Source organism: Providencia sp. PROV182, assembly GCF_028480325.1.
Taxonomy (GTDB): domain Bacteria; phylum Pseudomonadota; class Gammaproteobacteria; order Enterobacterales; family Enterobacteriaceae; genus Providencia; species Providencia hangzhouensis.
Window position 1 is genome coordinate 1 of the sequence record NZ_JAMPOL010000031.1, and the last position, 57,671, is coordinate 57,671.

The 57,671-nt window shown below is 41.4% G+C and carries 47 protein-coding genes, 6 tRNA genes and 1 pseudogene (1 of these 54 running past the window's edge); 32 read left to right on the forward strand and 22 right to left on the reverse strand.

The window, feature by feature from the left end; genetic code table 11:
- Positions 1 to 173 precede the first annotated feature (173 nt).
- Genes ybeY through miaB form a run of 3 tightly spaced genes read right to left on the reverse strand, consistent with a single transcriptional unit; the run spans position 174 to position 3,164 of the window.
- Positions 174 to 641 carry an rRNA maturation RNase YbeY gene (gene ybeY / locus PR834_RS19220; protein ID WP_110591317.1) on the reverse strand — a complete coding sequence of 156 codons (468 nt, stop codon included), beginning with the start codon at positions 639 to 641 and terminating at the stop codon, positions 174 to 176.
- A complete protein-coding gene (locus tag PR834_RS19225; RefSeq protein ID WP_004908988.1) occupies positions 642 to 1,694 on the reverse strand; it encodes a PhoH family protein in 1,053 nt (350 codons plus the stop codon).
- Between the two features lie 39 nt (positions 1,695 to 1,733).
- Positions 1,734 to 3,164, reverse strand: coding sequence for a tRNA (N6-isopentenyl adenosine(37)-C2)-methylthiotransferase MiaB (gene miaB, locus PR834_RS19230; RefSeq protein ID WP_096864953.1), 1,431 nt, complete (start codon positions 3,162 to 3,164; stop codon positions 1,734 to 1,736).
- A 479-nt stretch (positions 3,165 to 3,643) separates the two neighbouring features.
- On the opposite strand from miaB, the gene ubiF reads away from it, so the two are divergent.
- Entirely contained in the window at positions 3,644 to 4,831 is a 1,188-nt protein-coding gene (gene ubiF / locus PR834_RS19235) for a 3-demethoxyubiquinol 3-hydroxylase (protein ID WP_262961109.1), read from the forward strand.
- A gap of 70 nt (positions 4,832 to 4,901) precedes the next feature.
- Here the strand turns inward: ubiF and PR834_RS19240 are convergent, their stop codons facing one another.
- From PR834_RS19240 to nagB, 10 genes are all read right to left on the reverse strand, one after another.
- Positions 4,902 to 6,257 (reverse strand): dicarboxylate/amino acid:cation symporter, encoded by a 1,356-nt coding sequence (locus PR834_RS19240; RefSeq protein WP_036957950.1) that lies wholly within the window; start codon positions 6,255 to 6,257, stop codon positions 4,902 to 4,904.
- Between the two features lie 546 nt (positions 6,258 to 6,803).
- A tRNA-Gln gene (locus PR834_RS19245) sits at positions 6,804 to 6,878 on the reverse strand.
- A gap of 10 nt (positions 6,879 to 6,888) precedes the next feature.
- Positions 6,889 to 6,965 (reverse strand) — tRNA-Met (locus tag PR834_RS19250).
- 50 nt (positions 6,966 to 7,015) lie between these two features.
- A tRNA-Gln gene (locus tag PR834_RS19255) sits at positions 7,016 to 7,090 on the reverse strand.
- Positions 7,091 to 7,121: 31 nt separating this feature from the next.
- A tRNA-Gln gene (locus PR834_RS19260) sits at positions 7,122 to 7,196 on the reverse strand.
- 31 nt (positions 7,197 to 7,227) lie between these two features.
- Positions 7,228 to 7,312: transfer RNA gene (locus PR834_RS19265), tRNA-Leu, on the reverse strand.
- A gap of 7 nt (positions 7,313 to 7,319) precedes the next feature.
- Positions 7,320 to 7,396: transfer RNA gene (locus PR834_RS19270), tRNA-Met, on the reverse strand.
- Positions 7,397 to 7,766: 370 nt separating this feature from the next.
- Positions 7,767 to 8,990, reverse strand: a complete 1,224-nt coding sequence (gene nagC, locus PR834_RS19275; protein ID WP_004256960.1) for a DNA-binding transcriptional regulator NagC — start codon at positions 8,988 to 8,990, stop codon at positions 7,767 to 7,769.
- 11 nt (positions 8,991 to 9,001) lie between these two features.
- Positions 9,002 to 10,165 (reverse strand): N-acetylglucosamine-6-phosphate deacetylase, encoded by a 1,164-nt coding sequence (gene nagA / locus PR834_RS19280; protein ID WP_004256957.1) that lies wholly within the window; start codon positions 10,163 to 10,165, stop codon positions 9,002 to 9,004.
- Positions 10,166 to 10,240: 75 nt separating this feature from the next.
- Positions 10,241 to 11,044, reverse strand: coding sequence for a glucosamine-6-phosphate deaminase (gene nagB, locus PR834_RS19285; protein WP_004256954.1), 804 nt, complete (start codon positions 11,042 to 11,044; stop codon positions 10,241 to 10,243).
- Positions 11,045 to 11,462: 418 nt separating this feature from the next.
- Between nagB and nagE the strand changes: the two genes are divergently transcribed.
- The 6 genes from nagE (at position 11,463) to glnS (ending at position 19,101) form a co-directional block, all read left to right on the forward strand.
- Complete coding sequence (gene nagE, locus PR834_RS19290) at positions 11,463 to 13,490, forward strand: N-acetylglucosamine-specific PTS transporter subunit IIBC (RefSeq protein WP_164565432.1); 2,028 nt, start codon at positions 11,463 to 11,465, stop codon at positions 13,488 to 13,490.
- A 248-nt stretch (positions 13,491 to 13,738) separates the two neighbouring features.
- Positions 13,739 to 13,993 carry a cloacin immunity family protein gene (locus PR834_RS19295; RefSeq protein ID WP_262961185.1) on the forward strand — a complete coding sequence of 85 codons (255 nt, stop codon included), beginning with the start codon at positions 13,739 to 13,741 and terminating at the stop codon, positions 13,991 to 13,993.
- A gap of 186 nt (positions 13,994 to 14,179) precedes the next feature.
- On the forward strand, positions 14,180 to 15,433 hold the full coding sequence (locus tag PR834_RS19300) for a hypothetical protein (RefSeq protein WP_262961184.1): 1,254 nt from the start codon (positions 14,180 to 14,182) through the stop codon (positions 15,431 to 15,433).
- The gene (locus PR834_RS19305) at positions 15,430 to 16,239 is read left to right on the forward strand and encodes a sel1 repeat family protein (protein WP_262961183.1); all 810 of its coding nucleotides are present in this window, start codon (positions 15,430 to 15,432) and stop codon (positions 16,237 to 16,239) included. The genes PR834_RS19300 and PR834_RS19305 overlap by 4 nt, the downstream gene beginning before the upstream one ends.
- 210 nt (positions 16,240 to 16,449) lie before the next feature.
- Positions 16,450 to 17,265: a sulfite exporter TauE/SafE family protein gene (locus PR834_RS19310; protein ID WP_262961182.1), complete on the forward strand. Its 816-nt coding sequence runs from the start codon at positions 16,450 to 16,452 to the stop codon at positions 17,263 to 17,265.
- A 168-nt stretch (positions 17,266 to 17,433) separates the two neighbouring features.
- Complete coding sequence (gene glnS / locus PR834_RS19315) at positions 17,434 to 19,101, forward strand: glutamine--tRNA ligase (RefSeq protein ID WP_110591327.1); 1,668 nt, start codon at positions 17,434 to 17,436, stop codon at positions 19,099 to 19,101.
- 208 nt (positions 19,102 to 19,309) lie between these two features.
- On the opposite strand, the gene PR834_RS19320 is transcribed toward glnS, so the two are convergent.
- The 7 genes from PR834_RS19320 to kdpF form a co-directional block, all read right to left on the reverse strand.
- A complete protein-coding gene (locus PR834_RS19320; RefSeq protein WP_004256937.1) occupies positions 19,310 to 19,705 on the reverse strand; it encodes a DUF5329 family protein in 396 nt (131 codons plus the stop codon).
- A 96-nt stretch (positions 19,706 to 19,801) separates the two neighbouring features.
- A complete protein-coding gene (kdpE, locus tag PR834_RS19325; RefSeq protein ID WP_080544454.1) occupies positions 19,802 to 20,488 on the reverse strand; it encodes a two-component system response regulator KdpE in 687 nt (228 codons plus the stop codon).
- 16 nt (positions 20,489 to 20,504) lie between these two features.
- On the reverse strand, positions 20,505 to 23,192 hold the full coding sequence (gene kdpD / locus PR834_RS19330; RefSeq protein ID WP_272536868.1) for a two-component system sensor histidine kinase KdpD: 2,688 nt from the start codon (positions 23,190 to 23,192) through the stop codon (positions 20,505 to 20,507).
- An 8-nt stretch (positions 23,193 to 23,200) separates the two neighbouring features.
- Positions 23,201 to 23,794, reverse strand: a complete 594-nt coding sequence (kdpC, locus tag PR834_RS19335) for a potassium-transporting ATPase subunit KdpC (RefSeq protein WP_036957946.1) — start codon at positions 23,792 to 23,794, stop codon at positions 23,201 to 23,203.
- Positions 23,795 to 23,804: 10 nt separating this feature from the next.
- Complete coding sequence (kdpB, locus tag PR834_RS19340; RefSeq protein ID WP_164560946.1) at positions 23,805 to 25,868, reverse strand: potassium-transporting ATPase subunit KdpB; 2,064 nt, start codon at positions 25,866 to 25,868, stop codon at positions 23,805 to 23,807.
- Between the two features lie 14 nt (positions 25,869 to 25,882).
- Positions 25,883 to 27,586 carry a potassium-transporting ATPase subunit KdpA gene (kdpA, locus tag PR834_RS19345; RefSeq protein ID WP_272536869.1) on the reverse strand — a complete coding sequence of 568 codons (1,704 nt, stop codon included), beginning with the start codon at positions 27,584 to 27,586 and terminating at the stop codon, positions 25,883 to 25,885.
- A 1-nt stretch (position 27,587) separates the two neighbouring features.
- Positions 27,588 to 27,677 (reverse strand): K(+)-transporting ATPase subunit F, encoded by a 90-nt coding sequence (gene kdpF, locus PR834_RS20465; protein WP_071585860.1) that lies wholly within the window; start codon positions 27,675 to 27,677, stop codon positions 27,588 to 27,590.
- A 452-nt stretch (positions 27,678 to 28,129) separates the two neighbouring features.
- Here kdpF and PR834_RS19350 point away from each other — a divergent pair, with 452 nt between their 5' ends.
- The 11 genes and pseudogenes from PR834_RS19350 to PR834_RS19400 all read left to right on the forward strand — a co-directional run.
- Complete coding sequence (locus tag PR834_RS19350; RefSeq protein ID WP_036957942.1) at positions 28,130 to 28,336, forward strand: YbfA family protein; 207 nt, start codon at positions 28,130 to 28,132, stop codon at positions 28,334 to 28,336.
- A 234-nt stretch (positions 28,337 to 28,570) separates the two neighbouring features.
- Positions 28,571 to 29,314, forward strand: coding sequence for a type 2 GTP cyclohydrolase I (locus PR834_RS19355; protein ID WP_262961181.1), 744 nt, complete (start codon positions 28,571 to 28,573; stop codon positions 29,312 to 29,314).
- A gap of 854 nt (positions 29,315 to 30,168) precedes the next feature.
- Positions 30,169 to 30,687, forward strand: coding sequence for an Hcp family type VI secretion system effector (locus PR834_RS19360; protein WP_004246976.1), 519 nt, complete (start codon positions 30,169 to 30,171; stop codon positions 30,685 to 30,687).
- A gap of 69 nt (positions 30,688 to 30,756) precedes the next feature.
- The gene (locus tag PR834_RS19365) at positions 30,757 to 32,865 is read left to right on the forward strand and encodes a type VI secretion system Vgr family protein (protein ID WP_272536870.1); all 2,109 of its coding nucleotides are present in this window, start codon (positions 30,757 to 30,759) and stop codon (positions 32,863 to 32,865) included.
- Entirely contained in the window at positions 32,858 to 33,805 is a 948-nt protein-coding gene (locus tag PR834_RS19370; RefSeq protein ID WP_272536871.1) for a DUF4123 domain-containing protein, read from the forward strand. The genes PR834_RS19365 and PR834_RS19370 overlap by 8 nt, the downstream gene beginning before the upstream one ends.
- 11 nt (positions 33,806 to 33,816) lie before the next feature.
- The gene (locus PR834_RS19375; protein ID WP_164560949.1) at positions 33,817 to 35,703 is read left to right on the forward strand and encodes a hypothetical protein; all 1,887 of its coding nucleotides are present in this window, start codon (positions 33,817 to 33,819) and stop codon (positions 35,701 to 35,703) included.
- 70 nt (positions 35,704 to 35,773) lie between these two features.
- Positions 35,774 to 36,619 (forward strand): hypothetical protein, encoded by an 846-nt coding sequence (locus tag PR834_RS19380; RefSeq protein WP_232062945.1) that lies wholly within the window; start codon positions 35,774 to 35,776, stop codon positions 36,617 to 36,619.
- Positions 36,620 to 36,630: 11 nt separating this feature from the next.
- The gene (locus PR834_RS19385; protein WP_112307263.1) at positions 36,631 to 36,900 is read left to right on the forward strand and encodes a type VI secretion system PAAR protein; all 270 of its coding nucleotides are present in this window, start codon (positions 36,631 to 36,633) and stop codon (positions 36,898 to 36,900) included.
- 117 nt (positions 36,901 to 37,017) lie between these two features.
- Complete coding sequence (locus PR834_RS19390; RefSeq protein ID WP_262961165.1) at positions 37,018 to 37,614, forward strand: LemA family protein; 597 nt, start codon at positions 37,018 to 37,020, stop codon at positions 37,612 to 37,614.
- Positions 37,611 to 38,822, forward strand: a complete 1,212-nt coding sequence (locus PR834_RS19395) for a TPM domain-containing protein (RefSeq protein ID WP_272525702.1) — start codon at positions 37,611 to 37,613, stop codon at positions 38,820 to 38,822. Before PR834_RS19390 ends, PR834_RS19395 begins: the two co-directional genes overlap by 4 nt.
- A gap of 182 nt (positions 38,823 to 39,004) precedes the next feature.
- Positions 39,005 to 39,209, forward strand: a pseudogene (locus tag PR834_RS19400) (hypothetical protein); the annotation flags it as partial.
- Positions 39,210 to 39,472: 263 nt separating this feature from the next.
- On the opposite strand, the gene PR834_RS19405 reads toward PR834_RS19400, so the two are convergent.
- Positions 39,473 to 40,606 (reverse strand): multidrug effflux MFS transporter, encoded by a 1,134-nt coding sequence (locus tag PR834_RS19405; protein ID WP_262961167.1) that lies wholly within the window; start codon positions 40,604 to 40,606, stop codon positions 39,473 to 39,475.
- Between the two features lie 130 nt (positions 40,607 to 40,736).
- On the opposite strand from PR834_RS19405, the gene PR834_RS19410 reads away from it, so the two are divergent.
- A complete protein-coding gene (locus tag PR834_RS19410) occupies positions 40,737 to 41,498 on the forward strand; it encodes an AraC family transcriptional regulator (RefSeq protein ID WP_198633546.1) in 762 nt (253 codons plus the stop codon).
- An 85-nt stretch (positions 41,499 to 41,583) separates the two neighbouring features.
- On the opposite strand, the gene PR834_RS19415 is transcribed toward PR834_RS19410, so the two are convergent.
- On the reverse strand, positions 41,584 to 42,870 hold the full coding sequence (locus tag PR834_RS19415; RefSeq protein WP_004256842.1) for a citrate synthase: 1,287 nt from the start codon (positions 42,868 to 42,870) through the stop codon (positions 41,584 to 41,586).
- 672 nt (positions 42,871 to 43,542) lie between these two features.
- Between PR834_RS19415 and sdhC the strand changes: the two genes are divergently transcribed.
- The 13 genes from sdhC to ybgC form a co-directional block, all read left to right on the forward strand.
- Entirely contained in the window at positions 43,543 to 43,932 is a 390-nt protein-coding gene (sdhC, locus tag PR834_RS19420; RefSeq protein WP_004256840.1) for a succinate dehydrogenase cytochrome b556 subunit, read from the forward strand.
- Positions 43,926 to 44,270, forward strand: coding sequence for a succinate dehydrogenase membrane anchor subunit (gene sdhD / locus PR834_RS19425; protein ID WP_004256832.1), 345 nt, complete (start codon positions 43,926 to 43,928; stop codon positions 44,268 to 44,270). Before sdhC ends, sdhD begins: the two co-directional genes overlap by 7 nt.
- Positions 44,271 to 46,037, forward strand: coding sequence for a succinate dehydrogenase flavoprotein subunit (gene sdhA, locus PR834_RS19430; protein WP_004256829.1), 1,767 nt, complete (start codon positions 44,271 to 44,273; stop codon positions 46,035 to 46,037).
- Between the two features lie 35 nt (positions 46,038 to 46,072).
- A complete protein-coding gene (locus tag PR834_RS19435; protein WP_004256824.1) occupies positions 46,073 to 46,789 on the forward strand; it encodes a succinate dehydrogenase iron-sulfur subunit in 717 nt (238 codons plus the stop codon).
- A 498-nt stretch (positions 46,790 to 47,287) separates the two neighbouring features.
- Positions 47,288 to 50,101, forward strand: coding sequence for a 2-oxoglutarate dehydrogenase E1 component (gene sucA, locus PR834_RS19440; protein ID WP_004256820.1), 2,814 nt, complete (start codon positions 47,288 to 47,290; stop codon positions 50,099 to 50,101).
- A 14-nt stretch (positions 50,102 to 50,115) separates the two neighbouring features.
- A complete protein-coding gene (gene odhB, locus PR834_RS19445) occupies positions 50,116 to 51,327 on the forward strand; it encodes a 2-oxoglutarate dehydrogenase complex dihydrolipoyllysine-residue succinyltransferase (RefSeq protein WP_004256815.1) in 1,212 nt (403 codons plus the stop codon).
- Positions 51,328 to 51,459: 132 nt separating this feature from the next.
- Positions 51,460 to 52,626: an ADP-forming succinate--CoA ligase subunit beta gene (gene sucC / locus PR834_RS19450; RefSeq protein WP_004256812.1), complete on the forward strand. Its 1,167-nt coding sequence runs from the start codon at positions 51,460 to 51,462 to the stop codon at positions 52,624 to 52,626.
- Positions 52,626 to 53,498, forward strand: coding sequence for a succinate--CoA ligase subunit alpha (gene sucD, locus PR834_RS19455; RefSeq protein ID WP_004256808.1), 873 nt, complete (start codon positions 52,626 to 52,628; stop codon positions 53,496 to 53,498). The genes sucC and sucD overlap by 1 nt, the downstream gene beginning before the upstream one ends.
- An 841-nt stretch (positions 53,499 to 54,339) precedes the next feature.
- Positions 54,340 to 55,908, forward strand: a complete 1,569-nt coding sequence (gene cydA, locus PR834_RS19460) for a cytochrome ubiquinol oxidase subunit I (protein ID WP_004256799.1) — start codon at positions 54,340 to 54,342, stop codon at positions 55,906 to 55,908.
- Between the two features lie 14 nt (positions 55,909 to 55,922).
- On the forward strand, positions 55,923 to 57,062 hold the full coding sequence (gene cydB / locus PR834_RS19465; RefSeq protein ID WP_004256794.1) for a cytochrome d ubiquinol oxidase subunit II: 1,140 nt from the start codon (positions 55,923 to 55,925) through the stop codon (positions 57,060 to 57,062).
- 11 nt (positions 57,063 to 57,073) lie between these two features.
- Positions 57,074 to 57,187 (forward strand): cytochrome bd-I oxidase subunit CydX, encoded by a 114-nt coding sequence (cydX, locus tag PR834_RS19470; RefSeq protein WP_004256792.1) that lies wholly within the window; start codon positions 57,074 to 57,076, stop codon positions 57,185 to 57,187.
- A 5-nt stretch (positions 57,188 to 57,192) separates the two neighbouring features.
- Entirely contained in the window at positions 57,193 to 57,480 is a 288-nt protein-coding gene (gene ybgE / locus PR834_RS19475) for a cyd operon protein YbgE (protein ID WP_004256791.1), read from the forward strand.
- 134 nt (positions 57,481 to 57,614) lie between these two features.
- A protein-coding gene (gene ybgC / locus PR834_RS19480) for a tol-pal system-associated acyl-CoA thioesterase (RefSeq protein ID WP_004256789.1) crosses the window boundary here: on the forward strand, positions 57,615 to 57,671 show its start. 339 nt of this gene lie beyond the right edge of the window; 57 of the gene's 396 nt are visible here — the first part of the coding sequence; it begins with the start codon at positions 57,615 to 57,617; the stop codon falls past the right edge of the window.

A 57,671-nucleotide genomic window follows, 5' to 3' on the forward strand; every position in this document is an offset into this window, starting at 1 on the left:
TTGGTACCAAAAGTAGCCCAAGTCAAAGTATTTGGAGCTTAGGTTAGTTAATAAAAACAGTTTACTACATTCTTTTTTAGCACAAAATTGACGGTTTATCTGCAAAATAACCGTCAATTTTTTGTAAAGTAATGCTTTCTTTGAGAAAGATATCTCAAAAAATTATAGTTAGGTCACTCTTTTTCTGCAAGATATGGGTCTTCATAGCCCAACTCAGCTAGAATTTCAGTTTCTAAACCTTCCATTTCTTCCGCTTCATCATCTTCAATATGATCATAGCCTAAAAGATGAAGGCAGCCATGAACGACCATATGAGCCCAGTGCTCTTCCGCCGTTTTTTGTTGGTCAATAGCTTCTTGCTCAACGACTTGGCGGCAAATAATTAAATCACCAAGCAAAGGCAGTTCAATTTCTGGTGGAGCCTCAAAGGGGAATGACAACACGTTAGTCGGTTTGTCTTTGCCACGATAGGTTAAATTTAAGTGATGGCTTTCCTGCTCATCAACTACCCGAATAGTGACTTCACTTAGTGCTTGAAATTTAGGCAAAACAGCAGCTAACCAACGCTGAAACTCGGCTTCCGAAGGCAAGCCATCAGGGTTTTCACACGCAATTTGTAAATCGAGAATAATGTCACTCATTTATAGATTTTCCTGCTTTTCAAATTGCTTTTGTTGTTCTTTTTCTTCACGTAACTGCTGGCGACGTTTATTGTCTTGTTCTTCCCAAGCCTCATAAGCCATGACAACTTTTGCAACGACTGGATGGCGAACTACGTCTTCACTGTGGAAGAAATTGAAGCTTAAATCATCGACTTCGGAAAGCACTTCAATGGCATGACGTAACCCTGATTTACTCCCGCGAGGTAAGTCAACCTGAGTAATATCACCCGTCACAACCGCTTTGGAATTAAAACCAATACGTGTTAAAAACATCTTCATCTGTTCGATGGTGGTGTTTTGGCTCTCATCTAAAATAATAAAAGCATCATTCAAGGTACGGCCACGCATATAGGCCAGCGGTGCGACTTCGATAACATTACGCTCAATCAGCTTTTCAACTTTTTCAAAGCCTAACATTTCGAATAGCGCATCATAAAGTGGGCGTAGATAAGGGTCGACTTTTTGGCTGAGATCCCCAGGTAAAAAACCAAGTTTCTCACCTGCTTCAACCGCAGGACGGGTTAGCAAAATACGGCGAACCTCTTGGCGCTCTAACGCATCTACCGCCGCGGCTACCGCTAAATAGGTTTTCCCAGTTCCTGCAGGGCCAATGCCAAATGTAATATCATGGTCTAAAATATTGGCGATATATTGCGCTTGATTTGGAGTACGTGGTTTGATCACACCACGTTTAGTCTTGATATTCACCGCTTTACCGTAGTCAGGAACGCTATCGGCAGATTGCTCTAAAACACGGCTATCCAGAATGGCTAAGTGAATATTTTCAGGGTCGATATCAGGGATAACACCGCGCACAGGCGCGGTATCGACATACAGTTGACGCAAAATTTTGCTCGCCGCTTGAACATTCAGCGGCTTACCCGATAACTTAAAACGGTTATCGCGGCGATTAATTTCGATAGCAAGGCGGCGTTCTAGCTGCTTGATATTATCGTCAAATGGCCCGCAGAGGCTCATTAAACGCTGGTTATCTGCGGGTTCTAGAAAGATTTCTTGTGTTGCGATTTGCAAATTTTTTGTCTCGGTCACTGAATATCCTATGGTTGTGGCTTAGGGTTGAAAGCTGCCAACACCTAGCTCATCTTCTTTACGAGTACGTGCAATAACAGACTCTGGTGATTCATGAACGCGAAGACCCATTTGATCTTCTGTACGAATGACTTTACCGCGCAATGAGTTGGTATAAACATCCACAATTTCGACATCCACAAATTTACCGATCATATCCGGTGTACCTTCAAAGTTCACAACACGGTTATTTTCAGTACGTCCAGACAGCTCCATGACGTTTTTACGCGATGTTCCTTCAACTAAGATACGTTGAACGGTTCCCACCATTTGGCGGCTGAAGCTTAATGCCTGCTGATTAATACGCTGTTGCAGTAAGTATAGACGCTGTTTTTTCTCATCTTCGGTTACATCATCAGGTAAATCCGCAGCTGGGGTGCCTGGACGCGCGGAATAGACAAAGCTGTAGCTCATATCAAAGTTCACGTCTGCAATCAGTTTCATGGTTTTTTCGAAGTCTTCGGTTGTTTCACCGGGGAAGCCCACGATAAAGTCTGAACTGATTAGAATACCAGGGCGTGCTTCACGCAGTTTGCGAATAATGGCTTTATATTCAAGTGCGGTATGAGCGCGTTTCATCATTGTTAGAACGCGGTCTGAGCCACTTTGCACGGGTAGATGCAAGAAACTGACTAATTCAGGGGTATCGCGGTAAACTTCGATGATATCGTCAGTAAATTCAATTGGGTGGCTAGTGGTAAAGCGGACACGGTCGATGCCATCAATAGCCGCGACTAAACGCAGTAATTCTGCAAATGAGCAAATTTCACCATCAAAGGTTTCACCACGGTATGCATTCACGTTTTGACCCAGTAGGTTAACTTCACGTACACCTTGTGCAGCTAACTGTGCGATTTCAAATAGAATATCATCACAAGGGCGACTAACTTCTTCACCGCGGGTATAAGGCACTACACAGAAGGTACAATACTTGTTACAGCCTTCCATAATGGAAACGAATGCGGTCGGGCCTTCAGCACGAGGTTCTGGTAAGCGGTCAAATTTTTCAATTTCAGGGAAACTGATATCGATAACAGGGCTACGCGTACCTTGAACTTGATTAATCATTTCAGGCAAACGGTGCAAAGTTTGCGGGCCGAAAACGATGTCAACGCTTGGCGCACGTTGGCGAATAAAATCCCCTTCTTGCGAAGCAACACAGCCGCCTACACCAATGATGATGTCAGGGTTTTTATCTTTAAAAAACTTCCAACGACCAAGCTGATGGAAGACTTTTTCTTGTGCTTTTTCACGAATGGAACAGGTATTAAGCAGTAATAAGTCTGCTTCTTCTGCAACTTCAGTGAGTTGATAACCATGGGTATTTTCTAATAAAGAAACCATTTTGGATGAGTCATACTCATTCATTTGGCAACCCCAAGTTTTAATATATAGCTTTTTATTCGTCGACATGTCGTATATCCGGTGTTTTCGAAGCGGCTAGTGTAATGGACTCCGAAACGCGTTGTAAATCCAAAGTCCTACCCTTTATATTTTTGGGAACTCGCATGCATTTTGATTAAGGACATCATTGTATGATGGGATAAATGCAAAGATATTTAAAATAATATCACTACACGAAATCTAAGGGCAGGCAATTTGCCTATTGTTTTAAAATTAGCACGTATTGTATTCATTTGCGGCATCAGTGACCAGAGGATGTTGCAAAATTGTGGTTGTTTTTTGTGCAAATCAAAGTGTTTTCAGCAAAATATACTATTTGTAAGGTTATTAAGGTGGAGGAATGAATGACCTCTAAGACTTCAATGCCTATATTTCCTGTGAGAACCCTCATTTTTCGGTACAATACCTTTATCAACGTGGTCACTGTTATCAAACAATAACCTTTATTAAACAGTAACCTTTATTAAACAGTAAATAGTAGCGAACGTATGAATAAATTAATCGAATCTTATGATGTTGTCGTCGTTGGCGCGGGTATGACTGGCGCGGCGGCAGCATTGGGCTTTGCTCAAGAAGGCATGCGAGTTGCTTTGCTTGAAAAAGCACAACCTGTGGCCTTTGACCCACAAAGTGCCCCTGATGTTCGTATTTCTGCGATTAGCCGCGCTTCTGTTGAATTGTTGGAGCAATTAGGGGCTTGGCAACATGTTAAGGCAATGCGAAGTGCCCCATATCGCCAGTTAGAAACATGGGAAGAACCAGATAGCAATGTGATTTTTGATGCTAAAAGCCTTGGGCTACCTGAACTTGGGTTTATGGTAGAAAACAGAGTACTACAGCTTGCGTTATGGCAAGAATGTGAAAAATACAGCAATCTAGACCTTGTTTGCCCGGCGAAACTCATCAATTTATACCAACCTAAGCAGCAAAAAGAATGGATGTTAGCATTAGATGATGGCCGTACTTTACAAGCTAAGCTTGTGGTCGGAGCCGATGGCGCTAATTCGCAAGTCCGTAAAATGGCAGGAATTGGTAGCCGCGGCTGGCAGTATCGCCAGTCATGTATGTTGATTAGCATTCAAACACAGCAACCTCAGCAAGATAAAACATGGCAGCAGTTTTTCCCATCAGGGCCAAGGGCATTTTTACCTCTGTATGATAATTGGGCCTCATTAGTCTGGTATGACAGTCCCGCAAAGATTAGGCGTCTACAAGGTATGTCAATGGAACAATTGACGGGAGCAATATCCGAAGCCTTTCCTGAACGTTTAGGGCCTGTTATCGCAATTGCGTCAGGGGCATTTCCACTGACTCGTCATCATGCAAGCCGCTATGTGATGGATGGGTTAGCATTGATTGGCGATGCAGCCCATACTATCAACCCATTAGCGGGGCAGGGTGTGAATTTAGGCTACCGAGATGTTGATGCTCTGTTGAAAGAAGTGACTTACGCGCGTGAATATATACAACCTTGGAATTCTCTTGGTGTATTGAAACGTTATCAACGACGTCGTTTGCCTGATAATTTAATTATGCAAGCTGGGATGGATGTTTTTTACATGGCATTTAGTGAAAACTTACCAGGATTAAAAATATTTAGGAATCTTGGGTTGATGGCGGCACAGCGTGCTGGAGAAGCGAAAAAGCTGGCGTTGAAGTATGCGTTAGGTTTATAGAAATTATCTCGAATATAATAAATAGGCCGCTAATTAGCAGCCTATTTATTATTAAGTGAAGAAGTTAGTGCTATTTATTATTAGCTAAATCAACCGGTTGAATATTACTTGTGTCTGTATTGATGCTGTCATCTTCAGTAATCACAGAATCCAATGTTTCATTTTTTGCTGAAAACGCATGAGCCAGTTTTTCGGTATCCAGTTCTTTTTCCCAACGTGCAACAACGATACACGCACACGCGTTACCCACTAAGTTAGTTAAAGCACGGCATTCAGACATAAAGCGGTCAATACCAAGGATTAAGGCCATACCTGCAACAGGAATACTTGGAACAACCATTAAGGTTGCCGCTAATGTAATGAAACCCGCACCAGTAACGCCAGCAGCACCTTTAGAGCTAATCATTGCAACGAGCAACAGCGAAATTTGCTCCCAAATCGTCAATTCAATATTGGTAGCTTGAGCAATGAATAATGCAGCCATGGTCATATAAATATTCGTACCATCAAGATTGAATGAATAACCTGTTGGGATAACTAACCCGACAACTGATTTTTCACACCCTGCATGCTCCATTTTGCGCATTAAGCTTGGCAGTGCGGCTTCGGAAGAAGAGGTACCTAAAACTAACCAGAGCTCATCTTTGATATATTTAATTAGCGCAATGATGGAGAAGCCGTTGTATTTAGCAACTGCTCCTAACACTAACAACACAAATAGAACGGATGTAATGTAGAAAGTCATTATCAGCATCATTAAGTTGCCAATAGATGAAATCCCATACTTACCAATGGTAAAGGCCATTGCCCCAAATGCCCCAATAGGCGCGAGTTTCATGAGCATCGCAACCATTTTGAACACAGGTTCAGAAAAGTTTTGCAGTAACTTAACGATAGGCTCGCCGTGTTTACCCGTTGCAGCTAGCGCTAACCCAAAAATAACCGCAATAAATAGAACTTGCAGAATATTTCCATTTACTAATGGACTAATGACGGTATCGGGGATGATATTCATCAAAAAGCCAACAATTGAAGACTCGTGGGCTTTTTCAACGTAAGTAGCAACTTTAGTGCTGTCTAAGGTTGCAGGGTCAATATTTAGGCCAGAGCCTGGGCGAATGATATTGGCAATAATAAGACCAATAATTAATGCAATGGTTGAAAATGTGATGAAGTACAACATCGCTTTACCTGCGACACTACCCACTGCCTTCATGTTTGACATGCCTGAAATACCAGTGACAACCGTTAAGAAGATAACTGGCGCGATAATCATTTTAACGATTTTGATGAATGCATCACCAAGCGGTTTTAATGACTCTCCAATGTCGGGAAAAAAGTGGCCAAGTGCTATACCCAGAACGATGGCTACGATCACCTGAACATATAAGATCTTATATATGGGTTGCTTTATCATGTTTCGCATAAATTTTCTCTGTAAAAATGTTGCGTTTGGCAATTTATAATTATTAGGTTTAAAACTTTTATTAGAGTTTCTGAGAACTAATTTAGTTGGAATGGAAGAAGGGACTGAGTTTATTAGTACCAGAGGTTGATAATAATTTAACTGGTAATAATCATACCTAACTACAATTCGAGCGCAGATTACCACTTTCGATGGTTATATAGAAATGATTGAAGTCACACATTTGATAGAAAAGTTATGCAAACGTAAATTTTATGAGGTAAATGTTGCTTTAACATCACTTTAAACGATTAAGCTATTGGTTAATCGGTAATATTAGGATTAAATAAATAAGCAAATGACCAAAAAGTAATCATTTAAACTAAAAATAGGGATGGAAATATAGAAAACAGTAGAGAGGGATACTTTACTGCTTAAAAAATGGAGTTATCTGCTAATTTGTTACTTTTTATTTAATTTATCAATAAAATCGATAAGTAAAATTAAGACTGCCTAAGCATAGTAAGATAGAGCAGGGAGTTAATTTAAGCGATGTTGAAAAGAGAATGGCTGGGGTACCAGGATTCGAACCTGGGAATGCCAGGATCAAAACCTGGTGCCTTACCGCTTGGCGATACCCCAACAAAAGAAATGGTAGCTACGACGGGATTCGAACCTGTGACCCCAACATTATGAGTGTTGTGCTCTAACCAACTGAGCTACATAGCCATATATGATTTCTTTAAAATGAATTGTGCAACTATAGGTAGGATAGTAGATGGCTGGGGTACCAGGATTCGAACCTGGGAATGCCAGGATCAAAACCTGGTGCCTTACCGCTTGGCGATACCCCATCCGGGAATTCTACTATTGATTGTTTTAAGATGGCTGGGGTACCAGGATTCGAACCTGGGAATGCCAGGATCAAAACCTGGTGCCTTACCGCTTGGCGATACCCCAATCTTAAATTCAATGCTACCGAGAAGGAAAATGGTGCGGGAGACAAGACTTGAACTTGCACACCTTGCGGCGCCAGAACCTAAATCTGGTGCGTCTACCAATTTCGCCACTCCCGCAAAATAATGGTGGCTATGACGGGATTCGAACCTGTGACCCCAACATTATGAGTGTTGTGCTCTAACCAGCTGAGCTACATAGCCATCTTTTTTTGCATAACCTTCGTCGGCGTTGCGGGGCGCATTATGCTAATTACAGACACGACAGTCAACAGCTTTTTGCACTATTTTTCAGAAAATGTGTCTGTTTGTTTGATGAATAATCATTTTGTCGATAAAGCCAGCAAAAAACAAGCCCATATTTGAAAAAAATCACTTTTGTCTTACCTGCTAGATAAATGTAATTTGGTGATGAAGCGAAATAAAACATCGAAAGAGTCCAAGAATTTGTAAGAGGAGGATAGCTGAAAGAGTGTGAAGTGTTTTAAAAATGACTCATGAAACGAAGAATTCAGTTTATAGCTAATAAAAAAGCAGGTATCTCAACCTGCTTTAAAGAAAATAACGCCAAAAATTAGCTTTCAAACAATTTTTGTAATAATTCACCATTAAGCATCGCACGTTTAGTGAGTGCGAAAGCGCCTATTGCCGAATTATGAACCAACTGCGATGTGACGATGGGAAGATTTTCCCTAAATCCTTTCAAGGCTTGTGTGTCAATACAGCTTTGAATCGCGGGTAACAGAATTTGTTCTGCTTCCGTGATATCCCCTGCAATAACGACTTTTTCAGGGTTAAATAAGTTTATAGAGATTGCAATCGCTTTACCGATTTGCCGACCAACGTGTTGGATAACTTCCGTAGCAAGTGGGTCTCCCTTATTAGCGGCTTGGCAAATATGGGAAATCGTACAAGTTTCCAATGTAAGGGAACTTGAATAGCCTTGTTCTAAACGCTGTTTTACGCGGGCTTCAATCGCTTGGTTTGAGGCAATGGTTTCTAAACAACCAAAATTACCACAGTGGCAAAGTTCGCCAAGGGGGTCAACTTGGATATGGCCGATTTCTCCGAGGTTACCTCGGTGGTTGAGCAATATCTCTTTATTGATGACTAAGCCTGCCCCTGCGCCTCTGTGGATACGAACGAGCAGTGAGTCTTCGCAATCACGAGTTGCACCAAAATAGCTCTCAGCGAGGGCTAGGCTGCGAATATCGTGCCCTGCGTAACAGGTAATTTTAAAGTGTGCTTGCAAGTTGTCGATGAGATGCCAATTATCGACCTTGATATGCGGCATGTAGTAAACAATACCACTGTTTGGGTTAACTAACCCAGGGAGAATAATAGAAATCGCGATCAACTCTTTTAAGCGTTTCTGATTGTGTTCGATAAAGTCTTCAAGGGCAGCAATCAGTTTTTGTTCTACGGCTTGCTGAGAAGGCTCTGTGATAGGGTAATGAGCATCGACGATCATTTTGCCACCTAAGTCGTATAAGGCGATGGTGGCATCATAGCGGCCTAAGCGGACGCCAATCGTATGAAAATTTTTGTGCTCAGAAACAATAGATATAGCACGACGGCCCCCAGTGGAGGCCTGTTGGTCAACTTCTTTAATTAAACCACGTTCGAGTAACTGGCGAGTGATTTTAGTCACACTGGCTGGGGCAAGTTGGCTTTGCTCCGCGATTTGAATTCTTGATATCGGGCCATGTTGGTCAATTAAACTATAGACGACAGCGCTATTTAGTTGTTTGACGAGATCAATATTACCAATTTGCTTCAGCGAGTGGCTTTGATTCATTAGCTAGTTACTCATTTTTTGTAGACTTCGGCTCCGTTAACATAGGTTGCAAGGACGTCGAAGTCGTGGTTAAACGCGGTTAAATTCGCAATTTTACCCGGAGCAATAGACCCTAAGGTCTCATCAACTCCAATGGCTCTTGCGGGGTAGAGCGTTGCCATTCTCAGTGTTTCATCTAATGGGATACCCACGTACTCTACACTGTTTCTCACTGCTTCTATCATTGTGAGTGATGAGCCGCTGAGTGTGCCATTTTCATCTACACATAATCCATCGCGGTAGTATATGGTTTTACCTGCGAAGATAAAATGATCCATTTCACCAGTTTGAGGATCTATTCCTGCGGGCGCTGTGGCATCAGTCACTAAAATTAATTTATCACCTTTTAAGTGTTTGCTATTACGAATGTTTGCCCACTGGACATGCAAGCCATCAGCGATAATTCCCGCATATACTTCAGGAGTGTCATAAATAGCGCCAACTAAACCTGGGCCACGGCCTGAAATATATGGCATGGCGTTAAAAAGGTGCGTTGAAAAGCGAATTCCGGCTTTAAAACCCAGTTTGGCTTCTTCATACGTCGCATTTGAATGTCCAGCAGAAATAACAATGCCGGAATCTTTCAATTGGTGAATGTAATCAAGTTCTACCATTTCAGGCGCTAAAGTAATTTTAGTGATAGCGTCTGCATGAGCGGCTAAATAATCAATCATCTGCGCGGATGGTTGGCGGATAAATTCAGGGTTATGCGTACCTTTTTTGATAACATTAATATATGGGCCTTCTAAATGAAGTCCTAGAGCTTGGTTCTTGTGGTCTTTTAAGTACTCTGTCATGACCTCAATACCATGCTTCATTAATTCGTCAGAGCAAGTAATCAGCGTTGGCAGGTAACTGGTACACCCTGTACGCTCATTGGCTTTTTGCATGATATCCAAATTCTTTAATGTGACATTTTCTTTATTATCATTGAATTGGACACCACCACAGCCGTTGACTTGCAGGTCAATAAACCCAGCGGATAAGATTGCACCTTGTAGGTCATGCTGTGGAATATGGGAAGGTAATTCAGAGACAGGACAAACATCTTTGATGATTTCACCATCAATGACGACCGCATGGTTATCCAGTCTTTCATGACCTGTATAAATAATGCAATTTGTTAATGCATACATGGCTTAAAACTCCTGACCTCTGGAAGGTGGGTCACCGATCAGCTTTCGCTGACCGGGTGATTGATAAACATAATCTTAGTTAAACTTTTCAATAATTTCAGATTCTAGCTGTTTGAAATATTTAAGCGTTTTAACTTTTAATTCGAGTGTTGCGGGTTCATCACAAACGACCAGTGCTTTTGGGTGCATTTGCACGCAACTTACTGTCCACATATGGTTAATTGAACCTTCAACTGCTGCATGAACTGCGTTCGCTTTATTCGCACCCGTAGCGAGTACCATTAACTCTTCAGCATCCATTAACGTGGCTACACCCACAGTTAAAGCGAATTTTGGTACTTGATTGATATCATTATCAAAGAAACGTGAGTTAGCTTGGCGCGTTTCTGGTGTTAATGTCTTAATGCGGGTACGAGAGTTCAATGAAGAACCGGGTTCATTAAAAGCAATGTGACCGTCGTTACCTACGCCGCCCATAAATAAATTAATTTTGCCGTAAGATTTAATTTTATCTTCATAACGTTGGCATTCCGCATCAACATCAGGGGCATTACCATTCAGTAAATTGATATTTTGCGCTTGAATGTCGATGTGGTTAAAGAAATTATCATGCATAAATGTGTGATAGCTTTGAGGATGATTAGCGGGAATACCAATATACTCATCCATATTAAATGTTACCACATGCTTAAAACTGACTTTTCCTGCGTTATATAAAGCAATCAATGCCTTATAAGTGGCAAGAGGAGTGCCGCCTGTTGGTAACCCAAGAACGAAAGGGCGATCAGCAGTTGGGTTGAATGCGTTAATTTTGTCAGCAATATACTGTGCGGACCAAATGCCGACATCATGCGCATTGTTAAGTGGAATTAGCCTCATGTCTCAATTACCTCTAATAAGTCTGTGAAATCTTTCATGTATATATGTATCCCTGATGTTATTCATTAGATATAGGAATACTCGTTATACTACAAATTTATTACGCGCTGGTGTTGGTACACAGTGCCGTTTTAACGGCTACACCTGCATTTTAAACGCGCTGAGAATATACAGGTTAATAACATAAATAAGTTATTTTTAATCATAAAATAAGTTTTCGATAATAGCTAGTAATTTAGTCATATCGGTAACTCTTTCGTTGACATTTATCACAAATCGAACCTATTTATTTTGCATCGCGAAACAATTAATTTAGACTATAAAATTGATACTCTCAATAACCTAAATTATGATTTAGGTGTGTGAACAATAAGATCCCGTAAATGGGGCAAAAATAGGGCGATAAAGGGGGGAGTTTGTGAATATTCTTAGCTACTTACAGCGGATTGGTAGGGCACTTATGGTGCCAGTTGCTGTACTACCAGCCGCAGCAATCCTGATGGGGATTGGCTATTGGATTGACCCAGATGGTTGGGGAGCCAATAGTGCAATCGCGGCGTTACTGATTAAATCGGGTGCGGCTATTATCGATAATATGTCCGTGCTATTTGCTATTGGTGTTGCTTATGGGATGTCAAAAGATAAGGACGGTGCGGCTGCACTGACCGGTTTTGTCGGCTTTTTAGTGGTGACAACACTGTGTTCGCCTGCATCTTATTCCATGATCATGAATGTTCCGCTGGAAAGCGTTCCTGCGGCATTCGGTAAAATTAATAACCAGTTCGTGGGTATCTTAGTTGGGGTTCTATCAGCTGAATTGTACAACCGTTATAGTGGCGTAGAGCTACCCAAAGCGTTGTCTTTCTTTAGCGGCCGTCGTCTCGTACCGATTTTGACCTCGTTCTTAATGATCATCTTAGCCTTCATACTGATGTATGTCTGGCCGGTGGTTTACAACGGTTTAGTCTCTTTCGGTGAAAGCATTAAAGACTTAGGTTCTGTGGGTGCGGGTATTTACGCCTTCTTCAACCGTTTATTAATTCCTGTCGGTCTGCATCACGCACTCAATTCGGTGTTCTGGTTTGACGTTGCAGGAATCAATGATATTCCAAACTTCTTAGGCGGCGCTAAGTCAATTGATGCAGGTCTGGCAACGGTAGGTATTACAGGTCGCTACCAAGCTGGTTTCTTCCCAATTATGATGTTTGGTCTGCCGGGCGCGGCATTAGCGATTTACCACTGCGCACGTCCAGAAAATAAAGCGAAAGTTGCTGGTATTATGATTGCCGGTGCGTTTGCGGCATTCTTTACAGGTATCACTGAACCACTCGAATTCTCTTTCATGTTCGTGGCACCAATTCTGTACGTAATCCACGCATTATTAACGGGTATCTCTGTTTATATTGCAGCGACGATGGAGTGGATCTCTGGATTCGGCTTCAGCGCAGGTTTAGTCGATATGCTATTGCAGTCACGTAACCCATTAGCCGTTCAGTGGTATATGTTGATTGTCCAAGGTTTAGTCTTCTTCTGCATTTATTATGTCATTTTCCGTTTCATGATCCGTAAATTCAACCTGTTAACACCAGGCCGTGAAGAGAGCGCAGGTGATGAAACGATTGATGGTTATGACGAAAGCATTAGCCCTGCCGATAACAGTGACAGCGATATTCAAAAAGAAGCTCGCCAATATGTTGCAGCAGTTGGTGGCAGTGACAACATCGTCAGTATTGATGCCTGTATCACACGTTTACGTTTAGGTGTTAAAGATTCAGCGATTGTTAATGACGCCATGACAAAACGTTTAGGCGCTTCAGGTGTTATCCGCTTAAGCAAACAAAATGTGCAAGTGATTGTCGGTACACGTGCTGAATTGGTCGCAAAAGCAATGACTGAAGTAATTGCAAAAGGCCCTATTGCCGGTTCTGCACCAGTTGCAGCAGCAGAAGAGAAAAAAGCCGCAGAGCCTACAAAAGCAAAGGGCAATGTGATTTTATCTTTGGTTGCGCCGGTCAGTGGTCAAGTGTTCTCCCTTGACGATGTGCCAGATGAAGCGTTCTCTAGCCGCATTGTGGGCGATGGTATTGCCATCAAACCAACAAGCAGCGAAGTGTTAGCGCCGGCGTCAGGTACGGTGGTGAAAATTTTCGAAACTAACCACGCATTCTGCCTTGAAACAGAAAACGGTGTTGAGCTCATAGTTCATATGGGTATTGATACTGTTGCACTGAAAGGTGAAGGTTGTGCACGTTTAGTGGAAGAAGGTGCGGAAGTGACTGCTGGAACACCAATTCTGAACCTCGACCTCGCGTTCCTTGAAGCTAATGCCAAATCAATGATTAGCCCTGTTATCATTAGTAATATCGATGATTTTGCTGGCGTCGAGATTTTAGTTGACGGTGAAGTAAAAGCAGGCGAAACGGTTATTTATAATGTTCTGAAATAGTTCAGTTTAATATTATAAGTTAGTAAGAGGGTGGCTTAGGCCACCCTTTTTTTATGGTGGTTAAATAAGAAAAAGATAATCATACAGGGTATAACAAATAATGATAATCACTATCAATTGAGTTTAGTTTATAAAGAAAATATAATTAATTGTTAGCTTTGTGGGGAGGTGTTTTTTCTAAAATACGCGAATAATTAAAATTAAAGCGCCTAAAATAATTATAAAAAAGTATCTATAAGGAGAAAGAAATGGGATTAAAAATTCATTTGGTTTGGTTTGATAAACAAACAGAGGAATATGTTGGTGAAGAGTATTCTCTAGATCTAGGCGATAATGATAGCATTATAGAGGAAACCATTAATCCTGAGGAAAATATTATTAATAATGGTTGTTTTGATGTGCTTTCTGATTGGGCCTCTAATCTTCAAAAGCATATAAAACATAAATTTAAATTTAATAAATATGATTATCAAGTTTCATTCGATTATCGAGAAGAATGGTAATTATTTATATTTATAAATTATTAGTAAATCATTTAATTTGCTTTTTTTTATGCAGGTTAATATTTACCCATAAAAATGGGGGGTATATAAAATAATTGGTAAATAATTTATTTATTTAAAATAAAGGTAAAAATCTGTAGAAATATTAGGGGTTTATTCAAAGTAATAACATAAGGAATATGTATTATGACAGAGTCAATAAAGCACCTACAGATCCATAAACTAGAAGATATGAATATTCATAGAAACTTAGGCGCAGGTCATGACCCGATGCAGATAGGGCCACCCAGCATAACCATTCATGTGGCGCCTAAAGGTAGTCCAATTTACAATCAGTTAGGAGAAGACACGGGGAATACATCACAATGGGGACATACCTATATTAGTATTCGAGGCATTAATCCTGTGACACATAATTATGAACAAATTAGCATGGGACTTAGTCCAGGAGAAGATTGGGGGTCATCAAAAGATAATTTGTCTTTTAATGATCATGTTCGTTATAAAAGTGCTTCCACATTGACGATAACATCAAATAATCAACAGTTTTTTAGTCATTTCAATAATCTATATACGGCTATGCATGATTATAAAACAGGAAAAACGCAGCCTCCGAATTATAATCCATTTAGTTTAACTGGGGAAAAAACGTGCGGTAAATTTGTTCAGTCAGAGCTAGAAAAAGCAGGCATGCAAGGTATTAATATCCCCTTTTGGCCTGATGATGCTTATGAGAATTTAGACAATTTGGCTGATGATTACGAAACACCATTAGTAATTGATTTAGATGGTAATGGTGTACAAACTTTAGTAGATAGTTTTGGCGTTGAATTCGATTTTAAAGGAAATGCAATTAAGTCGCGAACAGGCTGGGTACACCCAGATGATGGATTACTGGTGTGGGATAAAAATAAAGATGGCATGATTAATTCAGGTAACGAATTGTTTGGTAACAATAGCCTACAGATTAGTAATACACGACTGAAAGATGGCTTTTCTGCTTTATCTGAATTGGACAGTAATACTGATAGAATTATTAATTCAAGTGATAAGTTTTGGTTGGAGTTAAAAGTCTGGCAAGATAAAAATTCGGATGGTATTAGTCAATTCCATGAATTAACAAATTTAAGTAATATGGGCATTAACGCAATTGAGTTGAATGCAAATGAGCTCAATTTTTATGATGAGAATGGTAATTTCCATAAATTAATGGCTAAGGTAAGTTGGGATAATAATAAGCAAACTGAAGTCGTTGATGTATTATTTCACCAGCGAGCGAATACGATTAATTTACAACAAAATTTTAATCAACTTATTGATAATATGGTTGGTTTTTCATTCCCCTCAAATGATGACTGTATCTTTTTAATTGCAGACACCATAACAAGCTATCCTCATGCAACTTCACTCTCTACCAATGATTTAGGAAAAATCTCGTGAGGTTGCTTTCATGGTCTATCGTTATAGGAGCGTTCATTATCGGGACTCCAACTTGGGGAGGGAATACAAATCCTCCTTTAATTCCAACTGTAAGAGATCGTCTATATACCATTGGGTATAATGAAACAGAACTACGTTATGACCCAGACCTACCTAAAAAAGTTTCTTATCCTGCAAACCAACAGCAAGTGGTTGAGTTATATCATCGGGCATTAAAAAACAATAATGAAGATGATAATTATGCCTTATTTTCTTTTTTCAGAATTGGTTGTACCGATTTTAAGCATTTACATAATGTGAAAGGTGCAAAAGAGGAGTGTGCTCTGGCTAATTTCTTTTTGAAGAGAGTATTAGAAATTAATTCTAATAATGGGTTAGCTCTGTTATTTACAGGGGTAAACCATCAGCATGGTAATGAAGGCTCGAAAAAAAATATGTTAGAAGCAATTTCATATTATAAACGCGCTTATCACCTTTATGGTAATAAGGTACTTGTAGCAGGAAAAAATCTTTCGACGATTTATTTACATGGACTCGGCGGGATCCCTCAGGACTTTAATAAAGCTAAATACTACTTAGAAATGGTAGCAAGAGATAATCCAAAGGGGCAAGATGCATATTACCTCAAGAATTTTGATACCTATGTTGATTTACTCAAAATATCAAATGAGGGTGATAAATGTAAACAACAGGATCCTAATAATCGTATTTGGGTTAAAGAATGTAATGATAAAGTAGAAAAGAAAATAGAAGCGTACTTAAAAAAACATAGAGGAAATCAGAAAGAGAAAGATGCGATTGGTTAATTTACCAAAATTTTATTTTATGACTAGTATGAAAGGTAGTTATGAATAATACGTTAAAAATAGAGTGTAAAAAACACTCTATTTTTCGTATTAAAAAATTGCATTTATTAATAACATTGGCGAAATCTCAAACAAGGTTGTCAAATTTGCATAAGCAAGGGGCTTTTTTCATCGATAAAATATTTTCTCAATTACTGAGAGGGGTTATATGTGGAACTGCTTCTGTGTTTATTTGGCTTTATTTCGGGGATCACCACCGCACTATTCGGCTTCGGTGGTGGTTTTATCACTGTTCCATTGTTATACGCATTGATTACCTTAGTGTGGGGGCCGAGCCATAGTGCGAATGAAGTGGCAATGCAAATTGCGGTGGCAACTTCAACCTGCGTGATGATTTTTTCATCAACGTTATCAAGTCGTGCCCATTACTTAAAAGGTAATCTTAGCTGGGCAATTATTCGTCCGTTTATTATTCCAATTTCAATTGGTGGCATATTTGGGGCCATTGTTGCGCTATCCGTAGATAGTGCATTAATTCGTTGGATATTTATTGGTTATTTAATTATCACTATTTTAGATTGCTTTATTCGTCCCGGTTTTATGAAAACAGAATCTATAGGTATACAAGCCTCCCGTGGCGGTATTTTTGCCGATACCCCGATTGGCGTGGTGATTGGTGCGGTGGCGGCATTTTTAGGTGTTGGCGGCAGTGTGATGACCGTTCCACTAATGCGGCGCCGTGGTGCCAGTATGATCCAAGCAGCCGCATTTGCGAACCTATTGACATTACCAATGGCAATCACGGGCACATTAACCTATTTTTATTTCGCTATTGATAAGCACACTGATCTCGGAGCAGGGTTTCTGGGGATGATTTATATCAAAGGGGCATTAATTTTAATTGTGACATCGTGGTTAGGGATCCGTTTTGCTTCTTTATTAATGCCTTACTTGAGCGATAAACGTCATGCCCAAAGTTATCCGTTACTGTTACTCGTCGTTTTAGCCGTCATGATACTGGCTTAGAATCGCGTATATCGGTGGGTAAAGATGAGGTTTTTACCCTAAATTCCTTCTGATCATCGCTTTTGCTGCACTTGGCGCAATCAAACGGTTGTTTCCTGATTGATTATGGTAGAATATATTTAATTACTATACGCTTTTGCGCGCTTTTGGCATTGAGGAATGATGACAATGAATGAGGCAGATGCTCGCCCAACAAATTTTATCCGTCAGATCATAGATGAAGATCTGGCGACTGGAAAACACACGTCAGTGCATACGCGTTTTCCACCTGAACCGAATGGCTATTTACATATTGGTCATGCGAAATCAATCTGCTTGAATTTTGGCATTGCCAAGGATTATCAGGGCCAATGTAACTTACGTTTTGATGATACAAACCCTGTAAAAGAAGATGTCGAATACGTTAACTCTATTCAAGAAGACGTTAAATGGCTTGGTTTTGAGTGGAGCGGCGATGTTCGTTATTCCTCTGATTACTTTGATACTTTGTATCAATACGCGATCGAGTTGATCAAAAAAGGCTTAGCTTACGTTGATGAGCTCAGCCCAGACGAAATTCGCGAATATCGTGGGACACTCAAAGAGCCTGGTAAAAATAGCCCATACCGTGAGCGCCTAATTGAAGACAACTTAGCACTATTCGAAAAAATGCGTGCGGGCGGCTTCGAAGAAGGAAAAGCGTGTTTACGCGCGAAAATCGATATGGCTTCGCCATTTATGGTGATGCGCGACCCAGTTTTATATCGTATTAAATTTGCGGAACATCACCAATCTGGCAATAAATGGTGTATTTATCCAATGTATGACTTCACGCATTGTATTTCTGATGCATTAGAAGGCATTACTCACTCTTTATGTACCTTAGAATTCCAAGACAATCGCCGTTTATATGATTGGGTTTTAGATAATATCACGATTGACTGTCACCCTCGTCAGTATGAGTTTTCTCGTCTGAATCTGGAATATACGGTGATGTCTAAGCGTAAACTGAACCAATTAGTGACCGAAAAACACGTAAATGGTTGGGATGACCCACGGATGTTAACCATTTCAGGTTTGCGTCGTCGTGGTTATACCGCAGCATCTATTCGTGAATTTTGCCAACGTATTGGTGTGACGAAGCAAGATAACAACGTCGAAATGGCTTCTTTAGAATCTTGTATTCGTGATGATCTGAATGAGTCAGCACCACGTGCTATGGCGGTTATCGACCCAGTTCGTGTTGTCATTGAAAACATGCCTGCTGGTGAAGAGATTTTAACAGCGCCAAACCATCCAAATAAACCGGAGATGGGAACGCGCCAAGTGCCATTTAGTAACGAAATTTATATTGACCGTGCGGACTTCCGTGAAGAAGCAAATCGCCAATATAAGCGTTTAGTATTAGGCAAAGAAGTTCGTTTGCGTAATGCATACATCATTAAAGCAGAGCGTGTTGAAAAAGATGCGGATGGTAATATTACAACCATTTACTGTACTTATGATGCAGGCACATTAAATAAAGATCCAGCAGATGGCCGTAAAGTGAAAGGCGTTATTCATTGGGTTAGCGTAGCGCATGCATTACCTGCAGAAATTCGTCTGTATGACCGTTTATTCACTGTGCCAAACCCAGGTGCAGAAGACGATTTCTTATCCGTTATCAATCCTGAATCATTAATTATTCGCCATGGTTTTGTTGAGCCAAGCCTGAAAAATGCAGAGGCAGAAAAAGCGTATCAGTTTGAGCGTGAAGGGTATTTCTGCGCGGATAATAAGCTAAGTAGTGCAGATCATTTAGTCTTTAATCGGACGGTGGGGTTGCGTGATACTTGGGCGAAGCTCGAAAATTCTTAATTTTATGTCCCTGTCATACTTTGCACCACAGGGGTGTTGGCTTCATTAAGTTACCCGAGTCACATACTTATGTATGCTCACAGGATAACTTAATTTACCGCCTACCTGTGGTACAAATTATTTAGGGGCTAGATCGAATATTAGAACAAAAAAACGCTGACATTTATTTGCCAGCGTTTTTTATAGTAATCAACAGAACCTACAGTATTTACTCAGATTTGTTATCCACTTTGTCTTTCAGTAAACCATGCAAATATTTATTGGCTGGGATCACATTACCTTGTGCATCTTTGACTTGGTACTCTTCGCCAGTAATGGACGATTTTGAGGCAACATTATCAATAAATTGTTCTGTAGTTTTGAGACGTTTTTCTGTTTTACGTAGTTTTAAACGTAAGTGAGATTCTGCGTCGGCAGCAGAATGTTCAGTTCCGTTACGAGTAAAAGTAAGGTTCTGTTGCTTACCAAGCTCTGCTAGTAATGATTCAGTACGAACTTTTTCTTCAGGGCTTAGCGCAAGTGCTTGGGTGGTAACAAAAACGCTTAAAAAAAGTACTAAAGCAGATGAAAAACGGTTTGATAGTTGGGCTGTGAGTGACTGCACGAATTTCTCTCCATAGAAAAAAGGTGAGTAAATTATAGGCAGCCTTTTAATTTAAACTATCGGTAAGATTCCTAGAATTCAATGAATGGTAATCCATTAGGGCATAAACCGATAACCAATCCCTGTTTCGGTTAATAAGTGAATAGGGCGAGCAGGGTCATTTTCCAATTTTTGCCGTAGGTGGCCCATATAGATGCGTAAGTAATGATTATGTTCCACATAATTAGGCCCCCAAACTTGCAGTAATAAATGCCGTTGAGTTAATACTTTACCGCTATTAGCCACGAGTTCACTGAGTAAACGGAACTCAATCGGGGTAAGGTGGAGCTCTTCACCTTGCTTGGTAACAATTCGATTAATAAAATCGATAGTGATATCGCCAAACTGGCATTTTGAGTTTTCTTGGGTGGATTTGCCGAAACGCCGTAAAGCAACCCTAACACGAGCCAGTAATTCGCTAATCCCAAAGGGTTTTGTGAGGTAGTCATCAGCGCCTGCATCCAATGCAGCCACTTTCTGTGATTCTTCTTCGCGAGCGGATAAAACAATAATCGGAATACTGCTCCACTGACGTAGGTCACGAATTAAATCAAGCCCATCACCATCGGGCAAGCCAAGGTCTAAAATCAATAAATCAGGTTGCCGAGTACCCGATTCGATTAGGCCGCGGTGGTAATTTTCGGCTTCAAACACTTTCCAGCCTTCACCCTCCAACGCTAAACGAACAAAGCGACGGATTTCTTTTTCATCTTCAATAACCAGTATTTGATGGTTAGTACTCACAATATCGAGGGTCCTTCTATATTTCTGCCTCAATATCAGGCAGTTGCTTTAAAGGTAAAACAAAATGGAAACTGGCTCCACCTTTATTATTGTTTTGCGCCCAAATTTCGCCTTCATGCAATTGGATAATAGCACGACAAATGGCAAGCCCTAAGCCAACGCCTGGGATTGCTGATTCTTTTTGTGCCCGAGAAAATTTATCAAAAATGGTTTTTTCTTGCCCGTTTGGGATCGCATTGCTGGCATCCCATATTTCAATATGAATTTTTTGTCCTTCAACTGCGGCTCGAATACCAATCGGGGTATCGTTATTGCTATATTTTACGGCATTTTCTAAGAGATTGATTAGTACTCGCTCAATCAAATTGGCATCACAATAAAGCAATAAATCTGCTGGAATATCAATCTCTAAAGGGTGACTGTGTAAGGTGTAATCTAAGGTTCTAACGGCACTACTGGTAATTTCTTGTAGTGATTCCCACGCTAAGTTGGGTTGAATGCTGCCAGATTGCAAACGAGCCATATCCAGTAAATTATTAACTAAGCGAGAGGTGCTTAGTACTTGTTGGCGCATTTGGTTGACTTGCTCTGTTAATGGTGAATTTTCCGCTGATAAGTTCAACATTAAAATTTCAGTTTGCCCGAACAAAACGGTAAGTGGCGTTTTTAGATCATGGGAAAGTGCGGCAAGTAACGAGTTTCTCAGTTGTTCACGTTCAATATTTAATTTGGCTAATTCAGCTTGTTTGGTCAGTTGTAGACGAGCAAGCGAGCTTGCAATCAGCCCCGTAAAGGTTTGCAGCATGCGTTGCTGCTCTGGGATCAATAACTGGCGTATGTTTCTTGGCTCAATGGCAAGAACGGCAAGGGTTTGGTCGGCAGTGGTGATAGGTTGTAATTGATAAGGAACACTTGGCAAAGTATCCGTACCAGCACCGGCTGGCTGGCGTTTATCAAAACTCCACTTAGCAATGGCTTTATCAATTTGCATTGCCGTGTAGCCATCACATTGCAACGGTGTTAATTGGCCATCCTCATCAGGTAATAACAAGCAACTTTTGGCTTGGAAGGCATTATTGAGAAAATGATATCCTGTTTTTCCAATATCATCAGTGGTGATGGCTTGGCCTAATTCTTTTGTCATTTCATATAAATGACGGGTCCGTTGTTCGCGATACCGAGCAATACGAGCTTGGTAGCGCATACCCGCAGTTAAATTCCCCACAACAACCCCAACAATTAGCATCACCGTAAAAGTGACTAAATATTGCATATCCATGATAGCAAGGGAAAAATGGGGTTGAACAAAGAACAGGTCAAAACTGATCACGTTAACCAAGGCGGCAAAGACAGAGGGGCGTCGACCATAAAATAATGCGATTAACACGACACCTAATAGATAGAGTGTCACGAGGTTGGCTTTATCGAGTGCTAATAAAAAGGTACGTGAAAATAAGGTGATAGCGGCGCACATCACAATGGCCATTAAATAGCCATTCATATCCGATCGCCATTTTTCAGAGAACGGTTTTCTTTCGGGTTCTTTGTCCCACTCACTTTTTTCTTCAAGTGCGACGATCACTAGGTCTAGATCTGGGCCGAGCTTACCTAGGCGATCGGCAAAACCGGGGCGTAAATTGAACTTAAACCATTTATTTGTTTTATTACGTCGGCCAATTAATATCTTCCCTAAATTATGTTCTCGTGCGTAACGCAATATGGCTTTTTCTTCAGAAGGATCTGATAAGGTCGCTGTTTCTGCCCCTAAGTCTTGAGCAAGTCGCAATGCTTTTAAGATAGCTCTACGCTGTGTTTCAGGTAGCTGATGAAGCGAAGGGGTTTCAACATAAACAGCATGCCAGACACTACCGAATTTTGCGGCAAGCCGAGCCGCGGTACGAACTAACTTTTCATTTCCCGTATTATGGCCAACGCATAACAATAGCCCATCGCGAGTGTGCCATACGGGCGCTTGGCCTTTACCGCCACGAAATTCACGCATTTGGTCATCAACTCGGTCGGCAGTGCGACGAAGTGCGAGTTCACGAAGTGCAATTAAATTTCCTTTGCGGAAAAAATGCTCAATGGCGCGTTCGGCTTGCCCTGGTATGTATACCTTACCTTCTTTAAGACGTTGCCGTAGGTCGTCAGGGGGAAGGTCGACTAACACCACTTCGTCAGCGGCATCAAAAATATGGTCTGGAACCGTTTCACGGACTCGAATACCTGTAATGCTTCCAACAATATCATTCAGGCTTTCAATGTGCTGAACGTTGATGGTCGTCAGTACATCAATTCCAGCATCAAGTAACTCTTCGACATCTTGCCAACGTTTAGGGTGTCGGCTGCCATTAGGATTACTAAATGCTAATTCATCCATTAAAATTATGGCAGGATGCCTAGCAATTGCAGCATCAATATCGAAGCCATTTAGGCGGCGGCCGTGATGAGTAATGCGTCTGGGTGGTAACAGAGAAAGGCCGTCAAGTAACGCGGCTGTTTCTTCTCTTTCATGGGTTTCTACCACGCCAACCAGAACATCTAGCCCTTGGGCTCTAAGCCTTTGCGCTTCTTGCAGCATGGCATACGTTTTTCCAACACCTGCACAGGCACCGAAAAAAATCTTTAATTTGCCACGCCCAATTTCATTGGCTTTGACCAAGAGTTCATCGGGGTTAGGGCGAATAGGTTCCTGATTGTTCATCACAGCCCCTAGTGAGTTTGACTGTTTATTTGTTGTTGATATTCATCAAGTGCTAGGTTCAGTTTTAGCACATTAATGACTGATTCGCCTAAAAAGGGTAACAGCGCCTGTTCAGTATGTGTTTCTATCAATGATTTTACCGCATCCAAAGGAATTTGCCTGCTTTTTGCAATGCGTGGAGCTTGGTATAATGCTGCATCAATAGAAATATTGGGGTCTAAGCCGCTGGCAGACGCCGTGAGTAAATCCACTGGGGTGGCGTTATCTGCATCGGGGTTTGCTGCGCGCAGTTGTTCGTTACGCTCAATCATCGTTTGTTGTAATAACGGGTTACTGACCGCTAAATTACTTCCGCCAGAAGCTAATGCGTTGTAGGGGCTATCAACCGTCGCAGAGGGGCGACCGTGAAAATAGCGGACATCACCCACATTTTGCCCGATCAAGGCTGAGCCAACAGTACGTTCATCTTGCATAAGTAGAGAGCCGTGAGCCTGCCATGGAAAAAAGATGTTAGCGAGACCAGTTACCATTAATGGGTAAGCAATACCGGTAAAAATGGTGAGTACTAGTAACATGATAATCGACGAACGGATCATATTCATAATCAACTCCTTATATTCCAAAAAAACTAATAAGCAGATCAATCAGTTTGATCCCAACGAATGGCACAATTAACCCGCCTAAGCCATAAATGCCTAAATTACGTTGCAATAATGATTGGGAACTCATTGGGCGATAATGGACACCTTTAATGGCTAAAGGGATCAAGAAGATAATAATCAATGCGTTGAAGATGACCGCAGAAAGGATAGCGGACGCAGGTGAATGTAATTGCATAATATTTAATGCATTTAATTGTGGCCATGTCACCGCAAAAGCTGCAGGGATAATGGCAAAATATTTAGCAATATCATTGGCAATACTGAATGTCGTTAATGAGCCGCGAGTCATCAACATTTGTTTACCAATATGCACGACTTCGATTAATTTGGTTGGGTTAGAGTCTAAATCAACCATGTTACCGGCTTCTTTTGCCGCTTGGGTGCCAGAGTTCATTGCCACTGCGACATCCGCTTGCGCCAGTGCTGGCGCATCGTTGGTGCCGTCACCTGTCATGGCAACTAAGCGGCCTTCAGATTGATATTGGCGGATCAACGCCAGTTTGGCTTCCGGTGTGGCTTCAGCAAGGAAATCATCAACCCCAGCCTCTGCCGCAATAGCAGCGGCGGTTAAATGGTTATCTCCCGTGATCATCACGGTCTTTATGCCCATACTGCGCATTTGAGCAAAACGCTCTTTCATTCCACCTTTAACGATATCTTTGAGTGCCACAACCCCTAATACAGTTTGGTTATCAACGACAACGAGTGGGGTTCCTCCCAAATGAGCAACTTTTTCGACCAGTTGATCGGCTTCTACTGGGAATTTACCGTGGTTAGCTTCTATATAACGACGGATCGCATCCGCAGAGCCTTTGCGGATCATCCGTTCGCCAATATTGACTCCACTCATACGCGTCATTGCAGAAAAAGGAACAAAAGTCGCATTCAGGGCATGAATATCTCTTTCACGTAAATTGAATTTTTGTTTTGCCAGTATCACAATACTGCGGCCTTCTGGTGTTTCATCGGCTAAAGAAGATAATTGTGCTGCATCAGCCAGTTGCTGTTCAGTGATACCCGTTAGCGGTAAAAACTCGGAGGCTTGGCGGTTTCCCAGTGTAATTGTCCCTGTTTTATCGAGTAATAGAACGTCAACGTCTCCCGCAGCTTCTACGGCACGCCCGCTGGTGGCAATAACATTGGCTCCTAGCATGCGGCTCATTCCTGCTACACCGATAGACGAAAGCAAGCCACCAATGGTGGTTGGGATTAAACAAACTAATAGGGCAATCAACACTAAAATAGAAACTGCATCGCCAGCACCGGCATAATCTGCGGCAAAAGAGGTAAAGGGGTACAAAGTTGCACAGACAAGGACGAAAATGATCGTTAATGCAGTTAACAAAATGGTGAGTGCGATTTCATTGGGTGTTTTACGGCGTTGCGCACCTTCCACCATGGAAATCATTCTATCTAAGAAGGTTTCACCGGGGTTGACCGTACATTCCACGATCAGCCAATCGGAAAGTACGCGAGTTCCCCCTGTTACAGAGGAAAAATCACCACCAGATTCACGGATCACTGGAGCGGATTCCCCTGTAATTGCGCTTTCATCCACAGAGGCGCCGCCTTCGATGACTTCCCCATCGCAAGGAATGGTATCTCCGGCACGGATCAACACAATATCGCCTTTACGTAACTGATCTGAATTCACTATTTCTTGATTGGCATCCAGCGAAGCAGACGCTAAACGCGTTGCGCTACTTTGTTGCTTTACGCCTTTTAAGCTTTGGGCTTGTGCTTTGCTACGCCCTTCAGCGAGCGCTTCCGCAAAGTTGGCAAAAATAACCGTAAACCACAGCCAAAGGGTGATCATACCACTGAACCAAGCACTACCTTGTGTGTAACCCATTACCATGGCTAACCAAAGTAACGTAGTGATAATACTGCCAATAAAGACTACAAACATCACTGGGTTACGCCATTGCGCTTGCGGGGTGCATTTTTTGATTGATTCAATAATAGATTGTTTAATTAATTGATTGTTGAATAATTTAGTTTGTTTATTTTTCATTTTTTTTCCCCTCATTATCCTGCAAAACCAATGTGTAATTGTTCAGCGATTGGCCCTAATGCTAAAGCCGGCACAAAGGTGAGTGCGCCAATGAGAAGCACGGTAAAAATAAGTAACCCAATGAATAAAGGGCCTGTTGTGGGTAAAGTAGCATGGCTTTGGGCTTGTGGTTTTTTATTGGCCATTGAGCCTGCAATCGCTAAGACGGGAAGGATCACACCAAAACGACCAATAAACATGGCTATTGCAAGTAGCACATTGTAGAACGGCGTATTCGTGCTGAGCCCTGCAAAAGCGCTACCATTATTATTGGCGGCAGAAGAAAAGGCATATAGCACTTCACTAAACCCATGCGCGCCTGGATTTAAAATCCCTGCACGCCCAGCTTCGGTCATTAATGAAATAGTTGTACCAAGTAGCACTAAGGTTGGGGTGACTAAAATCGCCAGTGCGACCATTTTCATTTCACGCACTTCAATTTTTTTACCCAGGTATTCAGGTGTACGACCAATCATGAGACCAGCAAGGAAGACTGCGAGTAATACAAATAGCAACATGCCGTATAAACCGGAACCGACACCGCCAAATACCACTTCACCAATTTGCATTAACCACATTGGTACCATTCCGCCCATTGCGGTAAAGGAGTCATGCATGGCGTTAACAGCTCCACAAGAGGCTGCGGTGGTGACGACGGCAAACAAAGCGGAGCCGACAATCCCAAAACGACTCTCTTTTCCTTCCATATTGGCAGAGCTAGTGGCATGCAGTTCGGCTAAAAATGGGTTTCCCACATATTCCGCTTTAACTACGACTATGGCAGCAACCACAAAAATGATCCCCATAACCCAGAGTAAGGTATGGCCTTGCTTGTTGTTACCAACGACACGACCAAAGGCAAAGCAAAGTGCAGTAGGGATTAGGAAAATCGCTAACATTTGCACAAAATTACTCAGTGCAGTTGGGTTTTCAAAAGGGTGCGATGAATTAGAGCCGAAGAACCCACCACCATTTGTGCCGAGCAATTTTATCGCTTCTTGGGACGCAACTGGCCCCATCGGTAATAGCTGTTCACTGCTATCTAAAGGATGAATAAGTAAATAATTGGAAAAATTTTGGATCACACCTTGGCTGACAAAAAATAGCGCAAAAATAATCGCTAAAGGGAAGAGCAAATACACAGTAATGCGGTAAATATCTAACCACGCATTACCGACAGTTTTATTGCCATGGTGTGAAAAAGCACGAATAATTGCGAAGGCCACAGCAAGGCCTGTCGCTGCGGAAAGAAAGTTTTGTACAGTCAGCCCTGCCATTTGGCTTAAATAACTTAATGTATTTTCGCCGCTATAGGCTTGCCAGTTAGTATTAGTAACAAAACTAACCGCGGTATTAAAGGCTAAATCCCAGCTCATCCCTTCAAAGTGTTGAGGGTTAAGAGGTAAACGGCCTTGGCAGATTAAAATAACGAATAATAAAACAAAGCCTAAAAGATTAAATAATACAATTGCTAAGGCATATTGTCGCCAATTCATCTCAGCCATTTCACGCCCTGGTTGTTTGACTCCAGCAAGGCGCCAAAGTAAGGACTCACTGCTTGCTAACCGACGAGGTATATCATTGTCGATTAGCCGAGCAATACCGTTACCTAAAGGTTTTGCTAAGATGAATAAGATCAGTAAAAAACTACCTAAAAATAACAATGTAGTGGTAGTCATATCAGAAATCCTCCGCGTTAAGCAGGGCATAAATCAGATACGCCAGCAGTAAAACAACGAGAACTGCCCCAATAATGGAAAGTAATGACACAGTATTTTCTCCTTATTATTTCCATGAGATAAGGCTAAAGAGTTCGTTGTAAAGAAGCTGATAAAAATCACGGGTAGGGTGTAAAAAAAGTATAAAAATGGTTATTTATCGAGCAAGAAGAGAGTGCTTAATAGAGAAAGTGGCGTGTGGTTTTATTAATTTATTTGTTAAATAATTGTAATTTAAATGTACAAATAAAACATTAATTGGTTAAAAAATGTAATAAAAATACGGAATGAACAGATTTTTTAGAAAAATTTACATACTAAGTGGTCAGATGAGTAGTTTTATTACACAATTTGCGATATCCTATCTACAGTCAATATATTTCATATTATCTGTTCGGTTTTAGTCGCTCTTTACTACTGTGTTAATGGGAAATGTGTGTTAATGGGGAATGGTAGAGCAAAGCTGGAATCGACAAATAAAGTGGCAACTGAAGGAGGATACCGATGTCCACATATCGCGAATATTCCCGTAATCAGGTACTTGCACGCCGCACTGCTGCTGTAACAGCTGGCATTATTGCGTTTCCGGTTATGGTTTTTTATCCAAAAAGAGCAAAGTTTTATAGCCATTTACATAAAGTTTGGGCAAAAACCAGTGATAAACCGGTTTGGCTAGAACGTTCAGAGACAACGCTGGAAAGCCACCGCTAATTTAGTACTTAATGGCGAGTAATAACCCCTACGATGTTGAATTGTGGGGGTTTTGTTTTTTTATTTTCTTACTTTCATTTACTATCCACCTGAATTTTTATCGATTAATGCCCTCGATTTGCTCTAAATAACACAGAAAAAAATTATGTTTCCGTTTATGCTTATTGATTATCAGTCAATTACGTTCAAACTGGTGGATAAACCGTTTAGCTGTGCAGTAAAAAGGACAACATAATGCATAATTTAAGATTAGAAGAAATCATTAATGACGAATTGAAAGTTAGTGAGTTCCAAGATTTTGCACCGAATGGATTGCAAGTTGAAGGGCGGCCCCATGTACATAAAATCATCACAGGGGTGACAGCTTGCCAAGCATTGCTGGATGTTGCTGTTGAAAAGAAAGCTGATGCCGTCATTGTTCATCATGGCTATTTTTGGAAAAATGAGCCAGCCATTATCAAAGGCATGAAGAGAAATCGCTTAAAAACATTATTAGCGAATGATATAAACCTGTATGGTTATCACCTCCCATTAGATGCACATCACCAACTAGGTAATAATACTCAGCTTGCCTATATTATGGGGGTGCAGGTGAACGGCCAAATTGACCCATTAATGCCATTTGGTTTTTTTGATCAACCCATTACACCTTCAGAATTAACGTCTCGCTTAGAAACTCGCCTTGGCCGTAAAGTTCTTCATTGTGGTGATAATGCAAAAGAAGAAATTCGCCAAATTGCATGGTGTACAGGAGGAGGGCAAGGTTTCATCCTACAAGCGGCGGAATTTGGCGTAGATGCCTTTGTAACAGGGGAAGTTTCCGAGCAAACCATTCATATAGCAAGAGAAATGGGGATCCATTTCTACAGTGCAGGGCATCACGCAACAGAGCGTTATGGGATCAAAGCACTGACTCAGTGGCTGGTGGATGAACATGGATTAGATGCCGAATTTATCGATATCGATAATCCGGCTTAATTTTCGTCGCCTTTTACATCACTGCGTTGTTGGCTGCATTCACGAACCCTAGTCACATACTTATGTATGCTCCTAGGGCTTCGCTCTCTTGCCGCCTAGCTGTGATTCGAAAAGCATAGAAGATGGATTAATAATATATTTATAGAATTAAATTTTCGTTTTATTCGAGCGGTGGCGGTGTTGGCTTCACTTAATATGTATGTACCTAAGATTTAGTTTGATATTTGAACGTATTATCAATATGAGGGATACTTATCATAAGCTTAGATAAGTATCCCTTTGTTTTTTTACTATTATTCTTTAATATAGTGCTTTCTTGCTAAATTATTGTACCGCTCCTATGTCACACAGGAAAAACGTAAAACTTACAGTTGGTTAGTGAATAAATTGATATTAATCACTTGCAATTTCATGGTAGGTAGTTAAATACACTATAAAATTAGGCCGATAATTTCACTGCTAGTAGAGGGTAGCTTAAATTCTCTATTTTATTTATTTTAAATCATGTTGTTATGAAAATATCGCAAGCTGAAATATTTAGTAACATAGTTTATTTCTATGTACATTAGAACTTACTGGGCTTATCGCAGTTTGGTCTATTTTTTACTCGATGATTATTCGGTAATGATTCATTTTTGGTGTTTTTCTGGAGTTATATAGCGATATTTCAACCCGTTTACGCTAAGTCACTTATCCTAGAGAGATACAAACTAGCCCTCCAGTTTACAGTCCATTCATAAGCTTTTATTATCCTTAACTCAAATCTTACCGTGCGCACTGGTTGAGATGACGGAAATTAATCGATAATTATATCGACTTAACCCAATTTGTCATTCTGGATAAAGGATATCGCTATGCCAACTCCATGCTATATTTCCATTGAAGGAAAAACCCAAGGTAACATCACTGCCGGTGCATTTACTGCGGATTCTGTCGGTAACATCTACGTGCAAGGTCATGAAGACCAAATGCTGGTGCAAGAATTCTCTCACGTCGTGACTGTACCGACAGACCCACAATCCGGCCAGCCTTCAGGCCAACGTGCGCACAAGCCGTTCCGTTTCACCGTGGCGTTAAATAAAGCCGTTCCACTGCTGTATAACGCCTTAGCGTCTGGTGAAATGCTGCCGAAAGTGGAACTGAAATGGTACCGCACGTCAGTTGAAGGCAAGCAAGAGCATTTCTTCACCACCACGTTAACCGATGCGACTATCGTCAATATTGATTGCCAAATGCCACATTGCCAAGATCCCGCGAAAGCCGATTTCACGCAGTTAATTGAAGTGTCACTGTCTTACCGTAAAATCGATTGGGAGCACACCGTTGCAGGCACATCCGGTGCCGATGACTGGCGTGCGCCGCTCGAAGCGTAAGTTCAAATTTAGCGAGCCTTTCGAGGCTCGTTTGCGTTTTTAGCTTTTTCTTCCGTAGAGGAAACTCCCATGTCTTGGACTGACCCAAAGAAAAATAGACGACTCGGCAGCCCCGAAAATAACCCGCTTATTCACGGTGGCGGATACACCGGCGGCAGAACCTACGCACAAGACCAAGCCTTGCAAGAAGCCCATGGTCAACTGCTAGAGCGTATTATGAATGGCGAAATGGGGACGGGATTGGTATTCACCTGCACGATTGGTGGGTTACCTGAAAATACCTTTCAAGTCACGCAGTTTGATTTACAAGAAGGGCTTTCCCAGCTCTTTTCACTGTCGATTCAGGCGGTCAGCCCGTTACCCGAGATTGATTTTCAAACGGTTCTGGGTGTGGCCTCCTCGTTGACTGTAAAGCGAGATGGAAAAATTCTTCGCACGGTACAAGGCATTTTAGCGGGGGCAGAACAAGGCAACACCGACGGGGTAAAAACCTGGTATCACTTTGTGATACGTCCTGAAATGTGGGTGATGACGCTTAAGCAGGACAGCCGAATTTTCCAAAATATGACGGTGCCGAACATTCTTGAGACGCTATTGAGCGAATCTCACATTAAATTTGACAAGCAGTTTTACCACCCCGAAGAGCATCTGAAACGCGAGTATATCACTCAAAAGCGTGAAACCATGTACGACTTTTGGTGCCGTCTGGCGGCGGAGGAAGGGATTACGTTCTGGTTCGAAGAAGGTCCACAACTGTTTTACAGTGACCGTCATTTAGGTATGAAGGCGGGTATTTTGCTCACCTATAATCCGCAATCTGAAACGGATATCACCGACAGCACCGCCACCACATGGCGCTATGCCGAGCAGTTGTGCAGCGATATCCGTGTGGATAAAGATTATAACTCGGTACGCCCATCGTATCCGCTGGCACACCAAGTGACGGGGGAGGTTCACCAACAACATGAAATGTTTGAAAGTTACGGTCGCTTTCAAGAAGATGCAGAAGGTAAACCCTTAAACCAAATTCGTTACGAGCAATCGCAAAACCAGCGTCAAGTGGGGTCAGCCACGACGAACTGCATTGAGTTAGCACCGGGACGTATTTTTACTTTGTCTAACCATCCTAGCCCTCGAATGAATACGACATGGCAGGTAGTGAGTGTCTCTCATCATGGCGTGCAACCTCTTGCCGATAACAGTGGCGGTGAAGGCACTCAATTGAGCAACCAGCTGTCCTTTATCCCCAGTACTCAAGAGTGGCGACCGCCCTATCGGTATAAACCTACAGCGGATGGGGATGAGCTGGCTACCGTTGTCGGGCCACCGGGTGAAGAAATTTACACCAACTCACAAGGGGCGGTTACGGTCTATTTCCATTGGGACAGGCGCGGCAAACCTGACCATAGCGCGTCTTGTTGGGTGCGAGTCGCCCACGGTTGGAACGGCGATGGTTTTGGGTTTATGTCCATCCCCAGAATTGGGCAGGAAGTGATTATTTCCTATCTTAACAATGATATAGATAAACCGATTATTACGGGCTGTACCTATAATGGCCGTAATCGGCCGCCCATTGATTTACCGAAACACAAAACACGCACGACGTTTCGCACCAAAACCCACAAAGGGGATGGCTTTAATGAGTTGCGCTTTGAAGATGAAGCAGGCCAAGAAGAAATCTATCTGCATGCGCAAAAGAATTTGGCCATCAATGTGCTGAACTCACGGGGTGAACGGATTAATTACGACCGGACAACCAGTATTGGCCATAACGATGAACTGGTTGTTGCCAGTAATCGGACCGTGACGGTTGAAGGTAATCAAGCGCACAAAACAACCGGTAACTATCAAGACAAAGTTGAGGGAGACCACCACCTTTCGGTTGAGGGGGATTTGGTTAAGGCAATACAAGGTGTGGTCAGCGTGAATGTACAAGGGGATATCACCTTACAAAGCAGCAGTAAAATCACGTTAAAAGTGGGCGGAAGCTTTGTCGTTGTTCACAGCGGTGGCGTGGATATTAAAGGACCGGCGATAAACTTAAATTCAGGGGGAAGCCCTGGGGATATCCTGCAAGCAACTAACCCTGCGGTACTTAAAGCCGCCGCGAGCAGTGGCGCGGCCTTTGTGGCGCATTGTCCCATGAAGGAAGGGCAAGAGGAGGCGGAAAATGGTTAAACCTGAAACGTGCTATGCCGTTATCGATGCAGCTTCCGAGCCCGATGTCTTTAATTTGTTCGCCGAGCACGAACCGCCGGCGAGTTGCTTATACAGCGAACCGATTCAACCGGAGATTGTGTCATTAGCGCCCTATTTAGTGGAAGTCACCGAAGAGGTGCAACGCTGGTTAAATACGCGAGAGACGCCTTGGGGAATTTATGTTTATACGCACGCAACCATGCGTGAGTTACGTCAGCATCTGCGCAAATACTTGATGGTGATGATACCGGGACAAGAAAAGCCGGTCTTTTGGCGTTTTTATGACCCTCGCAATGTGTGGGATGTGCTTGGAACCTTTGATAATTGGCGATTGCATGTGTTTTTAGGTCCTATCACGAAACTGAAGACATTGCTATGGGGAGAGGAAACGGCTTCCCGCTTTGAGCGTGAGCGCCGCGGATTTCCGGATAATGCGAAGCTTGGGGGCAAGCTGATGCGTTTTACTGATGCAGAAATGAAATTATTATCTCAACAAAAAATAGCGTTATTAACAGCGAAAATGGCACTTTTTTTTGTTCGAGCAACTGAAAAATATCAGACTCAAAAAGAATATGAAACAATTGAAAGTTTAATCTTGCAAACTATCTGTAATCCCAAAATACGTTCATTAAAATATTTTACGTCAGATTTGTGTCATGAAAAAACATGGGCATTTTACTTTGAGTATGCAAAAAGGATCGTAGATATTTGTTATGAACACGATATCAATCACGAAAAATCAATAAGTCTATTTTGTTATCTTCTTGTTTATTACGAAATATATGATGCGGATTCTCTTCCTTCGGAATGGCGTGTGATTTTATCAATACCGGATGCAATGGACTTTTATAAAATTGAAAAGTTATCGATGATGTTAATAAATACCATTCCAGATTTTTATCGGCAGTACAGTACGTAAGGAGATTGCCAGTGTCTAAAGAATATCCAGAGGTCGTTTGTGATTGTAAATTACCCGATGATTGCACACTTGAAGTCGAGATTGAATTTGGTCAACAAAAAGAAACTTATCGCCAAAATGGGATTAAAAAAGATTTTTTTCATATTATCGAATTTAAAGGTAAAAATAGTTTTCTAGCGGCAGAGCTTTCTGATTTTAATAATATTTTCAACATTGAAAAAAATCCTGAATCGTTTTTACCTGAAATCTCAGTGCCTTTTAAGGTAAAGACCTGTTCGAAGGTATGTGTCTCTAATAATCCTGAGTGCCCCATTGGAAATGTCTATGGTGATGTTGCCTATGACTTTGGGCAATCAACATCTTATAACAATAAAGTGGCACAAGTACCTCAAGGTGTAAAACCGATTGGGGAAGTCAAGAATACGTTTGTGGGTAAAGTCACGCCAGCTAAGGCATTAGATATTCCGTTAGTTTACACAAAACAATTTCGTCAATTTGGTGCAGAGGTGATGAATCCGTTTACGGTGTTGGCTGATTTATTCGTTGATTTATGGAATGATTTGGATGATGAATACGCCGTTAGTAGATTGAAGCATACCCAAGAATATCGATTATCGATTGCAGAATGTGGGCACAAACCGTTTGAGCCCAAAATGTATAATGCCTCAATCAACAATAATATTTTGTTAAATGCAGGGGCTTTCGTGTATCAAAAATTTGGTTCGAGGTCGGTTTTTGATACAAAGTTCTATTTAATTTTACAGCAAAAAACCAAAATTGATTTAACGATTGCGTTCAATGAAAAAACAACAGGTCAAAATGATGTTGCGAGAAAAAAATTAACTGCACAAAAGAACCAAGCGTTGGGCCATAACGGCTCAAAACCTCACAGTGGCTGGACAAAATCAGGTACAGAACTGACAACCTCAAGTATTAAATTTGAAGGCTCGATTTCAAAAATATTGGGAATGGACAGTAAAAAATGGAGTGCTGAACTGAAACATGAATACTCACAATTAAAAAAGAAAAAAGAGCTTTCTTTGCTTGAAAAAGTAAATAAAGGCGTCGATAGTTTTAATCGATTATTATCGACCGCTCCAGATAAAAGCCCAAGTAAGTACAAACAACAAGAATATGAATTGGCAAAATTTGAGCTTATTTATCCGACAATCAAAGTCAGTGGTAGCCGAGAAATTGCATTAACAAAAAATAATCAAGTCATGCCTAAATATGATGTGTATTTACGTGGCGACCCGTTTTTTGGTTTCAAATTCACATTTGACATGATACAGGCTTTCGCTGCTTATTTTGGTATCAACACTATTGTCACCGTTATTCGAGAAAGGGGGACACAGAGTGAAGGGAAGGTCAATAGAGGGGAAGATGGGGCATTTATTGGTGTCCAGCTTGATTTAACCTTTAACCTGTCTTTAAACTGCGGCGTAAAATATAAGACAGAGAGTGATGGCATTACAAAATTTGATGAAAAAAGTAGTGATGTCCACTTATCGTTCACAATGAGCTGTGTAACGAACATCCGCGGAGGCTTTCGTTATTATGGTATCTCAGGCTTTTTTAAAGCGGAAGCGAAAGTAACCGCAGTTGTAAAAGCGGCTTGGGTTCCAAATGGAAATGGTGAGATTGTTTTTTATCATGAGGGGATAAAGGCTTATGCGAGTGTTGAATATGGTGTAGGGATCGGAAAAAAAGAAACAGAAGAGAATAATGACGCTGGTAAATTTGGTCATTCAAAAAAGAATATCAAAGTCGAAGAATCAACCAAGCCACTAGATAAGGAGTGGATTATTCATGAACCGTTATCCAAAGAAAAATCAGAGTATCGTTGGTCTATTTTCTCACCATCTAACGAAAGCTATGGGGCATCAGAGATCTGGTAAGCGTCTTTCGTTGAAAAACGTATTGCATATAACGAGTATTATAATGGTATTAGGTTTTAGTGGAGTCAGTATGGCAAAAAATACAATGGATGAAATTTATTTGATTAATTTATCCTCTAATAATGCAGGCTGCGGTATAAAAATTAATGATATGCTTATTATGGATAATGAAAATGCTACTGAAGGGATGTATTCTGCAGGCCAAAATATATCGAGTATGCTAACCAATGAACTAAATACATTAAGTTTAATTATGTATAATGATTCTGTTCTAGCAGAAGAAGAAAAACTAACACCGGAAATGTGGTGTGAGGTGGAACTAAATAAGTTATCCGAAAATGGTAATAGCACATTTATATCAGGTATTAAATTAGCTGGAAATAACGATGGAAAAATAATTATTTCCGATAAATATAAACATAATATGGATCAAGTTTATTTCGGTGGCTCCAATAGAAAAAGTGAAGGAAGTATGCTAGAAGCAAAAAACCAATTTAATTTACAAGGGCTCCCCAAATGGCAATGGGAAAAAGCAACGCCTGTAACGGAATCCGATATTCCTAAGGTTCAAGCGTTTTATTTAGAGCTACAACAAGCCTTTGCTGATAAAAATCTCAACAAATTAAAAGCAATGGGTAAAATATCATGGGATGAGTTTGCTTATGCAGATAATAGTTCCCCTGATCTATTTTGGAACTCTCTAGAATTTAAAGAAATGCTAGATGAAGGATATAAGCCAGCTAAAATAGATTGGAGTCGCTATATATTCAGTACTTATGAAGATAAACGAATATTCCGGTATGAAATTGGTTTTAGCCGACTGTCACCAATAAAATTAGTTAGCCCTGAAGGTCGAACATTTCACTACAATCCCTATTTATCCATTATTGATGGAAAAGTCACGATTGTTCGATAAGGAATTAATTTATGCCAAACATTATTCTTATTGGTGATTCTGATACAGGCCATGGAAAACATGGCCCAACCCAAGTGATTACAGGTTCTCCAACAGTAAAAGTCGATGGTAAGGCGGTTGCTCGGCAAGGAGACGCATTAGCGCCTCACGGTGGGCATTCAAGAACTATCGTTGATGGTTCAAGTAGTGTATTTATTGATGGCAAGCCTGCGGCCAGAACAGGTGATACAGTAAGTTGCGGTGGCGTATTAATTGGTAATTCAACGGTAAAAATTGGTTAGAAAATACGATGTTCTGACGGATAATAATTGAGTTCGCTAGGATTGATGATAGTAAAGAAATTAGTGTTATATCAGATAGTCAATATTAACATTAAGTGGTTAATATAAGGATATTTAATGCGCAAGTTAGCGATAGGTTTAGTATTAGTGATGATTGTAATTTTTACTCTGTTAGTTAATTCTTACAATACAATCCAAAAAAATGATGAGTTAGTCTCTGCGGCAGCGTCAGAATTATTAAACCAATATCAGCGTCGATTTGATTTGATCCCTAATCTGGTCAGTACAGTTAAGGGATATTCAAGTCATGAAAGCAATGTGTTACAAGAAATTGTAAAGGCGAGAGCGTCTGTCGGGAAAATTAATGTGGATGGTCGCGTGTTTGATGATCCTGAAATTTCTGCGAGCTATCAAAAAGCTCAAGATAATTTAGGGCAATCTCTATCACGTCTGTTAGTCATTTCAGAAAATTACCCTGAATTGAAAGCAAACTCACTCTATCAAGACCTGATGGTACAGTTGGAGGGAGCTGAAAATCGTATTTCAGTTGCGAGAGGGCGGTATATAGAGGCGGTACGCCATTATAATACTCAAATTAGGCAATTCCCCTATAACTTAATTGCGGAATCTATGGGGTATGATAAAAAAATTAATTTTAACGTTGAGAATGGGCATGAAGTCAAAAGAACACCAACGGTGGATTTTAACTCATGATACGTAATATTTTATTTTTATTCTCCTTGCTTTTATTTAGTGCTATTGCGAGCGCATCAGTGAATAATACACCCCCATTAAAAATAGATAGGGTCATTGATCGTGCAAATTTATTAACGGCGCAGCAATTCAAAACGCTAAATAATTTATTGATTAATTTTGAAAATAATCGGAATGATGGTTCGCAATTTGTTGTTTATATTGTTCCGACTACTGGGAGTGAAAATATCGAAACTTTCGCAAATCGTGTTTTTAATCAATGGGGGATAGGTAAAAAGGGGCTTGATAATGGATTACTGCTTGTTGTGGCAATAAATGACCGCAGTGTTCGCTTTGAAGTCGGGTACGGCTATGAGGGGACATTTACCGATGTTCTTGCTGGGAGAATTATTCGAAAAAATATGTTGCCGTATTTTAGAGCAGAAAACTATTATACGGGTATTGAGCAAGGGATTATAAATGCCATTCATGTAGCTAATGATAGACCAATAAGCTCAACGAATTCTTTGACAGATCTTATTCCTCTTAAAATATTACAAACACATTTTATTTTAATTTATGTGATAATATTAGGGCTAATTTATTGTTTTCAGCTTGTATTTTCAACGAAAAAATTGAAAAGAAAAATTAATCAAGTGATAGCGCAGTCAGGTAAAAAAAAGAAAAATTCAGAAAAGCGAGGATATAAGATAGGTGCAAATCAGCTAAAACGGTTAAAAAATTATCTGAATTACTCATTCTATTTTCCAACATCATTTTCGCTGTATTTCCCTGTAGTGTTTTGTTCAGTCGTTGTCATTTTTTATACACAAATAATTCTTAATGGTATTGTTAACCCTTTTATCTTATTACTGATGGTGGTGTTATCATTATTCTTTAACCTTATTTCATTAACCGTGTTGTTTATTGGCATCAATATCTTATTTCCTATTTATCGACAGCAGAGAAAAGAATGGAAAGCGATTTGTGAGTTCAGTCGATTTGGTTCACCTTTTTATCAACCTTCATATTCAGTAAACACATCCCATAAACATGCTTCTAATTTTACTTCCAGTCACGATTTCAGTTCATCAAGCTCATCAAGCTCATCAAGCTCATCAAGCTCATCAAGCTCATCAAGTTCATCTAGCTCATCTAGCTCATCAAGTTCATCAAGCGGTGGGGGAGGCGGTTCTAGCGGTGGTGGCGGTGCTTCGGGGCATTGGTAAAGTCTCTACTAAAGTCTTGATTTAGGTTTATAAGTAAGCGTCCGGTGAATCTCACCTAGCTGGTCGTGTATTAAATATGTTGATTTGGTTAAATATAATGTTCTCTTTCAGTAAAAGTACCAATAATCTTGTCATGCATTTCAGTAAATTTTGAATACCTCCATTGATGAGGAAGGCACCGAATGACGAGTTTATACACCGTAACAAAGCATTCCAAGCAATTAGAAACCACGCCATTAATTGCGGAAAGTCATCACTACGATGCTCCATTGTAGCCTCAAAACTGGTATTTTTAGATACGGTCAATAAACAGCGTTGTGTGATAACTCACCACAGCGTAATAGCCAACTCACTAATACAATACCTTTATTTATCATGCTACTAGTGTATGTTTGAAGTAATTAGTTGCATAGTTTGTTTCTATGTATATTAGAATTTACAGGGCTTATCGTAGTTTGGTTTGCTCATCTTGGGAATGTCGTTTATTTTTAAGAAAAAGCGCTTTCAAAGTATATGTATAGACACGGTAACGTTATCCCTCTAGAAACCGAAGAAAAGTTATCCGTGTCTCTGAATTATTGGTCGACCATAGGCTCAAGCAGGCATTATTTTAGCTGTACAGCTACCTAAAAGGGCTTCTCTAAATCTATTTAGTGTACTTGGCTACTCCACCTTAGTGACGCAAAAACCAACACCAAACCCGAAATAGTTAGTACTAAACCTAAGTGTTGGCTCCAACCAGCGACCATTAGACCGATGGCGAGTCCGATGTAGTAAAATAAACCTAAAATTGCCCCGGCAGTGCCTTTTCGGTCGCTATAACGGTTTAATGCATGGGCAAGTATGTTCGGAATCGCAATCCCGTAACCAATAACGACACCAATAACCGGTAAAACAAACCAAATAGAATCCATTAGAGCAAAAACTAAGCAGCCACTAACTAAAGAAATGATACTCGATAGCTTAACAAGTTGTTCAGATGTGTGTTTTTTAGCCAATAAATAGCGATTTGATATCGAACCTAAACCGACCCCAAGCGCTAATAATATCCCTGTTAATCCAAACTGTTGTTGAGTGAGCATTAATTGTTCAAAACTGAAAGGTGCCAGCTGATAATAGCTAAATAAATTAATGTTGAAAAATGCTATTAAGATCACATTTCTAATAATTTCTTTATCCGCAATCATGCGTAAAAATGTCTCAATGAATGAGATTTGTATCACGTTTTCAGGCCTGGTCTCAGGTAAACGACAGGCGGACCAGAGAAAAAGCACCGCTGCTAAAATCGCTAAGCCGATAAAAACGGTACGATAGCCGCCAAAATTGACTAACCCAGCACCAGATAACATCCCCAAAGCGGGGCTAATTGCTAAAGCAACTCCCATAATAGAAAAAACTTTCGCTAATTCATGGCCTTGGTAGCTATCGCGCATGGCAGTTTGTGTGCCAATTGAACCTACGGCAGCGCCAAATGCTGACAACATTCTCATTAATAATAATAAATAAAAATGTGTGACAAATAACGCGCCAACAGAGGCAATACCATAAATCAATAAACCCGCCAAAATAGTCGGGCGGCGCCCTAAGGTGTCACACATACGCCCCCAAAACACCACGCCTAATGCAAAAGCAAAGAAATAAAGCGACAGTGTTTGTGAAGCTTGTTCCGCATTTACTGAGAAAGCACTGGCGATATCAGTGAGAGCGGGGCTGTATATGGTTTCCACAATTTGAGGAAACATCATTAAGGCAACAGCAAGCCATAATGAGAGAGGATGTTTCATACTTTTTCCTGCCAATCTACTAAAAATAAAGGGGCTAATCGGATACAACTATTTAATAGCAGGCAGTTTAGTGTTATTTTTATTGTCTTATTACAATAACAAAGACTATAAATATCAAAAAAGAGACATTATGGCTTGGTTAAATCAAACAGATGAATTTCAAACTCACTGGTACCACGCCCCAGTATTGGGAATTGCAGCAAAAATGGGGCAGCATGACTCAGGTTTTCATAGACATGAAATGGGACAGCTTTTGTTTACACAACAAGGGTGTATACGAATTTCACTGGAAAATCGCCTGTCTTTGCTCCCCCCTGGTAGAATGGCTTGGATCCCTCCATTTGTTCTTCATCGGGCGCAAATGAGGGCATCAGTGGGGTATCGTTCGGTTTATTTATCAGAAGAATATGCCAAAAAAATCGGGAACGATGTGGTTATTTTAAATATTTCCCCATTATTAAGGGAAGTACTAGAACGTATTGCTATTGCTCCGTTTGATAGTGATTGGCAGCAGGGGCGTTTGGCCAACTTATTACCGGTATTTATCGATGAATTACAGAGTGCTGCTTTAGAACCAACACTGTTAGCACTACCGCAAGATAGGCGCTTTAAAGGGGTTGATATTGAACAACTACCACCGAATTTAAACCAATTAGCGCAAACTATCGGTGCGAGTGAGAAGACGATTACACGGATTTTTTTTAAGGAAACAGGAATGAGTTATCAAGCATGGCGCCAACAATGGCGTTATATTAAAGCCATTGAATTACTCGCACAAGAAAAGCCATATCATTATATTACTCAAGAACTTGGCTTAACAAGTGATAGCGCGTTTATTAGTTTTTTCCGTAAAATGAGTGGAATGACCCCAAGGGAATATCAACAGCAGTAAGCTAAATGACTTTGGTAAACAAACATGAAAAAGCCCCGAAAATTCGAGGCCTTAGCATATGTAGGGGTTCAGATTTAATTAAATATTATTTTTTTGATAATTCAGAGTTGAATTCACGTTTGTCATAGCCAGTATATAGCTGGCGAGGACGTGCAATTTTCAGGCCGTCATCGTGCATTTCATTCCAATGTGCAATCCAGCCAATGGTACGTGCAATAGCAAAAATAACAGTAAACATTGAAGATGGAATACCCATTGCTTTCAAGATGATACCCGAATAGAAGTCAACGTTCGGGTACAGTTTTTTCTCAATAAAATACGGGTCGTTTAATGCGATACGTTCCAGCTCCATAGCGACTTCCAGCAAGCTGTCATTCAAGCCAAGTTCATTTAGAACTTCATGGCAAGTTTCACGCATTACGGTTGCACGTGGGTCATGGTTTTTATAAACACGGTGACCGAAGCCCATTAAGCGGAAAGAGTCATTTTTGTCTTTAGCGCGCTCGATAAATGCAGGGATGTGCTCAACAGTTTGGATTTCTTCCAACATACGTAAGCAAGCTTCGTTAGCTCCACCGTGAGCAGGCCCCCACAGTGAAGCGATACCCGCTGCGATACAAGCAAATGGGTTTGCGCCAGATGAACCCGCAGTACGAACTGTCGATGTTGAGGCGTTTTGTTCATGGTCAGCGTGCAGAATCAAAATACGATCCATTGCGCGTTCTAAAACAGGATTAACTGTGTATTCTTCACATGGTGTAGAGAACATCATGTGCAAGAAATTACCCGCGTATGACAGATCATTACGTGGATAAACAAAAGGTTGGCCAATTGAATATTTGTAACACATCGCTGCAACTGTTGGCATTTTTGATAGCAGACGATAAGCCGTAATTTCACGGTGGCGTGGGTTATTCACGTCTAATGCATCGTGATAGAAAGCCGCTAGTGCGCCTGTAACACCACATAATACAGCCATTGGGTGTGAGTCACGGCGGAAACCATTAAGCATGCGAGTAATTTGCTCATGGATCATGGTGTGGCGAGTCACCGTATTTTTAAATACGTCATATTGTTCTTGAGTCGGTGCTTCACCGTATAGCAGGATATAACAAACTTCGAGATAAGAGGCTTCAGTAGCGAGTTGATCGATAGGGAAACCACGGTGTAACAGAATGCCTTGCTCACCATCGATATAGGTGATTTTTGATTCACAGGATGCAGTAGAAGTAAAACCAGGGTCGTAGGTAAAGAACCCTTTAGAACCTAAAGTTCGGACATCGATAACGTCTTGACCAATCGTTGGGCTTAAAATATCTAGGTCAATATCACCCTTACTACCAGTCGTTAGCTTAGCTTTGTTATCAGCCATTACGGTCTCCTTAGCGCTTGATAATCGACACCCAACAACCCAGAAGCCCAGCGTTATACTGCGTCTTCGTGCATTGTTCTACCGGTATGCTTTGGAAATCAGCTAGCTATCACATAAAACCTGAAATCTGAGACCGATGACAATGTAGTTAGGTTGTTTATGAGTGTGTAGATGTTATGTTCTTTTTGTTGTTTTCCCTACAATATCATTATTTGTGGTAAGAGGAACAACTTTCATAACTTTTGTTATTAATACCCATCATAGTTCAAATTGAAGAGTACTTAACATTGCAACATTCACGTTTTTTTCTTTTACGATGAAGTGTCAACAGCACCGTTAAGATAATTCTGCCAGTCCTATATGTAAGATAAATGTTGAATCATTGTCAAATAACATAAGCACATTTATACAAAATGTTTAAATCGTGATCCTTCTCACTGTTCGGGCTAAATGTCTCCAAACATTTTGTGTGGGAATTGTAATGGCATTGTGAAGACTTTATACTAGCGGCAGGTCTCCGGATTACCCTGTAGTAGGAGTTCCCAGCGTGATCAGTATGCAACTTTATTTAAACATGATGGATTAGAGTTTGTGTTAAGTTGCATTTTGTACCCCCTGTCGCTGTCTGATTTCCACCCCAGGTCCGGAGGATGGAAAATAATAAAGAGCTGTGTGGGCAAAATTGTGAAAAAACAAAGACCTGTCAACCTTGATTTGCAGACGATTCACTTCCCGATCACTGCAATATCTTCGATCTTGCACCGTGTCTCTGGCGTCATTACTCTCATCGCAGTTGGTATTCTGCTTTGGTTGTTAGGGACATCTCTCTCCTCTCCAGAAGGTTTTCAATACGCGTCTGAAATAATGACTGGCTTTTTTGCTAAGTTCATTCTTTGGGGCATCTTGACGGCTTTGGCTTACCACATCTGTGGTGGTATTCGTCATATGCTAATGGATTTCGGTTGTGTTGATGAAACGCTTGCTGCTGGTAACTCATCTGCAAAAATTACATTTGTCATTACCGTGATTTTAGCAATTCTGGCGGGGGTTTTAGTATGGTAAGTAATGCTTCAGCTTTAGGCCGTACTGGTATCCAGGACTGGCTATTAATCCGTGGTTCTGCGATTGTCATCGCGCTCTATGTACTCTACATTGTTGGTTTTGTTGCTATTAATGACATTACCTATGACGTCTGGCGTGGTTTTTTCGCCTCTTCTGTGACGAAAGTATTCACTATCCTCACGTTGTTCTCGATTCTTGTCCATGCGTGGATTGGCATGTGGCAAGTGCTGACTGACTACGTTAAGCCTTTAGCAATTCGTTTAGTGTTGCAACTGGCTATCGTTGTAGGTCTGTTGGCTTATTTAATTTACGGAACAATTGTTGTGTGGGGTGCATAAATGAATCTGCCAATCAGAGAGTTTGACGCTATCGTTATCGGTGCTGGTGGCGCAGGTATGCGTGCTGCACTGCAAATTTCACAGTTGGGCCTGTCATGTGCTCTGCTGTCAAAAGTCTTTCCAACCCGTTCTCATACTGTTTCAGCGCAAGGCGGTATTACTGTTGCGTTAGGTAATACTCACCCTGATAACTGGGAATGGCACATGTACGATACCGTGAAAGGTTCCGACTACATCGGTGACCAAGACGCTATTGAATACATGTGTAAAACAGGGCCAGAGGCTATCCTTGAATTAGAGCATATGGGGTTGCCATTCTCTCGCCTTGATGACGGAAGTATTTATCAACGTCCATTTGGTGGTCAGTCTAAAAACTTCGGTGGTGAGCAAGCTGCACGTACTGCGGCTGCGGCTGACCGTACTGGCCACGCACTGTTACATACCTTGTATCAGCAGAACTTAAAAAACCACACAACCATTTTTTCAGAATGGTATGCCCTTGATTTAGTTAAAAACCAAGATGGCGATATTGTAGGTTGTACTGCAATTTGTATGGAAACAGGCGAATTAGTTTATTTCAAAGCGAAAGCAACTATTTTAGCAACCGGTGGTGCAGGGCGTATTTACCAATCAACCACTAACGCACACATCAATACAGGTGATGGTGTGGGGATGGCTGCTCGTGCAGGTGTTCCACTACAAGATATGGAAATGTGGCAATTCCACCCAACGGGTATCGCAGGTGCGGGTGTTCTCGTTACTGAAGGCTGCCGTGGTGAAGGTGGTTACTTGCTGAACAAAGACGGTGAGCGTTTCATGGAACGTTATGCGCCGAATGCGAAAGACCTTGCGGGGCGTGACGTTGTTGCGCGTTCTATCATGATTGAAATTCGTGAAGGTCGTGGTTGCGATGGCCCATGGGGTCCACATGCTAAACTGAAATTGGATCACTTAGGAAAAGAAGTTCTGGAATCTCGTTTACCGGGTATTCTTGAGTTATCTCGTACCTTTGCTCACGTTGACCCAATCAAAGAGCCAATCCCAGTAATTCCTACTTGCCACTACATGATGGGCGGTATTCCGACTAAAGTTACAGGCCAAGCCATTCGTTATAACGAAAAAGGTGAAGATGAAGTCATTCCTGGCTTGTTTGCAGTCGGCGAAATTGCCTGTGTATCAGTACACGGCGCTAACCGATTAGGCGGTAACTCACTCCTCGACTTAGTGGTATTTGGTCGTTCAGCGGGTCTGCATTTGAAAGAGTCCATCATGGAACAAGGTTCAATGCGTGATGCGTCTGAATCTGATATCGATGCAGCGATGACTCGTTTTAACCGTTGGGAAGGTGCACGTACTGGTGAAGACCCAACTGAAATCCGTAAAGCACTGCAAACCTGTATGCAGCATAACTTCTCGGTATTCCGTGAAGGTGATGCCATGGCGAAAGGTTTAGAAGAGCTGAAAGTGATTCGTGAGCGCCTGCAAAATGCACGTCTTGATGATACCTCGACTGAGTTTAATACTCAGCGTATCGAATGTTTAGAACTGGATAACCTGATGGAAACGGCTTATGCAACGGCACAAGCTGCAAACTTCCGTACAGAAAGCCGTGGTGCGCATAGCCGCTTTGACTACCCAGAGCGAGATGATGCGAATTGGTTATGTCACTCATTATATTTACCGCAATCTGAAACGATGACGCGTCGTGAAGTCAACATGCAGCCAAAACTGCGTGAAGCCTTCCCACCGAAAATTCGTACCTACTAATGCGTGGTGTTAATCCAGTTGCGGAGAAATAAACTATGAAATTACAATTTTCGATTTATCGCTACAATCCTGATGTGGACAACGCACCACGTATGCAAGATTACACGCTAGAAGTTCCTGAAGGGCGTGACATGATGTTGCTGGATGCGTTAATCCAAATTAAAGAGCAAGACCCAACATTATCCTTCCGTCGTTCTTGTCGTGAAGGGGTATGTGGTTCTGATGGTCTGAACATGAACGGTAAAAACGGGTTGGCATGTATTACGCCATTATCCGCGTTAATCCGTGGTGGGAAGAAAATTGTCATTCGTCCATTACCAGGTCTGCCTGTTGTACGTGACCTGATTATCGATATGACACAATTCTATACCCAATATGAAAAAATTCGTCCATATCTTATTAATGATAATAAGAACCCACCGGCGCGTGAGAATTTACAAACTCCTGCACAACGTGAAAAACTCGATGGTTTATATGAGTGTATTTTGTGTGCATGTTGTTCGACTTCTTGCCCATCTTTCTGGTGGAATCCGGACAAGTTTATCGGGCCTGCAGGCTTGCTGGCGGCGTATCGCTTCTTAATTGATAGCCGTGATACAGAAACCGATTCGCGATTAGATGATCTGAACGACGCTTTTAGTGTCTTCCGCTGTCATAGCATCATGAATTGTGTCAATGTATGCCCTAAAGGACTAAATCCAACGAAAGCTATCGGTCATATTAAATCTATGTTACTAAAACATAGTGCTTAATGATGCATATTTAACCCGCAGTGCTCAGGTGCTGTGGGTTAAAATGAAATAGCACAAAATAAAAACATAAGTTAAAAGAAACGCGTAAAGTAAAAACAATGACATGATTTAAATGCGCGGAAGCTCACAAAAGCGCGAAAACGAAATACCAACAAAGAGCGTCAGAAAGTAACATTGTCACCCATAAAAAGTAGTACTTATTAAAACGTTGTCATTACAAAAGCGTAAAAAAGTGAAAGCAAAGAAAGTAACAGCAAAAAGTAGAAAAAATAGCCAACTGCAAAAAAAGATGAAGACGACAGCCCAAGCATAGGGGCCTTTAAAAACCGCAGCCAGTTTTTAAAGGTTCCTTAAAAGGGAAACCCTTACTGATAAAGGGCCTCCCAAAGAGAGAACATGCATAAAGCACGTCCAAGAGAACCTTTATCGAGGTCGCTTAAATGCGGCGATTAGTTAACCACGGCGAAAACTAAAGCTTTAAAAGCTTAAGGGATCACAATGCAGAACGGCGTAATGAAGGACTGGCTGGATTCAAGCTTTCTGGCAGGCGCGAACCAGACTTATATAGAACAGCTCTATGAAGATTATCTGACTGACCCTAACTCTGTCGATGCCGAGTGGAAAGCAATTTTTGATCAACTACCTGGTGCGGCATTAGGTACTAGCGGTGAACAATTCCACTCCCAAGCGCGCGATTACTTCCGTCGCTTAGCAAAAGACTCTACACGTTATCACACCTCTGTTAGCGATCCAGCTATCGACGCAAAACAAGTCAAAGTTTTGCAATTAATCAATGCGTTCCGCTTCCGCGGGCACCAAAATGCGAATCTTGACCCGTTAGGTCTTTGGAAACGTGAATCTGTTCCAGATTTAGACCCCGCATTCCACAACCTGACGAAAGAAGACTTCAACGAAACCTTCAATGTGGGTTCATTTGCTATTGGCAAAGAAACCATGAAGCTGAGTGAGCTATATGAGCACCTGAAACGTATTTATTGCGGTTCTATCGGTGCTGAATATATGCATATCACAAATACAGAAGAAAAACGTTGGATTCAGCAGCGTCTTGAATCTGTAGACGTATCTAAAATTTTCTCAGTAGAAGAGAAAAAACGCTTCTTAGCAGAATTAACGGCAGCTGAAGGGCTTGAGCGTTACATTGGGGCTAAATTCCCAGGTGCCAAGCGTTTCTCATTGGAAGGTGGTGATTCACTAATCCCAATGCTGAAAGATTTAATCCACCACGCAGGCAAGCAAGATACCCGTGAAGTTGTTTTGGGTATGGCTCACCGTGGTCGTTTAAACGTTCTAGTTAATATCTTAGGTAAAAAACCTGGCGAATTATTTGATGAGTTCGCGGGCAAACATAAAGATCACTCTAGTGCGGGTGATGTTAAGTATCACCAAGGTTTCTCCTCTGATTTTGAAACCGCAGGTTCTCGTGTTCACTTAGCATTAGCATTTAACCCATCTCACCTTGAGATTGTTAGCCCTGTGGTTATTGGTTCAGTACGTGCTCGTCGTGACCGTCTGGATGAAGGCCGCAGCAATATGGTTCTGCCAATTACCATTCATGGTGACTCAGCAGTAACTGGCCAAGGCGTTGTGCAAGAAACATTAAATATGTCTCAAGCACGTGGTTATGAAGTTGGCGGTACTGTACGTATCGTAATTAATAACCAAATTGGTTTCACTACTTCAAATCCAAAAGATACACGTTCAACCGAATACTGTACTGACATCGTTAAAATGGTGCAGGCGCCAATTTTCCACGTGAATGCAGATGACCCTGAAGCAGTGGCATTTGTAACACGTTTGGCACTGGATTTCCGTAACACGTTCAAACGCGATGTTATGATTGATTTAGTATGCTATCGCCGTCATGGGCATAACGAAGCGGATGAGCCAAGTGCAACTCAGCCAGTGATGTATCAAAAAATCAAACAGCACCCAACACCACGTAAAATTTATGCAGACCGTTTAATTGCAGAAAATGTGTTAAGTGCTAATGATGTCACTGAAATGGTTAATCTGTATCGTGATGCGTTAGATGCGGGTAACTGTGTGGTTGAAGAATACCGTGAAATGGGTCTGAACTCATACACATGGGCTCCATATTTAAACCATGAATGGGATGCATCATACAAATCAACCGTTGATATTAAACGCCTAACTGAACTGGCAACTAAAGTCAGTACTATTCCAGAAGGCGTGGTTGCGCAATCTCGTGTTGAGAAAATCTATGCAGACCGTGCCGAAATGGCAAAAGGTGAAAAACTTCTCGACTGGGGCGCCGCTGAAACTTTAGCGTACGCAACATTGGTTGATGAAGGTGTTCCTGTACGTTTATCGGGTGAAGATGCGGGCCGTGGTACATTCTTCCATCGCCATGCAGTTATTCACAATCAAACGAATGGTTCAGTTTACGTCCCACTGCAGAATATCCATAACGGGCAAGGTGTTTTTAATGTTTGGGACTCTGTTCTGACTGAAAACGCCGTATTAGCATTCGAATATGGTTATGCAACGACAGAACCACGCGCATTGACTATTTGGGAAGCACAATTCGGTGACTTCGCTAACTGTGCGCAAGTGGTTATCGACCAATTCATTAGCTCTGGTGAGCAAAAATGGGGTCGTATGTGTGGTCTGGTAATGCTACTGCCTCATGGTTATGAAGGTCAGGGGCCAGAGCACTCATCTGCACGTTTAGAACGTTACCTGCAACTGTGTGCTGACCAAAACATGCAAGTGTGTGTGCCATCAACACCAGCTCAGGTTTATCACATGTTACGTCGCCAAGCCTTACGTGGCATGCGCCGTCCTCTGATTGTGATGTCACCAAAATCTCTGCTGCGTCACCCGTTAGCGGTTTCTAGCATGGAAGAATTGGCTAATGGTACATTTGAGCCAGTTATCGGTGAAATCGATGAAATCAATCCGAAAAATGTGAAACGCGTCGTTCTGTGTTCAGGGAAAGTCTATTACGATCTGTTAGAACAGCGTCGTAAAAATGAACAAACAGACGTTGCTATCGTGCGTATCGAACAGCTATATCCGTTCCCACACGAAGATATACAAAAAGCGTTGGCGCAATTTACTGATGTAAAAGACTTTGTATGGTGTCAAGAAGAGCCATTAAACCAAGGTGCTTGGTATTGCAGTCAACATAATTTCCGTGAAGCTATCCCAGCTGGGGCAACTTTACGTTATGCAGGTCGAGCTGCTTCTTCATCTCCAGCAGTTGGCTATACGTCCGTACACCAGGAACAACAAAAAGCCCTGGTTAATGACGCTTTGAACATTGAATAATTAAAGGATAGAAAATGAGTAGCGTAGAAATTCTTGTTCCCGATCTTCCTGAGTCCGTTGCAGATGCTACGGTTGCCACATGGCATAAAAAACCAGGTGACAGTGTTCAGCGTGATGAAGTACTGGTTGAGATCGAAACAGATAAAGTCGTTTTAGAAGTTCCTGCAAGCGAAGCGGGTGTATTAGAAGCTATCGTTGAAGATGAAGGTGCAACAGTATTGTCTAAGCAGTTACTGGGTCGCATTCGTTTAGGCGATAGCACTGGCATTCCAGCTGAAGTGAAAGAAGCACAAGAGTCAACACCTGCACAACGTCAAACTGCAAGTTTAGAAACAGAAAGCAACGATGCGCTGACACCAGCTATTCGTCGTTTAATTGCAGAGCACGATTTAAACCCTGCGGATATCAAAGGGACTGGCGTTGGCGGTCGTTTAACTCGTGAAGATGTTGAAAAACATTTAGCGGCAAATAAATCTGCGACACCTGCGGCGAAAGCACCAGAAGCGCCACAAGCGCCATTAGCGCACCGTAGTGAAAAACGTGTTCCAATGACTCGTTTACGTAAACGTATCGCAGAGCGCCTGTTAGAAGCGAAAAATACGACTGCAATGCTGACGACGTTTAACGAAGTCAACATGCAACCAATCAAAGACTTACGTAAACAATATGGCGAAGTATTCGAAAAACGTCATGGTGTCCGTTTAGGCTTTATGTCTTTCTATGTTAAAGCTGCGGTTGAAGCACTGAAACGCTACCCAGAAGTGAATGCTTCTATTGATGGCGATGATGTGGTTTACCATAACTATTTCGATATCAGTATTGCTGTATCAACACCACGTGGTCTGGTAACGCCAGTGCTGCGTGATGTCGATGCAATGAGCATGGCTGATATCGAGAAGAAAATTAAAGAACTGGCTGTCAAAGGTCGTGACGGTAAATTAACTGTCGAAGACTTAAGTGGTGGTAACTTCACTATCACTAACGGTGGCGTATTCGGTTCTCTGATGTCTACACCTATCATTAACCCACCACAGAGCGCGATTTTAGGCATGCATGCGATTAAAGACCGCCCTATGGCTGTAAATGGTAAGGTAGAAATTCTTCCTATGATGTATTTAGCACTGTCTTATGACCACCGTTTAATCGATGGTAGTGAGTCAGTTGGCTTCTTAGTCGCTATCAAAGATATGCTGGAAGACCCAACTCGTTTACTGCTGGACGTATAGCAACATAACAGGGCAGGGTACAACTTGCCCGGTCTGAAGTAACCGATGCAACCCGTTCGCGGGTTGCTAAATCAGTAACAATTGCAGGAGGCGAATAAACGCCTCTTCAGACTCAATTATGGATAGAACATCATGAATTTACACGAGTACCAGGCAAAACAGTTGTTTGCACGTTATGGGATGCCTGCACCGACAGGTTATGCCTGTTCATCAGTTGCTGAAACCGTCGATGCAGCTAAAAAAATTGGTAACGGCCCATGGGTAATTAAATGCCAAGTTCACGCTGGTGGACGTGGTAAAGCGGGTGGCGTGAAAGTCACTAGCGATATCAATGAAGTTAAAGCGTTTGCAGAACACTGGTTAGGTAAAAACTTAGTTACCTATCAAACAGATGCTAATGGCCAACCAGTAAACCAAATTTTAGTTGAAACTGCGACTGACATTGATAAAGAACTCTATTTAGGTGCTGTTGTTGACCGTAGCACTCGCCGCGTTGTGTTCATGGCTTCTACCGAAGGTGGCGTGGAAATTGAGAAAGTCGCAGAAGAGACCCCAGAGTTAATTCACAAAGCGATTATCGACCCATTGACTGGCCCAATGCCTTTCCAAGGTCGTGAGTTAGCATTCAAATTAGGTCTAACTGGCAAACAAGTTAGCCAATTTGCGAAAATTTTCATGGGTCTAGCAACATTATTCCTAGAACGTGATTTAGCATTAGCTGAAATCAACCCACTGGTTATCAGCACTGCGGGTGATTTAGTTTGCTTAGATGGTAAATTAGGTATCGATAGCAACGCGTTATATCGCCAACCTGAAATCCGTGAACTGCGTGATGAATCACAAGAAGATGCGCGTGAAGCACAAGCAGCTCAGTGGGAACTGAACTATGTTGCATTAGACGGCAACATCGGTTGTATGGTTAACGGTGCAGGCCTTGCAATGGGTACGATGGACATCGTTAAATTACACGGCGGCGCACCAGCTAACTTCTTAGATGTTGGCGGCGGCGCGACAAAAGAGCGTGTAACTGAAGCATTTAAAATCATTCTTTCTGATGAAAACGTGAAAGCGGTTTTTGTTAACATCTTTGGTGGTATCGTTCGTTGCGACCTGATTGCAGACGGCATCATTGGTGCAGTTGAAGAAGTTGGCGTAAATGTACCGGTAGTTGTGCGTTTAGAAGGTAACAATGCAGAGTTAGGTGCTAAAAAACTGGCAGATAGCGGCTTGAACATCATCGCTGCAAATAGCCTGACAGATGCAGCTAAGAAAGCAGTAGCAGCAGCGGAGGCTAAATAATGTCTATTTTAATCGATAAAAACACTAAAGTAATTTGCCAAGGTTTCACTGGTGGTCAAGGTACATTCCACTCAGAACAAGCGATTGCTTATGGCACGCAAATGGTCGGTGGTGTGACTCCAGGTAAAGGTGGCACTGTTCACTTAGGTCTACCTGTATTTAACACTGTTCGTGAAGCTGTAGAAGCAACGGGCGCAACAGCCTCTGTTATCTATGTTCCAGCACCATTTTGTAAAGATTCTATTTTAGAAGCTATCGATGCAGGCATTAAACTGATCATCACCATCACTGAAGGTATCCCAACGTTGGATATGCTGACAGTGAAAGTGAAATTAGACGAAGCAGGCGTTCGTATGATTGGGCCTAATTGCCCAGGTGTTATCACTCCGGGTGAATGTAAGATTGGTATCCAACCTGGTCATATCCATATGCCAGGTAAAGTCGGTATCGTTTCACGTTCAGGTACGTTGACTTACGAAGCTGTTAAACAAACAACAGATGCAGGCTTAGGTCAATCGACTTGCGTAGGTATTGGTGGTGACCCAATCCCAGGTTCAAACTTCATTGATATCCTGAAATTATTCCAAGCGGATCCGCAAACTGAAGCTATCGTCATGATCGGTGAAATCGGTGGTAACGCAGAAGAAGAAGCGGCGGCTTATATTAAAGAGCACGTCACTAAACCTGTTGTCGGTTACATCGCAGGTGTAACTGCGCCAAAAGGCAAACGTATGGGGCACGCAGGTGCAATCATCGCTGGCGGTAAAGGCACAGCTGATGAGAAATTTGCTGCATTAGAAGCGGCTGGTGTGAAAACCGTTCGTAGCCTTGCAGACATCGGTGATGCAGTAAAATCATTACTGAACAAATAAGTGATTCGCTAGGCAACTAGCAAGAGTAAGAGACGAAAGCCCGTGCTCATGTGAGCGCGGGTTTTTTTATGGTTTACAAAAACATTTCAAACAAATTTTATGTGGTTATGCGGTTTTCTGAAAAGAGTGTCTATACTTAAAAATGCGTATTACAGGCTTATATGAAGGAAAATTGATAATGAGGGGCAATTAGACGAGTAGGGGAGGCGCTAATCGCATTTTGTGCAAAAAATAGCAAAATTGCGGCATGTCAATTTTATAATATTGACGGCAATTCAATTAAACCAATATAACCGTTTAGTTGATAAAAACGGCTATATTAATAAAATTCATAATAAGTTTAAAATAAGATACTATTACAAATTAAATATTCTTTTTTCGAGGCTTTAATTCAATGATTATATTTTTTGTTAATCTTTGGAAAAATTAAGAACATTTGTATCATTATCAATAACAGCATTTTAACAAGTAAATAACCATTAATTGACTGACAGGTATATCAATTAACAACAGGAAAAAAATTGACGTAAATCAATTCATTGCCTCTGGCTTTATTTGTTCAAATTGCTTAAATTGGTGCTCGATCAAATACTCGGTTTTCTATTAAAGGGTATAATTATTGATGTAAATTCAGAATTCAAATCTGAGTCACGTAAAAGAAGTTTATTGTGTGTGAAGATAGGCGTACTATTATTATAGTAACGTTTGTTCTTTTAATTTTGTTAATTATTTGTTGTTTTGAGGCATTTTTTGCTGGTAGTTAAGAGGCTTTCTAAGTATTTAAAACTGGAAGCTGGGTTGCCGCAAGTCGGTGTCTTCCTGCTAGGAGCAAGGAGTCAAGATGTTTGATATTGTCGAACTGTCACGATTACAGTTTGCCTTAACTGCGATGTATCACTTCCTGTTCGTACCATTAACGCTAGGTATGGCGTTTTTGCTTGCGATCATGGAAACGGTATATGTACTGTCAGGCAAACAAATTTATAAAGATATGACTAAGTTCTGGGGTAAGTTATTCGGTATTAACTTTGCTCTGGGTGTTGCAACGGGTTTGACCATGGAGTTCCAATTCGGTACTAACTGGTCTTACTACGCTCACTACGTTGGAGATATCTTCGGTGCACCTCTTGCAATCGAAGGTTTGATGGCGTTCTTCTTAGAATCTACCTTTGTTGGTTTATTCTTCTTTGGTTGGGATCGTTTAAGCAAAAAACAACACCTTGCTGTAACATGGTTAGTTGCTTTAGGTTCTAACTTCTCTGCTTTGTGGATTTTGGTCGCGAACGGTTGGATGCAAAACCCAATCGCTGCTGATTTCAACTTTGAAACCATGCGTATGGAAATGGTTAGCTTCTCTGAGCTAGTCTTGAACCCAGTCGCACAAGTTAAATTCGTCCACACAGTTGCTGCAGGTTATTGTACCGGTGCAATGTTTATCTTAGGTATTAGCTCTTACTACCTGCTTAAAGGTCGTGATGTTGCTTTTGCTAAGCGTTCTTTTGCAATTGCGGCAAGTTTTGGTATTGCAGCGGTTCTATCTGTTATCGTTCTTGGTGATGAATCAGGTTACGAAATGGGTGACGTACAAAAAACGAAACTTGCAGCCGTTGAAGCTGAGTGGGAAACTCATGCTCCTCCAGCCGCGTTTAACTTAATCGCTTGGCCAGATACCGAGAAACAAGAAAATAAATTTGCTATCTCGATTCCTTGGGCGATGGGTATCATTGCAACCCGTTCTGTCGACACACCTGTTTTAGGCTTGAAAGACCTAATGAAACAACACGAAGTTCGCATTCGTAACGGTATGATTGCATACGGTCAGTTACAAGAACTTCTTGCAGGTAATAAAGATCCTGAACTGCGTGCGGCATTCGAAGCAAGCAAAAAAGATCTTGGATATGGTCTTCTGTTAAAACAATATGCACCAAATGTTGTTGATGCAACTGAAGCTCAAATCCAAAAAGCAGTGAAAGATAGTATTCCTAACGTTGGGCCTCTGTTCTGGGCATTCCGTATCATGGTTGGTGTTGGCTTCCTGTTACTGTTGATTATTGGCTGGGCATTCCTGTCAGTAGTTCGTAACCGTATTGGTCAAAATAAACTATTGCTGCGTATTGCACTACTCGGTATTCCATTACCATGGATTGCAATTGAATCGGGTTGGTTCGTTGCTGAATATGGTCGTCAGCCATGGGCAATTGGTGAAGTGTTACCGGTTTCGGTTGCACACTCCAACTTGACAACCCATGACCTGATCTTCTCTATGGTATTGATCTGTGGTCTGTACACACTGTTCTTAATTGCTGAAATGTTCTTAATGTTCAAATTCGCTCGTAAAGGGCCAAGTAGCCTGAAAACCGGTCGTTACCACTTTGAACAGAAAAACACTTCTGCACACGACGTTCAGTAAATAGGAGTCCACTTATGTTTGATTATGAAGTTCTTCGATTTGTGTGGTGGATCCTTATCGGTGTATTACTGATTGGGTTTGCTGTCACAGATGGCTTTGACATGGGCGTTGGCTTCTTATTACCTATCTTAGGTAAAACAGATACTGAACGCCGTATCATGATTAACGCAGTTGCACCGCACTGGGATGGTAACCAAGTTTGGTTAATCACCGCGGGTGGTGCTATGTTCGCTGCATGGCCACAAGTTTATGCTGCGGCATTCTCCGGCTTCTATGTCGCTATGATTTTGGTATTAGCAGCACTGTTCTTCCGTCCGGTTGGTTTCGACTACCGTTCAAAACTGGAGAACCCAAAATGGCGTAATATGTGGGACTGGGGCCTGTTTATTGGTGGTTTCGTTCCACCATTAGTTATCGGTGTTGCGTTTGGTAACCTGTTATTAGGTGTTCCACTACAAATTGATAACCAGCAGTACCTGACTTATACAGGTAACCTGTTTGGTCTGCTAAATCCATATGGTCTGTTAGCGGGTGTTGTCGGCTTAATGATGATTGTGACGCAAGGTGCAACTTATTTGCAAATGCGTACCACGGGTGAACTGTACCTACGTGTTCGTAAAGCGACTTATATCTGTGCATTAGTTACTTTAGTTGCTTTCGCAGGCGCAGGTGTTTGGTTAGTAATGGGTATTGATGGTTATGTTGTTACTTCAACTATCGATACATTGAGTGTTTCTAACCCACTAAACAAGACAGTCGCAGTTGAATCAGGTGCTTGGTTGACTAATTTCAACACTTACCCAATTCTGTGGGCGTTGCCTGCTCTGGGTGTAGCACTACCGTTAATCACAATGCTGTTTAGTAAAGCAGACAAAAATGGTTGGGCGTTTGTGAGTTCTTCATTAACTATCGCTTGTATCATTTTAACCTGTGGTGTAGCAATGTTCCCATTCATCATGCCTTCAAGCATCATGCCAAACGCAAGTTTGACCATGTGGGATGCAACATCTAGCTTGTTCACACTGCAAGTGATGACTGTTGTTGCTATTATCTTTGTTCCAATCGTACTGGCATACACCGCATGGTGTTACTATAAAATGTTCGGTCGTTTGGACAAAAACTTCATCGAAGGCAACAAGCACTCACTGTATTAAGGAGCATAACTATGTGGTATTTCGCCTGGATCCTCGGCACGCTGTTAGCTTGTAGTTTTGCAGTGATTGCAGCATTAGCATTAGAGCACTCAGAAGACTCTAAAACAGCTAAAGATGGTGAGTAATAAAAATGCTGGTGGATAAAACCTATCAGCTATTGGATAAGGGGCCGATAAGGGCCCTTATCCTTATCTTAGCTTTAGTAACTGCAGGTGCAGTCATGTGGGATCCAACCCTATTTGCTGCGAAAACGAGTTCATTTCAGATATGGCAAGGGCTGTTGTTAATATGGGCAACATGTACCGCGATGATTTTTGGTGTGGGTTTTAAACCTAAAAAAGTTATCTTCCGTGCAATTTTCCATCCATTGCCAGCTGCCATCATTCTTATTTGGGGACTTTTTCAGGTCTTTAGATAATTCTAATTGCTAATTATGGGTCAATGGACCCATAATTATTTTTGATATCTTTACTTTCAAAGTGATTCCAAACTGGCACTGTCTTGCGTATAGTGGCACCGTTAATTAATTTAACCTAAGACGGAGTGATTGTTATGTTATTTCGCTGGCCTGTTCGCGTGTATTATGAAGATACAGATGCGGGCGGTGTT

What these genes read in the sequence shown, in the direction of transcription:
- ybeY (WP_110591317.1), bottom strand. Translation starts at nt 641, where the DNA reads ATGAGTGACATTATTCTCGATTTACAAATTGCGTGTGAAAACCCTGAT.
- miaB (WP_096864953.1), bottom strand. Translation starts at nt 3,164, where the DNA reads ATGTCGACGAATAAAAAGCTATATATTAAAACTTGGGGTTGCCAAATG.
- ubiF (WP_262961109.1), top strand. Translation starts at nt 3,644, where the DNA reads ATGAATAAATTAATCGAATCTTATGATGTTGTCGTCGTTGGCGCGGGT.
- PR834_RS19240 (WP_036957950.1), bottom strand. Translation starts at nt 6,257, where the DNA reads ATGCGAAACATGATAAAGCAACCCATATATAAGATCTTATATGTTCAG.
- nagC (WP_004256960.1), bottom strand. Translation starts at nt 8,990, where the DNA reads ATGAATCAAAGCCACTCGCTGAAGCAAATTGGTAATATTGATCTCGTC.
- nagA (WP_004256957.1), bottom strand. Translation starts at nt 10,165, where the DNA reads ATGTATGCATTAACAAATTGCATTATTTATACAGGTCATGAAAGACTG.
- nagB (WP_004256954.1), bottom strand. Translation starts at nt 11,044, where the DNA reads ATGAGGCTAATTCCACTTAACAATGCGCATGATGTCGGCATTTGGTCC.
- PR834_RS19295 (WP_262961185.1), top strand. Translation starts at nt 13,739, where the DNA reads ATGGGATTAAAAATTCATTTGGTTTGGTTTGATAAACAAACAGAGGAA.
- PR834_RS19300 (WP_262961184.1), top strand. Translation starts at nt 14,180, where the DNA reads ATGACAGAGTCAATAAAGCACCTACAGATCCATAAACTAGAAGATATG.
- glnS (WP_110591327.1), top strand. Translation starts at nt 17,434, where the DNA reads ATGAATGAGGCAGATGCTCGCCCAACAAATTTTATCCGTCAGATCATA.
- kdpD (WP_272536868.1), bottom strand. Translation starts at nt 23,192, where the DNA reads ATGAACAATCAGGAACCTATTCGCCCTAACCCCGATGAACTCTTGGTC.
- kdpC (WP_036957946.1), bottom strand. Translation starts at nt 23,794, where the DNA reads ATGAATATGATCCGTTCGTCGATTATCATGTTACTAGTACTCACCATT.
- kdpB (WP_164560946.1), bottom strand. Translation starts at nt 25,868, where the DNA reads ATGAAAAATAAACAAACTAAATTATTCAACAATCAATTAATTAAACAA.
- kdpA (WP_272536869.1), bottom strand. Translation starts at nt 27,586, where the DNA reads ATGACTACCACTACATTGTTATTTTTAGGTAGTTTTTTACTGATCTTA.
- PR834_RS19350 (WP_036957942.1), top strand. Translation starts at nt 28,130, where the DNA reads ATGTCCACATATCGCGAATATTCCCGTAATCAGGTACTTGCACGCCGC.
- PR834_RS19355 (WP_262961181.1), top strand. Translation starts at nt 28,571, where the DNA reads ATGCATAATTTAAGATTAGAAGAAATCATTAATGACGAATTGAAAGTT.
- PR834_RS19360 (WP_004246976.1), top strand. Translation starts at nt 30,169, where the DNA reads ATGCCAACTCCATGCTATATTTCCATTGAAGGAAAAACCCAAGGTAAC.
- PR834_RS19365 (WP_272536870.1), top strand. Translation starts at nt 30,757, where the DNA reads ATGTCTTGGACTGACCCAAAGAAAAATAGACGACTCGGCAGCCCCGAA.
- PR834_RS19370 (WP_272536871.1), top strand. Translation starts at nt 32,858, where the DNA reads ATGGTTAAACCTGAAACGTGCTATGCCGTTATCGATGCAGCTTCCGAG.
- PR834_RS19380 (WP_232062945.1), top strand. Translation starts at nt 35,774, where the DNA reads ATGGCAAAAAATACAATGGATGAAATTTATTTGATTAATTTATCCTCT.
- PR834_RS19385 (WP_112307263.1), top strand. Translation starts at nt 36,631, where the DNA reads ATGCCAAACATTATTCTTATTGGTGATTCTGATACAGGCCATGGAAAA.
- PR834_RS19390 (WP_262961165.1), top strand. Translation starts at nt 37,018, where the DNA reads ATGCGCAAGTTAGCGATAGGTTTAGTATTAGTGATGATTGTAATTTTT.
- PR834_RS19395 (WP_272525702.1), top strand. Translation starts at nt 37,611, where the DNA reads ATGATACGTAATATTTTATTTTTATTCTCCTTGCTTTTATTTAGTGCT.
- PR834_RS19405 (WP_262961167.1), bottom strand. Translation starts at nt 40,606, where the DNA reads ATGAAACATCCTCTCTCATTATGGCTTGCTGTTGCCTTAATGATGTTT.
- PR834_RS19410 (WP_198633546.1), top strand. Translation starts at nt 40,737, where the DNA reads ATGGCTTGGTTAAATCAAACAGATGAATTTCAAACTCACTGGTACCAC.
- PR834_RS19415 (WP_004256842.1), bottom strand. Translation starts at nt 42,870, where the DNA reads ATGGCTGATAACAAAGCTAAGCTAACGACTGGTAGTAAGGGTGATATT.
- sdhD (WP_004256832.1), top strand. Translation starts at nt 43,926, where the DNA reads ATGGTAAGTAATGCTTCAGCTTTAGGCCGTACTGGTATCCAGGACTGG.
- sdhA (WP_004256829.1), top strand. Translation starts at nt 44,271, where the DNA reads ATGAATCTGCCAATCAGAGAGTTTGACGCTATCGTTATCGGTGCTGGT.
- PR834_RS19435 (WP_004256824.1), top strand. Translation starts at nt 46,073, where the DNA reads ATGAAATTACAATTTTCGATTTATCGCTACAATCCTGATGTGGACAAC.
- sucA (WP_004256820.1), top strand. Translation starts at nt 47,288, where the DNA reads ATGCAGAACGGCGTAATGAAGGACTGGCTGGATTCAAGCTTTCTGGCA.
- odhB (WP_004256815.1), top strand. Translation starts at nt 50,116, where the DNA reads ATGAGTAGCGTAGAAATTCTTGTTCCCGATCTTCCTGAGTCCGTTGCA.
- sucC (WP_004256812.1), top strand. Translation starts at nt 51,460, where the DNA reads ATGAATTTACACGAGTACCAGGCAAAACAGTTGTTTGCACGTTATGGG.
- sucD (WP_004256808.1), top strand. Translation starts at nt 52,626, where the DNA reads ATGTCTATTTTAATCGATAAAAACACTAAAGTAATTTGCCAAGGTTTC.
- cydA (WP_004256799.1), top strand. Translation starts at nt 54,340, where the DNA reads ATGTTTGATATTGTCGAACTGTCACGATTACAGTTTGCCTTAACTGCG.
- cydB (WP_004256794.1), top strand. Translation starts at nt 55,923, where the DNA reads ATGTTTGATTATGAAGTTCTTCGATTTGTGTGGTGGATCCTTATCGGT.
- cydX (WP_004256792.1), top strand. Translation starts at nt 57,074, where the DNA reads ATGTGGTATTTCGCCTGGATCCTCGGCACGCTGTTAGCTTGTAGTTTT.
- ybgE (WP_004256791.1), top strand. Translation starts at nt 57,193, where the DNA reads ATGCTGGTGGATAAAACCTATCAGCTATTGGATAAGGGGCCGATAAGG.